Raw genomic sequence first — 56569 nt, 5'->3', positions numbered from 1 at the left:
ACGGTTTTTATTATTGTTCTTTTTTCACTTTCACGCGAGGTAATATTTTTTGTAACGGTACTTTTCGAACTCTTTCCCATGTAGCGGGATTCATTGGGTCATATTGCTCTAAGAACGCGATAACTTCTTTTGTAATCGGCGTTGGAGTAGAAGCACCTGCTGTAACAGCTACGTTTTCTACACCTTGTAGCCACTCTAATTGAATTTCGCTTACATCAGCAACTCGATATGCTTTTGTACCCGCGATTTCTTGTGATACTTGTGCTAAGCGATTTGAATTGTTACTTTTCGGATCACCAACAACAATTGTTAAGTCTGCAACATCAGCTTGTTTAGCGACAGCTTCTTGGCGAACTTGAGTAGCTAAACAAATTTCTTTATGGAATTCTGCTGTTGGGAATTTTTTTTGAATGTCCTCCATTAAATGTTGAACATCCCATTGACTCATCGTTGTTTGATTCGTTACTAAAATTTTATCTGTTGGAATTTCTAATGTTTTTAAATCATCGGCTCTTTCGATAAGGTGAACGATGTCAGGTGCAATACCAACTGCGCCTTCTGGCTCTGGATGATTTTTTTTACCGATATAAATGACATGATACCCTTCCGCTTTCTTAGCTTCGATAAGGTCATGCGTTTTGGTAACATCTGGGCAAGTGGCATCGATTGTTGTTAAACCTTTTTCTTTTGCGCGTTGTTTAACTTCTGGAGAAACACCGTGTGCTGTGAAAATAACAGTACCAGAATCAATTTTATCTAAAATTTCTAAGCGACTTGGACCGTCTAATGTGATGATTCCATCTTCTTCAAAAGCGTCTGTAACATGTTTATTGTGAACAATCATACCTAAAATATAAATGGGTCTCGGCAATGATTTATCTAATGCAGCGTTACGTGCAATTACCATTGCATCGACAACACCGTAGCAATAACCACGAGGGGAAATTTTAACAATTTTCATATGAGTAATCCTCTCCTTCTAAACAAGGGATACTTTTGTGCATAGTCTTTTACATTATAAAGGAGGAGTGGATAGAAAACAAAGGATTGTTACACATATAGTTTTGGTTTTGTTGCTGTTTGTTGAACTGGTTCTTTCGGTAACTCTTTTTCTATTACAGGTTCAATCACTATTTTCTTTCGTTTTCGTTTCTTTTTTTGAGGTGCAGGAGGCGGACTTTCTACCTCAACTGGCTCTGTTACATTTTCCGTTTGATTTTCTTCCGTACTTTTTCCAGAGGTGAGGATTTTAACAATGCTTGGTAGACTACGCATAATAGGACCATACTGTTCGACGACAGGACCTACAGATTGAACGACTTGGGATACTTTTTCGATGTTGTTTATCATATTAGTAGGATTCGAAATTAAGTTCGAAAAGAAACTGCCGATGCCACTGCTTGCTGTTGTGGCAGCTGTAGTTGCGCCGCCGCGCGTTTCATTTGATTCATACATTTGAGGCGGTATCATTTGCTCAGGATGTTGCTGCATGTATGGTTGATATTGTGGATGTTGCTGCTGATATTGTTGCTGGTATTGCTGCTGATATTGCTGTTGATATTGTGGCGGCGGTGGTGGTTGCTGATGCATCATCAGTTGCCCTTCCATTTGTCGGTAAGGTGGAACCATTTGCATAAAAGGCTCGGTTGGATCGTGTTTTTTAAAAAGCTTAGCAAGAAAACCTTTCTTTTTTTGTGCCATTGGTGGTAGTTGTGGAATTGGATATGGTGTATAAGGTTGCTGCCCTGGATTCGGATACATTTGCCTTGTAGGGGATTTCGGAAACATGTGAGAAATCCTCCTTTCTTCAGTTAGGTATATACACATACAATATGCAATAAAAGGGAAGAAGGTTAGTTTTTGAAGTGAAAACCTAAACTAAAGATGGATTTTACTTGTAGATTTCGATATAATGTAGACTTGACTGATTTGTGCGCGCAGTAGAAATTTTAGAAAGAAGGTGTAACTTATGACACAACAAACTTTTACACAGTATGATTTTAAACCATTTTTAATAGATGCAGTTCGTGAACTACGCTTTACAGAGCCGACAGGAATTCAGCAGAAAATTTTCCCGGTCGTGAAAAAAGGTGTAAGTGTAATTGGACAATCCCAAACAGGTTCTGGGAAAACACATGCATACTTACTTCCTACATTAAACAGAATTAATGCAAGTCGTGAAGAAGTACAACTTGTTATTACAGCGCCTACTCGTGAGTTAGCACAACAAATTTACGAAGAAATCGTGAAATTAACAAAGTTTTGTGCGGAAGACCAAATGATTACAGCGCGTTGTTTAATTGGTGGAACTGATAAACAACGCTCAATTGAAAAGTTGAAAAAACAACCTCATATCGTAGTTGGAACACCAGGACGTATTAAAGATTTAGTAGAAGAGCAAGCATTATTTGTTCATAAAGCAAATACGATTATTATCGATGAAGCAGACTTAATGCTTGATATGGGATTCATTCATGATGTAGATAAAATTGCAGCACGCATGCCTAAAAACTTGCAAATGTTAGTTTTCTCTGCAACAATTCCTCAAAAACTAAAACCGTTTCTGAAGAAGTATATGGAGAATCCAGAGCATATTCATATCAATCCAAAACAAGTTGCAGCTGGAAACATTGAACACTATTTAGTGCCTTCTAAACATCGTAATAAAATTGATTTAGTGCATAAAATGCTACTTCAATTTAAACCGTATTTAGCAGTTGTTTTCACGAATACGAAAAAGATGGCAGACCAAGTTGCTGATGGATTAATGGAACGTGGCTTAAAAGTTGGACGAATTCACGGGGATTTATCACCACGTGATCGTAAAAAAATGATGAAACAAATTCGTGACCTTGAATTCCAATATATTGTTGCGACTGATTTAGCAGCACGTGGTATTGATATTGAAGGGATTAGCCATGTTATTAACTATGAGCTACCATCAGATTTAGATTTCTTCGTTCACCGCGTTGGAAGAACAGCACGTGCGGGGCATTCTGGTATTGCAGTGACGATATATGATCCAGCAAACGAAGAAGCGTTAGATAGTTTAGAAAAACAACGTCATATTGAGTTCAAGCATGTAGATTTACGCGGAGATGAGTGGGCCGATTTAGGTGAGCGTCGTCGTCGTAAGAGCCGTAAAAAACCAAATGACGAACTTGATGTTATGGCAACGAAAGTTATTAAAAAACCAAAAAAAGTAAAACCAAACTATAAACGTAAACTTGCAACAGAACGTGACAAAGTGAAGAAAAAATATGGCAATAAAAAAAGATAAGGGGTTTCCCTTATCTTTTTTTTATCCCGCTATTTGTGGGAGGTGTAATCAATATGGATAGAAAAGTATTGATTAAAGTTTCACTTAATCCAGCTAATTTAAATGAAAAGTATAGTCTGTATAAATAGTCATATAAATTTGTGTAGTGCATCTTTTGTGAACAAACAATTCACTACATATTTCTACAAATTATGCTATCATTATATCTATTGTATATTGAAGAGGTGATTGTATGTTAAAGATTGGATCTCATGTTTCCATGAGTGGTAAGAAAATGTTATTAGCAGCAAGTGAAGAGGCTGTTTCATACGGTGCAACAACGTTTATGATTTATACAGGTGCACCGCAAAATACACGAAGAAAACCAATTGAAGAATTGAACATAGAAGCAGGAAGAAAACATATGGAGCTGAACGGAATTGAGGAAATTATCGTCCATGCGCCGTATATTATTAATGTTGGGAATACGACGAAGCCAGAAACATTCCAATTAGGAGTAGACTTTCTTCGCATGGAAATTGAAAGAACATCGGCATTAGGTGTAGCGAAACAAATTGTTCTTCACCCAGGAGCGCACGTTGGTGCTGGAGCAGATGCTGGTATTCAACAAATTATTAAAGGGCTTAATGAAGTATTAACGCCAGAACAGACGGTTAACATTGCGTTAGAGACGATGGCAGGAAAAGGAACAGAATGCGGTCGTAGCTTTGAAGAAATTGCAAAAATTATGGATGGTGTAAAATATAATGAAAAGCTATCTGTATGCTTCGATACATGTCATACGCATGATGCAGGATATGATATTGTAAATGACTTTGACGGCGTATTAAACGAATTTGATAAGATCGTTGGTATAGATCGTTTACAAGTACTTCATATTAATGATAGTAAAAATGTACGCGGAGCAGGAAAAGACCGTCATGAAAACATTGGATTTGGTCACATTGGGTATAAAGCATTGCATCACATTGTACATCATCCACAGTTAATGCATGTACCAAAAATTCTTGAAACACCGTATGTAGGGGAAGATAAAAAAGATAAGAAGCCACCATACAAATTGGAAATTGAAATGCTGAAAAACGGCACTTTTGATGAAGGGCTTCTTGAAAAAATTAAAGCGCAATAAGGAGGGGGAAATCCCCTCCTTATTTTAGTAGTTGCTGAAATAAGGTATTTACTTGTTGGGCAGTGGCAGGGGAAGTTACTTTTGCGATTTGTTTTAAGAGCTCTAGTCGCTCGTTGTTATCGTAAATATTAATATTTTTACCCTTCATAAGTAAAACGATTTGATCAGCTTGTGCGGCTGTAATGGGAACTTCATATTCTTTGCTATATTTTAATAACTCTTTTGTAGAAATATGATTTAATTTTTTATTAACAATTTGTTTAATGAGGTTCATCTTATTATCCTCCTTCACGCGTTCTTCTATCGAAATATATGAGCATATAGCTTGTACATATTCGTATGGAGTTTCTTTTTTCATGAGGAAAAGAAGCGTATGTTATAATATAAGGACAAAACTACAGAAAAAGAGTAAAGGGAGGACTTATGGAGCAAAAGCAACATCGAAAAGAAAGTGTTATTCATCTCATTTATCGTTTAGTTATGATTATTTTTGGAGCAGCATGCGCGGCGGTAGCAATTGAACTATTTTTAATGCCAAATAAAATTATTGATGGTGGAATTATTGGTATTTCTCTTATATTAGATTATCTTACTCCTAACATTTGGTGGTTAAGTTTTTCTACTTTAGTCGTTGTTCTCAATATCCCATTTATGTATTCCGGTTATAAGCAAATTGGAAAAACATTTATGTTATCTTCGACATTTGGTATTGTAGCGTTAGCTTTCATTGAGTCAACGTTACATGCGGTACCACCATTTACAACAGAACCTATTTTAGCGACAGTGTTTGGTGGTCTTATTTTAGGTCTTGGTGTAGGACTTGTAATTCGTCATGGTGGATCGCTAGATGGAACTGAAATTATGGGGATTTTATTAACGAAGAAATTACCGTTCTCTGTTGGTGAATTCGTAATGTTTGTGAACTTATTTATTTTTGCATGGGCAGCATTTGTGTTTGGTGTGGAACAAGCGATGTATTCTGTTATGACGTACTATATCGCATTTAAAACGATCGATACAGTAATTCAAGGGCTAGATGAAACGAAGGCGGTTTTAATTGTATCTGATCAATATGAGGAAGTATCAAACGCGATTTTGCATCGTCTTGGCCGTGGAACTACAAAGCTTGTAGCGAAAGGTGGTTACACGGATAAAGAAAAAGAAGTTATTTATGCAGTTGTAACGCGTCTAGAAGTGACGAAGTTAAAATCAATTGTGCATGAAATTGATGAAAATGCGTTTGTTACGATTATGAGCACGCAAGAGACAAATGGTGGTAAGTTTAAATCGGCTATTCACTAAAAAGTTTATAGGAATATTTTTCGAAAGCAGAGAATTTTTCTCTGCTTTTTGTTATAATAGTAAGGTTTCTTGAAAAAATAGATATATTTTAGGCAGATTGGTTTACAACTATAATAAGCTGTACTATAATTCAAATAGATATAAATCGGAATCATTCTGAATTAAAATAGGTGAGATGCTATGAATAATATATTAGAAATTGAAGGTTTAACATTCCGATACGAAGATCGGAATGTGTTAGAAAATATTAATTTGCAAGTTCCGAAGGGAGCTTTTTTAGGTTTAGTGGGACCGAATGGTTCAGGTAAATCAACTCTACTTAAGTGTTTATTAGGTGTTTTAAAGCCAAAAGAAGGAAGCATTCGCGTGTTTGGCGTTGATAGTAAGAAGTTTAAGGAATGGAACAAAGTTGGTTATGTATCCCAAAAGGCAAATAGTTTCAATTCTGGTTTTCCAGCAACTGTTTCTGAAGTTGTGTCAATGGGACTTGTTTCGAAAAAAGGGCTTTTTCGCTTTTTCACAAAAGAGGATAAGAAAAAGGTAGAAAAAGCAATTGCTGATGTAGGGATGAGTGAGTTTCAAGGTCGTAACATTGGAGAGCTTTCTGGTGGACAGCAACAGCGTGTATTTATTGCTCGTGCGCTCGTTAGTGATCCTGAATTGCTTATTTTGGACGAGCCTACTGTTGGAATCGATGTAAAAAATGTGGAAAGTTTTTACGAAATATTAGAGGATTTAAACAAAAGGCTCGGGATCACATTAATTCTTGTTACTCATGATATGGGAGCTGTTACTGAAAAAGTAACACATGTTGCATGCCTAAACCAACATCTACATTTCCATGGAAATGTAGAGAAGTTCCGAGAGTTAGAAGATGCAGAAATGTCCGTCTTATATGGACATCATGTTCATCGTTTAGAACACGAACATGAGCATCACGGGAGGATATAATGATACAAGATTTTTTACAATATGACTTTTTACGTAATTCTTTATACGCAGGTATTTTAATTGGACTTGTTGCACCGCTAATTGGTGTGTTTGTTGTTATTCGTCGTTTATCTCTTATTGCGGATGCATTAAGTCACGTGACGTTATCGGGTATTGCAGCAAGTTTATTACTTGAAAAAACCATTTTTACAGGTGGGTTTTTAAACCCCTTATATATGGGGATGATTTTCTCGATTGGTGGAGCGCTACTAATCGAAAAGTTACGAACTGTATATAAGCACTATCAAGAATTAGCAATTCCAATTATCCTTTCGGCAGGGATGGGGGTTGGAGTTATTTTCATTTCACTTGCAAATGGATTTAACACAGACTTATTTAGTTATTTATTTGGTAGTGTCAGTGCTGTAACAAGTACAGATTTAATTATTATTGGGATTGTAGCAATTGTTGTTGTTGCGACAATTATTTTATTATATAAAGAGCTGTTTCTATTATCATTCGATGAGGAATACGCAGTATCAACTGGTTTAAGAGCGAAATGGATTCACTTTATTTTCATTATATTAGTTGCTCTTGTCATTGCAGTATCAATGCGTGTAGTGGGGGTTCTTCTTGTATCATCATTAATGACGTTACCAGTTGCAGCAAGTATTCGTATTGCTAAAGGATTTAAACAAACAATTTTCTTTTCCATTTTATTCGGTGAAATTGCAGTAATTGGTGGAATGTTTGCTTCGTATCAACTTGATCTAGCGCCAGGTGGTACAATTGTTATGATAGCAGTTCTTATTTTAATCGGTGCGATTTTATGGAAGAAGAAAAAAACTGCATAAAGTAGGGATAGGTATGAATCTAACAGAAGCTTTACGCCTAATGAAAGAAAAAGGATACAAACATACTGGAAAAAGAGAAGAGATGCTCAGATTATTTGCAGCGCATAATCGTTATTTAACTGCGAAAGACGTTTTAGAGCATATGAAGGACGATTATCCAGGACTTAGTTTTGATACGATTTATCGTAACTTAACAGTTTTTGCTGAGATTGGTGTTTTAGAACAAACGGAATTAAATGGTGAAAAACATTTTCGTTTTACTTGTTCTATTATGGAACATCATCATCATTTTATTTGTTTGGATTGTGGGGGAACGAAAGAGATTACTTCCTGCCCAATGGATTTTATGAATAAAGATTTTACCGGTTATGAAGTAACGGGTCATAAGTTTGAAATATATGGTCGTTGTCCAAAATGTGCAAAGTAAAAGCTCGTCGGTTATATAACTGACGAGCTTTTTTACGTAGAAAAGAAGGTTGCTCACAAATATTGTGGCAACCTTCTTTTTATTGTTCTTGTGTCTCTTTTTCTTTTTCTCGCTCAGCAGCCATTTCAGCAGCAATTACGTCGATTTCTTTTTTCAGTTCTTCTACCATTGTTTCTTCTGGTACTTTACGAACGACTTGCCCTTTACGGAATAATAATCCCTCTCCACGTGCACCGGCAATACCGATATCAGCTTCACGAGCTTCACCAGGGCCATTTACAGCGCAACCAAGTACTGCAACTTTAATTGGTACTTGAAGTGTAGAGATGTATTCTTCCACTTCGTTAGCGATGCTAATTAAATCGATTTCAATACGACCACAAGTTGGACAAGAGATAAGTGTTGCTGCGTTAGACGCAAGACCGAATGATTTTAATAGTTCACGAGCAACTTTTACTTCTTCAACTGGATCAGCACTTAATGAAATACGTAGTGTATTTCCGATACCTTTATTTAAGATTGCTCCAAGACCAGCAGCACTTTTTACAGTTCCGGCAAACAATGTTCCGGACTCTGTAATACCTAAATGTAATGGATAATCAAAAGCACGAGCAGCTTTCTCGTATGCTTCAATTGCTAAGTTAACATCAGAGGCTTTCATAGATACGATAATATCGTGGAAATCTAAGTCCTCTAAAATTTTAATATGATGTAGCGCACTCTCAACCATACCATCTGCAGTTGGGTACCCGTACTTTTCTAAAATGTGACGCTCTAATGAACCAGCGTTTACACCAATACGGATTGGAATACCGCGCTCTTTTGCTGCATTTACAACAGCTTCTACTTTATGGCGACGACCAATGTTACCTGGATTGATACGTACTTTATCGATGCCACCTTCAATTGCTTTTAAAGCAAGGCGATAATCAAAATGAATATCAGCAACAAGTGGAATGTTGATTTGTTTTTTTATATCAGCAATAGCATCTGCTGCGCGTTCATCTGGAACGGCAACGCGGACGACTTGACAGCCGGCTTCTTCTAAACGCTTAATTTCAGCAACTGTTGCTTCAACATCATGTGTTTTTGTTGTTGTCATACTTTGTATAATTAATTCATTATTACCGCCGATTGTTAAATTACCGACTTTAACTGGACGTGTTTTTGTACGATGAGTCATTTCATTCACGAATAGATCGCTCTCCTTATAAAAGAAGTTTCTTATTTAGTCCCTCATATCAATGATAGTATACGTGATATAGGGCTATAGAAACCGAAGTACTCGGTTTCACTTTTACTATTGTATCAGCGCCTTTATGTAATTGACAAGGATTAAGTGATAGCTTATTGATATAAGGGGAATTTATAAGACTTTCCAATTTGTATTTTTGTAGCAGATGTACTTTTGTTTAATTGTTTAAAGTCGTCAATGACTTTTTCTATGGAAGGAATTTTTTTCTTGTTAATTTGTTCTGTAATAGAAAGAACTGTCTCACCAGTTTTTACTTCAATTGTTTTATAAGATACATCCGTTTCTTTTTCTGTTTTGTTCTCTTTATTTTGTTGACTGTCTGTGTTTTCTTTTTTAATCGTTTGAGCAGCAGTTGTTTTTTTATATGAACTTAACATCGGTAAAGTACCGATTTTTATATCGTAATAAAATATATAACCGAGAACAAGCACGAATAAGAATATACCTAATCTCTTCATATTCTTCACTCCTTTGCTAGGAATATATGCTTGTCCAAAAAAAAAATGCCTATTTAGGCATTTTTTTCGTTCTTATTTTTCTTTTGGTTTTGGAACTTCTTTAATCGTTAAGTACAGAACAATTAAAACAACTGCGATATAGATGAATGTTGATCCAGGTACGACAATCTTACATGCATCCATAATCATAAAGAAGATTGTTGGGATTGTGTAGCTGTATGCAGTTAGTGTCCAAACTTGTTTATAGGATAGTTTACGTTGACCGCTCATAGCAGAACCGATGAACGCAAGTAAAGTCACGCCTACAAAAGTGATGAATAATTGGAATAGGTACACTAAGAATCCAATAACAAATAATAAAATCGGATAAATATTATCGAATAAAGAAATAAATTCTTGTAGATCTTTTTTCTCAAGAGATGCACCTAACAAATCGTTATAAGAATACGTTTGTGTTTGACCATTTCCCATAGAGACTACTTTATCTTTTAAAACAAATAAACCTGTTTTATTTTGATATTTTTCTAGGTCTGTTGAATTTGGATCAAATACGAAAAGTGCATTTCCTTCTTCTTTTTCAATAGGTTGATCAATATCGGCTTTTAGTTCGCCATTTTCAATTTTAAAATCAGGTAAATCTTTATCGATGACTTGATTTACCATGCTTACACCATCTTGGATAAAACTACCGTACAAAAAAGTTCTTGGAATAGTAGTAATTAAGCAAAGTAGCATAATATACAAAATGGTTTTACCGATTTTTTGAAAACGGAATAGCGCCATATCTTTAGGCGAGTATATGCTTTTTACGAATTGGGTAAATATGGACATAGATTCACTTCCTTTATGTATGTATAAAATCATTGTAACGTAGTAATCTAGAGAATCTCAAGATATATTATATTTACATATAGTGGAGATAACTAAATTTCTTTTTATTAACTTTCTTCTTTTAAATAAGAAAAATACAATTGACACTTTTCTTTTCTATATGGTAAATTTATCTTACCTTTCTTAGAGGGCATATCCGATAGGAATTCCTTTATTTGATATGTTGTTACATACATAATTGTGGACCCTTAGCTCAGCTGGTTAGAGCAGACGGCTCATAACCGTCCGGTCGTAGGTTCGAGTCCTACAGGGTCCATATCCATTTCGCATGTTTATTATGTTAGCAGGAAGCTTCCTTGTAGAAGGAAGCTTTTTTTACGGAATATATGAGCATTTTAATTGAAAAGAAGTGGGAATTTTGCTACTTTAATGATAGCAAGACAATGTGATTTATTTGTTTGCACCCTATGGCAATTAGGGTAGAATGAAGTTGTATGTCACTTAAGTGGCAATACATAAACTGGGAGGAATATAACAATGGCAAAACACGAATTACCAAATTTACCTTATGCGTATGATGCTTTAGAGCCTCACTTTGACAAAGAAACAATGAACATCCATCATACAAAACATCACAACACGTACATTACAAACTTAAACGCTGCTTTAGAAGGTCATGCAGAATTAGCTGACAAAAGCGTAGAAGAATTAGTTGCAAACTTAAACGAAGTACCAGAAGCAATCCGTACAGCAGTACGTAACAATGGTGGCGGACATGCTAACCATACATTCTTCTGGACAATCCTATCTCCAAACGGCGGAGGACAACCTGTAGGTGAACTTGCAACTGCAATTGAAGCAAAATTCGGTAGCTTCGATGCATTCAAAGAAGAATTCGCAAAAGCTGGCGCAACTCGCTTCGGTTCTGGTTGGGCTTGGTTAGTAGTAAACAATGGTGAGTTAGAAGTAACAAGCACTCCAAACCAAGATTCTCCTTTAACTGAAGGTAAAACGCCAGTTATCGGTTTAGATGTTTGGGAGCATGCTTACTACTTAAACTACCAAAACCGTCGTCCAGACTACATCGGTGCATTCTGGAACGTTGTAGATTGGAACGCTGCTGAAAAACGTTACCAAGAAGCAAAATAATCGTAATAAATATAGAAAAAGCTAGGGGAGAGCCCCTAGCTTTTTTCTATGCTTTCCTTTTACATAATTGGGCTTGTCTTTGGAAGACTAGAACATGAAGTAAAGGAGAGTTGTGTATGAAATGGAAACATATAATTGGTGACGTTGAAGTGAATCGGGATTTAGTGTTATTGCTCCTTATAGGAGGTTTATACACGCTCGCAATTTCTTTATCGAATACGTTTGTAAATATTTATTTATGGAAACAAACACAAAATTATGTGAATCTTGGCTTGTATAATTTAGCCAGCGTGGTATTACAGCCTCTCACATTTCTTGTAGGGGGGAAATTAGCGAAACGTATCGATCGCTCGATTTTATTACGAATAGGGGTAGGAACGCTCGCAATTTTTTTTATCGTTGTCTTAGTAGCAGGAAAAAGTGCTTCTCAGTATATTTTATTAATGGGGGCTCTTTTAGGAGTAGGATACGGTTTTTACTGGTTGGCTTTTAACTTATTGACATTTGAAATTACGGAACCAGAAACAAGAGATTTCTTTAATGGGTTTCTTGGACTTCTTACATCCTTCTCTGGAATGATCGGACCAATAGCAGCAGGATACACAATTTCACGTATGGAGAAATGGAGTGGTTATACTGTTATATTCTTTCTTTCATTAGTTCTATTTGCAATTGCTGTCGTCTTAAGCTTCTTTTTATCTAAAAGAGAATGTGAAGGGCGTTATGAAATCGTGCAAGTATTGAAAGAACGACGGATTGATAAAAATTGGGGAAAGATTACACGAGCTCATTTTTTCCAAGGATTGAGAGAAGGAACGTTTATTTTTGTCATTTCAGTATATGTTTATTTAGCAACTAATAGTGAGTTCGCATTAGGGAAATACAGTTTAGTGAACTCTGCTGTATCCTTTGTATGTTATTACTTAGTTGCTCGTATGTTAAAGAAGGAGTGGCGAAAAAAAGCAATTTTACTTGGAGGCATTATTTTATATGCTGTCGTCTTTTTAGTTATTTTCAATGTTACATACACGAAATTACTTATTTATGCGGCATGTATTGCAATTGCATATCCTATTTTACTTGTTCCGTACGGATCAATGACATATGACGTAATTGGTAGAGCAAAAAATGCGAGAGAATGGCGTGTGGAATATGTCGTTGTTCGGGAGCTGTGGTTAAACGCCGGAAGAATCTGTTCCATTTTAAGTTTTTTATGTGCTGTACTATTCTTTCCACCTGAAAAAAGTTTACCTTACTTATTATGTATTTTAGGTGCTGGACATTTTCTTATTTATTTTGCAGTTAAAAATGTCAAATATGATGAGGGAAATGCGAGTAAAACAAGTGTTGTAACGCAAGGGAACGCGCAAAACCAAACTGAACCAGAAGGTTAACTTCTCGTTTGTTTTATGCTAGAATAGAAAAAGATGTAAGACAGCAGTGAGGACACCTGTATGAAGGTGTCCCTTTCACATTACATAGCTGTTGGTAGAGGGGGTTTGTATGAGCAAGAAGCAGAAGCAAAATAAGAAAAAGACCCACGTTCCTTTTCGATTAAACGTGTTGTTTTTCTGCGTGTTTTTAATGTTCTCCGCGGTTATTGTAAGGCTCGGATATGTACAAATTGTTCGCGGTGAAGAATATAAGAATGAAGTGGAGAAGAAAGAAAACTCAACGATAAGTAATCCTGTACCGCGTGGGAAAATATTTGACCGTTATGGGCGACCTGTAGTAGATAATGCAGCCGTTCGTACTATTACATTTACAAAAATGAAAGGATCAACTGCAGAAGATCGCTTAGAAACAGCGAAAAAGCTAGCAGATTTGATTGAAGTACCGACAGATAAATTAACAGATCGTGATAAAAAAGATTATTGGCTTGCTATGCATAAAGAGGAAGCTAAAGAAAAAGTTACGAATAAAGATCGTCAAGAGTTTAAAGATAAAAAAATTGATGATAAAGAATTAGACGAGCGTCAGCGAAGTCGTGTAACAGAAGAAGAGATTAATCAATTATCCGCAAAAGATCTAGAAATACTCGCGATTAAGAGTAAGATGGACGGCGGATATGCAATGACACCTCAAGTTATTAAAAAGGATGCTACAGAAAAGGAATATTCGATTATTAGTGAAAACCTAGCAGCATTACCAGGTGTAGATACGAATGTTGATTGGGAGCGAAAATATACGTACGATGATTTATTCCGAAGTGTACTTGGTGGGGTGTCGACATCTGATGAAGGCTTACCGAGAGAAAGACTAGATTACTATCTTGTTCGTGATTATAATCGAAATGACCGAGTAGGAAAAAGTTATCTTGAACAACAGTATGAAGATAGCCTGCACGGTACGAAAGCAGAAGTTAGAAATGTTACAGATAAAAACGGTAATATTTTAGAAACGATTAATGTATCAAAAGGACAAAGTGGTAATGACCTGAACTTAACAATTGATATGGAATTACAAAAGCGCGTGGAAGATATTCTTGCGAAGAATTTAATGAGGTTTAAAGGAAGCGAACCTCTTTTAGATCGCGCATTTGTTGTAATGATGAACCCAAAAAATGGTGAAGTTTTATCTATGGCGGGGAAACAATTAGTTAACGAAGATGGCCAAACGAAAGTAAATGACTTTGCATTAGGTACCATGACAAGTTCTTATCCGATGGGATCAACTGTAAAAGGTGCAACAGTACTTACTGGATATCAAACTGGTGCGATTCAACCAGGGGCAGTACAATTGGATGAACCAATTAAATTAAAAGGTACACCTACGAAGTCGTCTTGGAAAACGATGGGATACATTAATGACCTTACAGCTTTAAAAATGTCTTCTAACGTTTATATGTTTAAAACAGCGATGAATATCGCCGGTGTTCCATATGTGAGAGGTGGTACGTTAGATATACCTCAAAAAGCATTTGATACGATGCGTTATTATTTCGGACAGTTTGGACTTGGTGTAAAAACAGGAATTGATTTACCGAATGAATCTGCTGGTCAGATGGGTAAGAGTAGTCAACCAGGTTTCTTACTAGATTTATCAATTGGACAGTATGATACGTATACACCGCTTCAATTAGCGCAATATATTTCGACGATTGCCAATGGTGGATATCGTATGCAACCACAAGTTGTAAAAGAAATTCGTCAACCGGCAGTGAAACCAGATGAAGTTGGGAAAGTTGTTCAATCTATGGAACCGAAAGTATTAAATCGTATTGATATGCCGGAATCGCAAATTAAACGTGTTCAAGAAGGATTTAGACAAGTGTATAATGATTCAGGTGGTACAGCTACAAAGTACTTTACAGGTGCAAAATATAAAGCTGCTGGGAAAACTGGTACAGCTCAAACTGTGTATGGTGGAGATAAAGAGATTGGTAGAAATGCAAAAGGTGAACGTGTGGAAACATATAACTTAACATTAGTAGGTTATGCGCCACTTGAAGATCCAGAAGTAGCATTCTCTGTTGTCGTTCCATGGGTACATGATGATAAGACTGGTATTAATGGATATATTGGTCGTGAAATTATGGACGCTTACTTTGATTTGAAAAACAAAGAAGTAAATGGTGAAGCTCCAAAAGATGATAAAGACAATAAAAATAAAGAGCAAGATGATGAATAAAAAAGTTGTAAAAAAGCACACTATATGAAAAGATAGTGTGCTTTTTTTTATGGTTTATGCATATCGTGTAATAAATGTGGACAAGTATACAACATTGAAAAAACGCGGCCGTATAAATGATACTTGTATATGATGGGATAGGAGATAACTGTTTTATAGGGAAATCATCAGAGGAAATGAATAGCTACTACTGAATTAAAATTGTATCGTATGTTGATTTTTGTGGAACTTTACAAAACTTTTACAAACAATTAAAACCGAATTAATAGTTTAGCAGTATTCTTATATCTGTAATCCTGTTATTTCCGGTTACTTCTAGGAGGAAGAACACGTGAAATGGATGCGTACACCGATTAAGATTTTCGTATTATCAATATGGTTCCTCTGTTTTGAAATGTCTACTGCATTTGCTTTAAATGATACGGGAGAAGTGAGAGTTGATGGATCCTCAACGGTTTTTCCTATTATAGAAGCAGTAGCGGAGGAATATACAAAGGTGCATCCAGACGTGAAAATTTCCATCAGTATTTCTGGAACTGGGGGAGGATTTAATCGTTTCAGTAAAGGAGAAGTAGATATAAATAATGCTTCGAGAGTAATGAAACAAGTCGAGAAAAATGAAATGAAGAAAAACTCTATTCAGTTCACACCTTTTGAGGTTGCTAACGACGGTCTTACGATTGTTGTGAATCGCCATAATACATGGATAGACGATATGTCAGTAGACGAGTTACGACTACTTTGGAGTGAAGATGGAAGAGAGAAGCGATGGTCACAAATTCATTCAACATGGCCACGTGAACAAGTGAAGTTTTATGCACCAGGCGTAGACTCTGGTACGTATGATTATTTTCAAAATGTCATCTTACAAAATCATCGCATTGTAAAAAAAGTCTCTTTGTCTGAAGATGATCAAGTTATTATGCAAGGGGTAATGAATGATAAACATGCCATTGCTTTTGTAGGATATGCTTATTATATGGCTAATCGAGATAAGGTGAAAGCAATAAAAGTAAATGGTGTATTTCCGACGAAAGAGACCATTCAATCAGGTAAGTATAAGCCGTTATCTAGGCCGCTACTTGCTTATGTGAATAATGCATCTATCCGAAATAAAATGAATGTAGCAAACTATGTTGAGTTTATGATTCAGCATGTCGGTAACCTCGCTGAAGAGGTCGGGTATGTAAAATTACGAAAAGAAAAATACAATGAACAGCTGCGTATGTTAACAGAAATAAAAAGGTAATGTCGGGGTGGAAAGGGGTTTTCATCTTTGGCTCATAATGACAAAAGTCAAATTACATTTTCTGTACAACATTTGATTGAAAGAAATATAAAGCAAAGAAAAAAAACGCAGCGAATCAATCGAATAGTGCCTTTATTACTAAAAATAATTGCTAGCGTTTCTATTGTGACGACACTTGGAATTGTTTTTACGCTCTCTAATGAAACAATCATGTTTTTTCAAAAAATATCATTATACTCCTTTTTGACGGAGAAAGAATGGTTACCATTTTTTGGAGATCCTAAATTCGGTATATTACCACTTATATGTGGAACGTTCCTTGTAACAGCAATTGCTATGTTTGTAGCAATTCCTATCGGTTTAGCGTGTGCCGTATTTTTAAGCGAATATGCTTCAAATGGTGCACGGAAAATATTAAAGCCGATGTTAGAGCTATTAGCAGGTATCCCGACAATTGTATATGGTTTTTTTGCATTAACAATTGTTACGCCGCTTTTACAAAGGCTTATACCAGATTTACAGTTTTTTAATGCGATTAGTCCAGGAATCGTTATCGGATTTATGATGATGCCTACAGTTGCATCTCTATCTGAAGACGCGATGAGAGCTGTGGCGAAAGGGACGAAAGAAGCTTCATTAGCACTCGGAGCGACGCGGTTTGAAATGGTAAAACAAGTGGTGTTTCCGTCCGCTTTTACAGGGATTATGGCAGCGATTATATTAGCGGCTTCTCGTGCAATTGGTGAAACGATGATTGTTGTAATTGCAGCAGGATCCACACCGAATGTATCGCTTGATCCAACACATTCTATTCAAACGTTAACAGCCTATATTGTGCAAGTAAGTTTAGGTGATGCTCCGCATGGAACGATTACGTATTACAGCATGTATGCTGTAGGTGCAACGTTATTTTTGTTTACTTTTATTATGAACATCATTTCGCAGTCTATTATGCGCCGTTTTAGGAGGATGACATAATATGCGAATGTTGAATCATAAAAAAATACAAAAAAACATGGCATCACGCTTTTTAAAAGATCGAATTTACAAATTGTTATTTTATATAGCAATTTTATTTTCAATGGTAATTTTGTTTTTGTTACTTTTTCAAATTGTTGAAAAAGGTATAAGTTATCTTTCAATAAATTTCTTTACAAATTTCGCTTCACGTAATCCGAAAGAAGCTGGTATTGCTGCAGCTTTGTCAGGGACAATATTATTTATGAGTATTGTTATACCTGTTTCTTTTATATTTGGAGTTGGAACAGCGCTTTATTTAGAGCAATATGCGAAGGAATCTCTATTTAAAAAAATAATAGAGATTAATAATCAAACGTTAGCAGGAGTACCATCCGTTGTATTTGGATTGCTTGGTTTAACTATTTTTGTATATGCTCTTCATTTAGGAGAGAGTATAGTTGCAGCAGCACTGACGATGAGTTTACTCGTTTTACCAACAGTTGTTGTGGCGAGTCAAGAAGCAATTCGATCAGTACCAAGTGTATTATTAGAGGGTTCTTACGGATTAGGTGCTACGAAGTGGCAAACGATGTATCAAATTGTATTGCCATATGCTTTCCCAGGGATTATAACGGGCTGTACGTTAGCGATATCAAGAGCAATTGGAGAAGCTGCACCACTATTAGTTATTGGGGCACTTGCGTTTGCAAATTATGTTCCATTTAGTATGTTTGATAGATTTACAGTTCTACCAATTCAAATTTTTAATTGGATGAGTAGGCCACAAGAAGAATTTCAGTATGTAGCAGCAGCTGGGATGATTGTTTTGTTAGGTTTGTTGCTATTTATTAATATATTTGTTTTATGGTTACGAAATCGAAAATAAGTTGGAAGTGGATGAAAGGGGAATTCAAATGGTAGCAACAGTAGTAAATGTACAGGTGAAAAACGAAGAGAAAATCGAGACTGCGCCAAAGAAGGTAGTATTTGATACGAAAAACTTAAATTTATGGTATGGGGAAGACCATGCTTTAAAAGATATTAATTTAAGTATTCATGAGAATGAAGTTACAGCCATTATCGGTCCAAGTGGCTGTGGTAAATCAACTTATTTAAAAACATTAAATCGCATGGTAGAGTTAGTACCGATCGTTCGAACTACAGGTGTAATTGAGTATAGAGAACGCAATATATTTGATAAATCATATCCAGTTGAAGAATTAAGAACACATGTAGGAATGGTGTTCCAAAAGCCAAATCCATTTCCAAAATCTATTTATGAGAATGTAGCATACGGTCCAAAAATCCATGGTATTCGTGACAAAAAGACATTAGATGAAATTGTTGAAAAAAGTTTACGTGGAGCAGCGATTTGGGATGAGTTAAAAGATCGTTTGCACGATAATGCATACGGTTTATCTGGTGGACAGCAACAGCGTCTATGCATCGCGCGCTGCTTAGCTATTGAGCCAGACGTTATTTTAATGGATGAGCCAACATCGGCATTAGATCCAATTTCAACATTAAAAGTAGAAGAATTAATTCAAGAGCTAAAGAAAGATTTTAGTATTGTTATCGTAACGCATAATATGCAACAAGCAGCGCGTATTTCAGACAAAACAGCTTTCTTCTTAAGCGGGGAAGTTGTGGAGTATACAGATACAAACAAATTATTTACGACTCCTTCAGATAAGCGTACAGAAGATTATATTACAGGTCGATTTGGTTGATATCGTTTCAAAGCTAAGAGCAAATGCCCTCTTAACAGAGGGCATTTCTTATTTTATCTTACTGTTAATAGAGAAGTAATACTTCTCCTTATCTTAAGGTTTATTACAAGCATAAAAGCCCGATTGATGAGGGTTGATTAAAGTTTCACTTTTATATAATGGCACATAATATTGAGGGGGAAGAAAAATGGTAAGAGAACAGTTTCAAGGTGATTTAAAAGCGTTACAGCAAAAGGTGATCGAGCTTGGAGAATTAGCAAATGCGGCTTTATTGATTGCTATGGAAGGTCTGCATACAAGGGATGTAGAGAAAGCGTTAGAGGTCATTGATGGTGATTACCGCATGGATAATTTAGAAGAGGAAATAAACGATCTTGCGCTTATGCTCATTACGAAGCAGCAACCTGTAGCAAGTGACTTAAGAAGGATTTTTATTTCAATTAAAACAGCGACAGATTTAGAGCGTATTGCAGATCATGCTGTTAATATTGCAAAGGCTACAATTCGTCTTGGGGAAAAAGAAGTGGCTGTTAGTTTGCACAACCTGGATGAAATGTTTGCGGTTGCAAATGAGATGTTGCATTTAGCGTTAGAAGCATATGAACAAGAAAATTTAACTTTTGCGAAACAAATTGCTGAAATGGATGATTCCGTTGATGAAATATATGGAAAAGCAATTCGTGAGTTTATATCTTCGGTTCCGGAACAACCAGAAGCAATTACGCAAATTACACAATTATCATTTGTCGCGAGATATATTGAGCGTGTAGCAGATCATATTACAAATATTGCTGAAAATGTATTTTATTTAGTAAAAGGAAAGCATTATTTATTGAATGAGTAGGAATTAAAGTAGGTGATGGGAAATCACCTGCTTTTTTTAGTCAAAACATGACAAAAAAAGCTCGTTGTTTCCTTTAGTTTATGATGATAAGATGTATCATAATGTAATGGAAAAATTAGTATATATGTTGGTCGTTAATAAGTATTATTTAACAATTAATAGTAAGCGCTTTCCTGTTGTTTGAAATGTACGTTTTTATAGGTGAGAAATTTAATTATATGGTCTTCTAAATGAGGATTTGTTTAACTAATCAAGTTTATGTTGCTAGTTCATGTGGGATAGGGAATATACATATGGTATATGGAGTTACTGAACATTATATAAGTGGAGGCTGAAGTATATGAAGGGGGTTATTTTAGCTGGAGGAAAAGGAAGACGCCTTAGACCATTAACATGTAATACTCCAAAGCCGATGTTACCATTATTAGAAAAACCAGTTTTAGAATATAATATTGAGTTATTACGTCAGCATGGTATTCGTGAAATTGCAATTACTGTTCAATATATGAGTACGACCATTAAGCAATATTTTGGTGACGGTAGTAAATGGGGAGTTAACTTGTATTATTTTGAAGACTCTCCTCCGCTTGGCACAGCAGGGAGTATTAAACAAGCAGAACAATTTTTAGATGAAACATTTGTTGTGATAAGCGGGGATGCATTAACTGACTTTCAATTATCAGAAGGAATTAGGTTTCATGAACAAAAGAAAAGAATGGTAACAATGTTTGTGAAAGAAGTAGAAAATCCACTCTCATTTGGTTTGGTTGTAATGAATAAAGACCAGGAGGTTACACGATATATAGAAAAGCCGGGCTGGAATGAGGTAGTATCTAATGTTGTGAATACAGGCATATATATTATGGAGCCAGAAATCTTTTCTTACATACCGCCTAGACAATTTTTTGATTTCAGTCATGATGTGTTTCCGTTATTGGCAAACAAAAATGTATTATTCGCATATTTGTCAGAAGGTTATTGGTTAGATATCGGCACATTTAATCAATATCGACAAGCACAATTTGATTTGTTAACGAAAAAGTTACAAGTACCTATTCCTTATACGGAAGTATTACCGATGGTATGGATGGGAGAAGGGGTGACGATTGGTAAAGGGACGAAAATTCATGGCCCCTCTTTTATTGGAGAAGGAGTAAAGATTGGTACAGGAGCTGTAATTGAGCCATATTCTATTATTGGGAAAAATAGTATCGTTTCAAGTTATTCTCATCTTCAAAAAAGTATTGTTTTTGCGAATGCCCACATTGGGAAGTATTGTGAACTATTAGAAACGACAATAGGAGAGCGTACAATAGTTGAAGATGATGTTACACTGTTTCAAAAAAGCGTTGTAGCGGATCACTGTCATATCGGGAGAAGTACGGTAATTAAGCAAAAAGGAAAAGTATGGCCTTATAAGGCGATTGATAGTCATTCGATAGTAGGAGCGGCTGGTATTCAAGAGAGTGAAATGAGTGCAGGGTGGTTACAAAAAAGCCGCATTGTAGGAAGAGGGAATGTTGAAATTACTCCTCAGTTTATCGTAAAGATTGCGATGGCGTATGGTTCTCTTTTTACAAAAGGAGAAAGTATATTAATTGGAAGTCAAGAAAATATAGAAACAACCTCTTATAAAAATTTATTTTTACATGCTATTCATGGTATAGGGATTCATACGATGGAATGTAAAGAAATGAACGAGTCACTTTTTCAATATAGTGTTCATCATTTGCAATGTGCAGGTGGTGTTTTCATTCAAGTGGAGAATGAGAATGAGATTGTTATAAAGTTATACGGTCAAGCTGGCATGCCGTTAACGTATAAGCAGCAAAAAGAGATAGAACAAGTATATATGTCCGAATTGTTTTATTACGTGCATGAGAAAGAAATGGGGCGTAATAAGCTCGCTCATGTTTCTATGAATGAGTATATAGAAGTTATATTGGAGCATATTGATATCGAGAAAATACAGATGCAGAAGTTTCATCTTCTTATTAATAAGAGAAATGATACGTTGCAACATTTACTCATGCTCTTTCTGCAAAGACTTGGTTGTACAGTTACATGGATTTATGCAAGCGAACAAAAAGATCATGTGAAAGCTTTGATGAAATCAAGTAAAGCGAATATGGCTCTTATGTTTTCTGAGCAAGGAAATCATTTCGAGTTATACGATAAACATAGTAATATTTACCAAGGTACAGATTTGGAAGAGGTAGATATTCCAGATTTCTTACTCGAATCGACAGGAAATATTTACCCAATGTCTTTGAAGTTAGGGGAATGTTATCTTCTATTTTATACGCAGGATGAAAGAAAGTCGTTTCAAGTAAGGTGGAAGCGAGATATTTTATATCGGATTGGAAAATTATTTGAGCTAATAGCATTGCAAGGAAAAACGTTTCTCAGCATAGTGGAGCAATCACCTCCGCTCTATTTACTTTATGATGAAGTGGTATGTTCATGGAATGAAAAAGGGGAAATTATGAGGAAATTATTGGATGATATAGAAAGGAAGGGAGAAGGTATATTTGAAGGAGTACAGTTCAAATATACTGAAAAAGAGTGGTCTTATATCGTTTCTGACACAAAACAACCAAAATTTTTGGTGTATTCACATGCTAGAAACCCAGTAATAGCAAGGGAAAACATGAAAAATCTTATAGAAAAAATTAGACAATATCAAAAGGTGTAGAATTTTTATTTTAAAAGTGGTATTATAGTATAGTCTGATTTAAGTTATTAGTACTGGAGGGAAATAAGAATGCGTGTGAATATTACTCTAGCATGTACAGAATGCGGAGATCGTAACTATATCTCAAAGAAAAATAAACGTAACAACGCTGAGCGTATCGAGCTTAAAAAGTATTGCAAGCGTGACAAGAAGTCTACGTTACACCGTGAAACAAAGTAAGCAGTAGGAATATTTTCCTACTGTTTCTTTTTTTATTCGATTCCTATGTTAAAAGTGATACACTATCAGCATAGAGTAAAGTGTCACTGTAAGGGGGAGAGTGTGTGAAAGCAGAGAAAGTACGTTTGCGTAAACAAATAATAGAACACATGAATTCTTTATCAGAAGAACAGTATACAACTTTATCAGAACAGATTGCATTTTCGTTGTATGCGCAAAAAGAGTGGGTTGAAGCTAAAACAATTGGAATTACTCTTTCAATGGAAAATGAAGTGAATACATATCCTATTATCGAAAAAGCTTGGGAAGAAGGAAAGAAAGTTGTAGTTCCTAAGTGTAATAAAGGAACAAGAACGATGTCTTTCCGGCAAATTAATAATTTTGATCAATTAGAAACGGTGTATATGAATTTACGTGAACCGATTCCCGGGCTTACGGAAGAAGTGAATATGGATGAAATTGATCTTCAAATTGTCCCAGGCGTAGCTTATACAGAACGAGGAGAGCGAATTGGGTACGGCGGTGGCTATTATGATCGTTATCTCGTGCATTATAAAGGGAAAACGCTATCATTAGCGTATGATTTTCAAATGGTAAAACACATTCCGGTAGAGCCATTTGATAAAAACATAGAAAAAATTATTACAGAAAAAGGAACAATGCTTACAAATAAGCTTGTATAGACAAATAAAAATTGACGAGACTTTTTCTTCTTGATTATAATAAAATATGTGAACGTTTTCTTATTATAATTTTTTATAGTAAGTGAGCATAGAGGGTGATGAAATGGTATCCATTTATGATATTCAGCAATTGCTAAAGAAATTTGGTACGATTATTTATACGGGAGATCGAATTGCAGATTTACAATTAATGCAAGATGAATTGCGTGAATTAAATCAATCACAGCTAATCGATCCACAAGACTATCAAACAGCTTTATTTTTATTGAAGCAAGAAATTCAAAAAGAGCTAAATAAGAATTAGATAAAGGTAGGTAAGCAACATGGAAGAGAAATGGTTAGTTGGTGTTGACCTTGGTGGTACAACGATTAAATTAGCATTTATTAATGTATACGGTGAAATTTTACATAAGTGGGAAATCCCTACGAATACAGGTGAGCAAGGAAAACATATTACACTTGATGTTGCGAAAGCAATTGATAAAAAGCTAGAAGAATTAGGCGAATTGAAGAGCAAGTTAATTGGTATTGGTATGGGAGCTCCTGGTCCTGTACATGTGGCGTCTGGAATGATTTATGAAGCGGTTAATTTAGGGTGGAAAAACTATCCGCTAAAAGATTTATTAGAAGTAGAAACAGGATTACCTGTTGTTATTGATAATGATGCAAACTTAGCAGCGCTTGGTGAAATGTGGAAAGGTGCTGGTGAAGGTGCAAAAGATTTAATCTGTATGACACTTGGTACGGGCGTTGGTGGTGGTGTAATCGCCAATGGTGAGATTGTACACGGCGTGAGTGGTGCTGCTGGTGAGATTGGACATATTACAGTCGTTACAGAAAATGCTTTCCCATGTAATTGCGGAAAGTCTGGTTGCTTAGAAACAGTAGCATCTGCGACAGGTATTGTACGTGTTGCTATGCAAAAAATACAAGAGACTAATAAAGAGAGCATGTTGCGTTCTATGTTAGCTGAAGAAGGACGTATTACATCAAAAGATGTCTTTGAAGCACTTGGACAAGGTGATGAATTAGCAGGTGAAGTAGTAGAAAAAGTAGCTTCTTATTTAGGATTAGCTGTAGCGAACCTTTCTAGTACATTGAACCCAGAGAAAATTGTTATTGGTGGAGGCGTGTCTAAAGCTGGAGATGCGCTATTAGAACCAATTCAACGCTATTTCGAGCAATATGCTTTCTCACGTGCTGTAAAGAGCACGAAGTTAGCTATTGCAACACTTGGTAATGATGCAGGTGTTATCGGAGGAGCTTGGCTTGTAAAAAAGCACAAATACGAAGCGAAGATGATATAAGTTGTGAAATATGAAAAGAGGAAGGGGGGAACCCTTCCTCTTTTTTGTGTGAAATCTCGATGAAGAATAAAGTGTAAACGAATTAAGCTGCTGGTGGATACCCGTTATATAGAACAGTCATGATCGTAAACCATCCGAAAACGAGTACAGTTGCAATTGCAAAGCCGCTCGCGAAAAAGTTTTTTTCACGAAGTGTTCTAAGCGTAGCAAATACAGCTAACAGAGTGACAAGTGTAAAAATAATAACAAGGCCCATACAATATCCTCCTCTGTCTACCCATTTCTTATTATGAGTTTTTGGAATATTTACTCTTTTATATTGTACATGTTTTAAAAATGATTGTCGAGATAGCATCCTTTCTTTTCCTCAGAGAAAGAAATGTTGTATCATTAAAAGTAAGTTTAATAACTGGAGGAGATTTTCATATGAAATGGATACAAATGCCGTTAGGCCCATTACAAACAAATGCTTATATTTTAATGAACGATCAAAAAGAGTGCATTATCTTTGACCCTGGTCATGAAGGTGAAAAGCTCGTTACATATGTACAAGAAGAACAATTAAAACCATTAGCTGTTTTATTAACACATGCTCACTTTGATCATATCGGTGCTGTTGATGCGGTAAGAGACACTTTTCATATTCCTGTGTACGTACATAAAGAAGAAGCAGATTGGTTAGGAGATGCAACTGTAAACGGCTCTCAAATTTTTATGATGAACCGCAGTATTACAGCAAAACCAGCGGATCATATTATTGATGCAGAAGGTACATTAACAATTGGATCATTTAATTTTGAAATTTTTGAGACACCAGGACATTCTCCAGGAAGTATTTCTTATTATAGTAAAGAGGCGAATGCTGTATTCTCAGGAGATGTATTGTTCCAAATGAGCATTGGAAGAACAGATTTACCTGGTGGAAGTTTCGCTGAATTAATTGGAAGTATTGAAGAGAAATTATTTGTATTACCAGATGAAACAGCGGTTTTATGTGGACATGGTCCAGAAACAAGCATTGGCTTTGAAAAAGAAAATAATCCGTTTTTACAATAAGGAGTCATTATGGGAATGGAGCTCATTTTAAGAGAATGGATGGGGAAAGAAAAGGATTATTCAATTTCATATAGTACGTATATGAACCTTGTATTGTATACAGAAGGTCATGGATATTATATGAAAGAACGTGAAAAGATTGGAAGACAAGGGGATTTTTTTACAAGTAGCAACGTATCCTCTGTGTTTGCAAAAACTTTTGCTAAACTTTTTATTCGTCTTGTTGAAAATGGTGAAGTTGCTCCGAATATTTGTGAAATTGGCGGAGGAACAGGGAAGTTTGCCTATGATGTTTTACAAGAATGGAAGCAATTATCTCCAAAAACCTTTATTGATTTAAACTATTCAATGATTGAAGTGAGCCCCTTTCATAGAAAATTACAGCAGGAGCACCTTGGCTCATTTTCTAATGTATCGTACTATACCTCCTATAGTGAAATGGGAGATTCTTTCGAGGGAATTCTTTTTTCGAATGAGTTGTTTGATGCATTTCCTGTTGAAATAATTGAGAAAAGAAATGGTATGTTGTATGAAGTACGTATTACATATACAGAGGAAGGAAGCCTTTCAGAAGTATGTAGGCCGTTAGATAAAAGAATTGGTCGCTATTTATTGAAATATAATATTCATATTGCTGAAGGGCAACGTTTTGAAGTACCAATTGTGATGGAGGAGTATATAAAAGAAATTGCGAAATGGTTTCAAAAAGGTATATGTATTACAGTTGATTACGGATACACAAAAGAAGAATGGATGCATCCAGCACACCGTGAAGGAAGTTTGCGAGGGTATTATCAGCATAAGCTAATACGTAACCCACTAGCGCATCCAGGTGAAATGGATCTTACTACTCATATTCATTGGGACGAGCTAAAGGAGATGTTTAGTATGCAAGGAATGAATGCAGTATGGCATAAGAAACAATCTGAGTTCTTGTTAGCTGCAGGGATATTAGAACAGCTTACGAGCCATCAAGATACGAATCCTTTTTCTGAAACGCAAAAACAAAATCGAGCTGTTCGTTCTATGATTTTGAATGGAGGAGTAGGGAGTGCATTTGATGTTGTTATACATACAAAAGATATGCAACATTTACATTTGGATCGGTATGTAACAATATAAAAAACAAGACACAGTATATACTGTGTCTTGTTTTTTAATACGACTTATGTAGTATTATATATTTCCTCTCATGATATATATTTATATTAAAGATATGAGATGAAAAATATAGAATACGTTCTTTTTCTTCGATTATTAGTCCCTAACCTAATAATACGCGAACGAGTTGAATGATTGTTTCATTCTCTACTTTGTAATAAATTTCTAATCCTTTTCTTTCACTAGAAACGATTTTAGCGCTTTTTAATTTTGCTAAATGCTGTGAAATTGTAGATTGTGGCATGTTTAAGCCAGTATACATTGTAGAAACGTTGCTTGGACCGCGCTCGATTAATCCTTTTACGATACATAAACGAACAGGATGAGCTAGCACTTTTAATAATTCTGCATTACTTTCATATAGTTCTAATTCTTTTTGAAAGGTTTCTAACATGTTCTTTTCCACCTCCGTGTGAGCTATTATACCATACTATACATACCAAAAATTTAAAGAAAAGAAAATAGTTGTTGCAGAAAAAAAGTCCTAAAGTAAAGAAATTGTAAGAAAAGAGACCCTGATGTAAATAAAATAGGTAAATTAGCATGTTTTTGTAAAATGACATTTTTGGGTGAAAATTTCGATGCGTTTTAAAAATTGAAAGATATAGATATATTTGTAACACAATTTTATCATGATTTTCTTATTCTTTCAAATGAATATACGAAATTTTTAAAATAATATGACAAAGGAATTATAATGATATATATAGAATATAAAACAGGTTAAAAGAAAAGAAGCTGAATGTAATTCGCTTCTTTATGGTGATAATGAAATATTTGATTACGGCTGATAAATCTTAGGATGATCAATTCATTAGTCATTTATTCTAAAATTCATCTTTTAGCAACGTTAAAAATCTGTGATTCCATATGTTCTCATAAAAATCAATTGTCTCTTTTGCGGACATAAAAGGATTATTCAACGTAGAGGTTGTTTTCTGTACCATAAAGTTTTCGTATCCTAGTCCGTGGGCAAACTTAATCGTAGCATCCATACAGTACTCTGTTTGGGCGCCACAAAATTCAATGCAATTTACAGATAATCGATCTAAAATTTCTTTTAAGTTTGTTTTATAAAATGAATTTGCATGTGTTTTTCTTACAAAAAAATCTTGTTCTTGAACATCTAGATCGGTATGAATAGCCCAAAGTTCTTTCTCGGGTACTAAATCATCATCACAATGTTGAACAAAAAGGATTGGTTTATTTAATTTTCTGTATGAATAAATTCTTTTATTTACTTTTGTTAGTAAGTTCTGTAAATCAAATAAATGCTCCTCGCTATAACATACGCCATTTTGTAAATCGATAACGATTAAAATATCTGAACAAGTATCCATTATTTTCACCCCTTTTTATTTCTTAATATATCAATTAATCCATTATTTAGAAATAGATGATATACTTTTATTTTTTTATGGACTATAAGAAAAGAAGAAATTCAAATGAATATAACTAAAACGCAGAAAAAGAAGATATGAAAACCTAATCTCATATCTTCTTTTTCTCTATGCATTTACAGGTTCTTCTACATAAGAAAGGGCATTTTCAAAATCGGATATTAAATCGTTAACATTTTCAAGACCGACTGATAACCGAAGTAATGAATTAGAGATTCCTCTTTCATCACGAGCTTCTTGCGACAGTGCTGCATGTGACATTTTTGCTGGATAAGAAAGAATTGACTCTACAGCTCCTAAACTAACTGCAAAAACTGGTAATCTTACTTTTGATAAAAATTGGCGGAGTGCATCTTCTGACTGCAAAGTAAACGATAAGACCGCTCCAGCTGATGTTGCTTGAGATTGTTGAATATCAAATCCGAGATGTGTTTGTAATCCCGGATAATAGACATTTTGTACTTTAGCATGCTCTTGTAAATAATGTGCAATTTTATTCGCATTTTTAGCTGAATGCTCGAGGCGTACATGCAATGTTTTTAGACCGCGAAGTACGAGAGAACAATCTTGAGGTCCTAAAATAGCACCGAATGCATTTTGTAAAAATCCAAGCTTTTGAGCGAGTTCTGCATCCTTTACTACTGCTAATCCGGCAGTAACATCACTATGACCAGCAATAAATTTTGTAGCACTATGAAGAACGACATCAGCTCCAAGTTCAAGTGGTTTTTGGAATAGTGGTGTCAAAAATGTATTATCAACAAAAGTAAGAGCGCCAATAGATTTTGCGAGTTTAGAAACCTCGCGAATATCTGTCACTTTTAAAAGTGGATTAGAAGGTGTTTCTACATAAAAGAGCTTTGTATTTGGTTTCATGTTTTGTTTTATTTCTTCTAAATTGGTCATATCAACAAATGTATGTGAAACACCGTAACGGGAGAGTACCTCAGTTATCACTCGGTAAGTGCCTCCGTACACATCTTCTGAAATGAGTACGTGATCACCTTGTGAAAGAAGGAGGAATGCAGTGGAAATCGCTGCAATGCCTGATGCAAAGGCGAATCCTTTTGTTCCGCCTTCTAATAAAGCAATGATATCTTCAAGAGCTTCACGAGTTGGATTTCCTGACCTGCTATAGTCATATTTTCCGAACGTATCTACATCAAACTGGTGAAAAGTTGATGTGTTATAAATAGGAACGTTCACAGCGCCTGTTTGCGAGTCATGTTTATATTGGTTGTGTAGTAAGAGTGTATCTATAGAATAGCTCATATTCTTACACCTTCTTTTACGAGTTTAATGGCTTGCTTTAAGTCTTGAATTAAATCGTTACTATTTTCAATGCCAACTGAGAATCGAAGAAGACGATTGCATACGCCGTTTGCTGTTCTAATTTCTTCAGGAATATCAGCATGTGTTTGCGTTGCTGGATAAGTCATTAAACTTTCTACACCACCAAGACTTTCGGCAAATGTAATTAAGGATAAAGATTGTAAGAATGGATTAATCCAAGCTTCATCTTTAAGGCGGAATGAAATCATGCCGCCTCTTCCTGGATAAAATACATCTGTTACCCCGTCTTCATCGCTTAAATACGCAACAACTGCTTTCGCATTTTCTTCATGTTGTCTCATGCGAAGCGCTAACGTTTTCATACCGCGAATTAATAACCATGAGTCAAATGGGCTTAAAACTGCACCTGATGCATTATGATAATGAGCGATTTCCTCGCAAAGTTCCTTTCCTTTTGCAACGACAAGCCCGCTTAGTACATCGTTATGTCCCCCTAAATATTTCGTTGCGCTATGAAGTACAATGTCAGCACCTTCTGTTAATGGTTGCTGTATATAAGGTGTGTAGAATGTGTTGTCTACAATAAGAAGTAGTCCGTGCCTTTTCGCTACAGTTGCGACAGCAGCAATATCAGTAACTTGCATTAATGGATTAGTTGGAGTTTCTATGAAAATAGCCTTCGTTTCAGTTGTGATAGCTTGCTCAATTTGTTTAATAGACTGTGTATTTACGTATCTACATCGAACATTCCACTTTTTTTCATGCTCAGAAAATAATCGATACGTTCCCCCGTATAAATCTTCAGATACAATAAGTTCGTCTCCAGAGCGGAATAGAGAAAGGACGAGGAGAACAGCCGCCATCCCTGAACTACAGGCATAACCTTGTTCGCCATATTCTAAGTCTGCAATCGCCTGTTCTAAAAGACCGCGAGTTGGATTGCCAGTTCGTGAATAGTCAAAGCCAGTAGATTTACCAATTCCTTCGTGACGATAAGCGGTTGAGAAATAAACTGGTGGATTAACCGTTCCAGTTGTAGTTTCACTACGATTTCCGATTTGTGCTAGTTTGGTTTCGATTGTTGACATGTGAAAATTCCTCCTTTTTAAATTGAAACATTAAGTGAATATAAAATAAAAAAAGCCTTCTAAGAAGAAGGCTTTCGGTTTGAATAGAGTCTTCTTCTCATCTGTCAAATCTTTCACAATTTGCTGGAATTAGCACCTTATTAACAAAATGTTAATGGTTGCTGAGGCGTCACAGGGCCAGTCCCTCTACCTCTCTAGATAAGAATGTTCGTATGAAATTTTTATTATGTTTTTAACTTTACAATAAAAGATAATTGAATTGCAACTTTATTTTAAATAATTTTTATTTTTCCGCAAGTGTCATTGACTTTTACTTTTGTGCATGCTAAATTTATTAAAAAATTAACAAACATTGTTAAAAGGGGAACGCATTTCCTTTTAGCTACATAAATAAAATAATAAAGACAACTCTTATTGAGAGCGGTGGAGGGAAAGGCCCTGTGAAACCCGGCAACCTTCAAACGAAATGTTTGAAACGGTGCTAATACCTGCAAAACGAATGTTTTGCATAATAAGAGGAGGAACAATTATGTCCCCCTCTTCAAAGTGAAGAGGGGGTTTTTATATTGATAGAAATGAGGGAGATTCGTGAAATTACTAGATTTATTATCAAAAGGAATTGTAATAGGTGATGGTGCAGTTGGAACGTTATTGCATTCACATGGTTTGCAAAGTAGCTTTGAAGAATTGAACGTATCTGATCCAGATCTAATTATATCCATTCATAAACAATATGTAGCTGCTGGAGCAGATGTAATTCAAACGAATACGTATGGAGCAAATGAGGCGAAATTACGTATGTATGGTTTAGAAAATCAAGTTACAAAAATTAATAGAGCGGCAGTGAAATTGGCGAAAGCATCTGTGACAGATAAAAATGCAATTTTAGGAACAATTGGTGGTATGAAACATATCGGAGCTGTTACAACGACTGATATGGAAAGGGAGTTTATGTTACTTGAACAGGCGGGGGCTTTACTAGAAGAACAGGTTGATGGATTACTATTAGAAACTTTTTATGATGAATTTGAATTGCTTCATGCTGTTAAAGTGTTGCGTAAGCAAACGAATATTCCGATTGTTGCGCAATTAGCGTTACATGAAGCAGGTACGACTCAAAATGGAAATGATGTCAATGAAATATTAAAGCAGTTTATAGATTACGGTGCAAATGTTGTTGGATTGAATTGTCAACTGGGGCCGCTTCATATGACGGAAGCTTTCAAAATGATATCGATTCCGCAAAATGGCTATTTATCAGCATACCCAAATGCAGGTCTCCCGAATTATGTAGAGGGACGTTACGTATATGAGGGAAGCCCAGCTTATTTTGAAGCGATGACACCGAAATTTATTGAGCAAGGTATTCGGTTATTGGGTGGCTGTTGTGGTACGACTCCAGAACATATTCAAAGTATGAAGCGCGCTGTTGCGAATATTACCCCTGTAATAGAAAAAGAAACGATTCAAAGGCCAAAAGTCGTTCATACGCATGAGAAACGTTCGAAGGCTCACGTCACTCTAGCAGAGAAAGCAAAAAAACAAACGACAGTTGTAGTGGAATTAGATCCACCGAAAACGTTAGATACACAGCGTTTTTTTGAAGGAGCAAGAGCGTTAAAAAGAGCGGGAGCAGATGCTATTACTCTAGCAGATAATTCATTAGCATCGCCTCGTGTCTCTAATATGGCGATGGGTGCGTTATTAACGAAGCATGATATCCCAGTATTGACGCATTTAACGTGTAGAGATCATAACGTCATTGGACTACAATCTCATTTGTTAGGTTTATCGGCGTTAGGGATGGAAGAAGTGTTAGCTTTAACTGGTGATCCAGCGCGCGTTGGTGATTTTCCCGGTGCCACTTCTGTATATGATTTATCCTCTATTGAGCTTATTAAAATGATTAAAGAAATGAACGATGGACGTTCAATTTTAGGGAAATCAATTGGACCGGCGACAAGGTTTTCTGTAGGCGGCGCATTTAATCCTCACGTGAGGCACTTAAAAGCAGCGGTTAAGCGAATGGAACGAAAAATAGATGCTGGAGCGGAGTATTTTTTAACTCAGCCAATTTACGATATCAAGTTAATTGAAGAAGTGTATGAAGCGACAAAGCATTTGGAACAACCTATTTTTATTGGAATTATGCCGTTAGTAAGTAAGCGGAATGCAGATTTTCTTCATTTTGAGGTGCCGGGTATTACTCTTCCTGAAGAAATAAGAGAGAGAATGGATGGACATGAAACGAAAGAGGCAGCAATTGAGGAAGGGATTCGCATTTCACAAGAATTGATCGATGCGGCGATGAAATATTTTAATGGTATTTATCTTATTACACCATTTTTAAAGTATGAAATTACAGAACATCTTGTTAAATATGTAAGAGAAAAGCAAGAAGTGAAAGAAGGTATTAATTGATGAAGTGTATAGAAGAAAAATTGAAAAATAGCATTTTAATATTAGATGGTGCAATGGGGACAATGATTCAGCAAGAGGATTTAACTGCTGAAGATTTCGGAGGAGAGGAGTACGAGGGCTGTAATGAATATTTAGTGGAAACAAGACCAGACGTTATTTTAAAGATTCATAAAGCTTATATTGAAGCTGGAGCGGATATTATTGAAACAAATACATTTGGGGCAACGAATATTGTACTAAGTGATTATGAGCTGTCTCATTTAGATGAAGAACTAAATGAAAAGGCAGCACTTTTGGCGAAGCAAGCTGTTAAAGAAAGCGGGAAGGAAGTATATGTTGCGGGAGCGATGGGACCAACAACGAAAGCAATTAGTGTTACTGGTGGTGTGACTTTTGAAGAATTGATTGAGGCTTATACAAGGCAGGCACGAGGATTATTAAAAGGAGAAGTTGATGTATTACTCGTTGAGACGAGTCAAGATATGCGTAACGTGAAAGCAGCTTATATTGGAATTCAAGTCGCTTTTGAAGAACTAAAAAAAACGGTTCCTATTATGATTTCAGGTACGATTGAGCCAATGGGAACGACTCTGGCTGGGCAAACAATTGAAGCTTTTTATTTATCAGTAGAACATATGAAACCATTATCTGTTGGGTTAAACTGTGCGACTGGTCCGGAGTTTATGAGGGACCATATTCGTTCACTATCTGATTTATCGGAGTGTTACATTTCTTGTTATCCAAATGCAGGTCTTCCTGATGAAGATGGACATTACCATGAATCTCCATCTTCTCTTGCTGAAAAGGTGAAGCGATTTGCTGAAGAAGGATGGGTTAATATTATTGGTGGTTGTTGTGGCACGACACCAGAACATATAAAAGCAATGAAATCCGCGCTAGCATCTCTTAAGCCTCGTGACCATCATGAGAGAGAAGGACATGGAATTAGTGGATTAGAAGCACTGCAATATGATGAGTCTATGAGACCGTTATTTGTAGGTGAAAGAACGAATGTTATTGGGTCACGTAAATTTAAACGATTAGTAGCAGAAGGGAAATTTGAAGAGGCTGCTGAAGTGGCAAGAGCGCAAGTGAAGAAAAATGCTCATATTATTGATATTTGTATGGCAGATCCTGATCGCGATGAAATAGAAGATATGGAAAACTTCTTAGCAGAAGTTACGAAAGTTTTAAAAGTACCGATTATGATTGATTCAACAGATGAAAATGTGATGGAGCGAGCTCTTACTTATATTCAAGGAAAAGCTGTTATTAATTCAATTAATTTAGAAGATGGAGAAGAACGATTTAAAAAAGTGACACCGCTTCTTCAGAAGTATGGTGCTGCTATAGTTGTAGGAACAATTGATGAAGACGGTATGGCGGTTAGTGCGGAGCGAAAGATAGAAATTGCGAAAAGAAGCTATGAATTACTTACAAAGAAGTATGGGATACGCCCGTCAGATATTATTTTTGATGCACTTGTGTTTCCGGTAGGGACAGGTGATGAAGAATATATTGGTTCAGCAGCAGCGACTATAGAAGGAATTCGCCTTATTAAAGAAGCGTTACCAGAGTGTTTAACGATTTTAGGGGTAAGTAACATATCATTTGGTTTACCACCGGCTGGACGTGAGGTATTAAATTCAGTCTTTTTATATCATGCTACGAAAGCAGGGTTAGATTACGCGATTGTGAATACGGAAAAATTAGAACGCTATGCGTCGATTCCAGAGGAAGAAAAACGCCTTGCAGATGCATTACTGTTTGAAACGACGAAAGAGACGTTAGAAGAATTTACAAACTTTTACCGAGTTGCTAAAAAGAAAGATATCGTTGTGCAAGAAACGTTAACGCTTGATGAAAGACTAGCAAATTATATTGTAGAAGGTACGAAACAAGGATTACACGAGGATTTAAGTCTTGCACTTGAAGAAGGAAGAAAACCTCTTGATATTATTAACGGTCCGCTTATGACAGGGATGGATGAGGTAGGACGACTATTTAATAATAATGAACTTATTGTTGCTGAAGTATTGCAAAGTGCTGAAAGTATGAAAGCTGCTGTAAGCTATTTAGAGCCACATATGGAATCTAGTGATAGTGCGAAAAAAGGGAAAGTATTATTAGCAACTGTAAAAGGTGACGTGCATGATATTGGGAAAAATCTCGTTGAAATTATTTTAGCAAATAACGGATATGAGATTATTAATTTAGGAATTAATGTACGTTCGGATCGAATTGTTCAAGAAGTACAAGAAAAGAAGCCGGATATTATAGGCCTTTCAGGTTTATTAGTAAAATCAGCGCAACAAATGGTAACGACTGCTGAAGATTTAAAAGCAGCAAATATTGATGTTCCCATTGTTGTAGGTGGTGCAGCGTTAACGAGAAAGTTTACAGATAATCGGATTTCACCATCATATAAAGGGCTCGTTTGTTATGCGAGTGATGCGATGACGGGGCTCGATATTATTAATAAGCTTCAAAAAGAAGAAGAGCGTGAGAAGATGAAACAGGATAAAAAAGAACGTCATCTTCATATCGTAAAAAAAGAGGAGAAGAAAGTAGAAATTCCAGCAGTAATTGAGCCATTACCGAAGGCTGAAGTTATCGTGCCTGATTCAACAAAACGAATTGTATTACGCGATATTCCGGCCCTTCATCTCGCTCCATTTTTAAATAGACAAATGCTACTTGGGCATCACCTTGGATTAAAAGGAAATGTGAAGAAGCTTTTGAAAGAGGGAGATAAGAGAGCACATGAATTAAATGATTTAATAGATGAATTATTGCAGGAAGGACAATCTTGGTTAAAGCCGAAAGCAGTGTATCAATTTTTCCCAGCGCAAAGCGACGGACAAAACATTGTAATATATGATCCAGAAGATCATACGCGTGTTATAGAGCGTTTCACATTCCCTAGACAAGGAAAGGCTCCCTATCGTACTTTAGGTGATTATTTGCGCCCAATAGGAGATGAGATGGACTATGTTGCTTTCTTATCTGTTACGGTTGGGGAAGGAGTTCGGGACATTGCAGAAGAGTGGAAGGCGAAAGGTGATTACCTACGTAGTCATGCCATTCAATCGTTAGCGCTTGAATTAGCGGAAGGACTTGCTGAAAAAACACATATGCTCATTCGTGACCGCTGGGGCATTCCGGACTCACCGGAACTGACGATGGAAGAACGTTTCCGTACGAAATATAGAGGAATAAGAGTGTCATTTGGTTATCCGGCGTGTCCAGAACTTGCAGATCAAGAAAAGCTATTTCGCTTAATTCATCCAGAGGAAATAGGTATTTCATTAACAGAAGGATTCATGATGGAGCCAGAAGCGTCCGTAACGGCTATGGTATTTTCTCACCCTGAGGCAAGATATTTTAGTGTATTATAGTCTAGAAGGGGGAGACGTATGAAGAAAATAGTCTTTACAGGTGGCGGTTCGGCAGGACATGTAACACCTAATTTAGCCATTATCCCATATTTACAGGAAGACAACTGGGATATCTCTTATATTGGTTCTCATCAAGGTATTGAGAAAACGATTATAGAAAAGGAAGGCATTCCCTACTATAGTATTTCGAGTGGAAAGCTACGTCGTTATTTTGATTTGAAAAATATAAAAGATCCTTTTCTTGTAATGAAGGGTGTTATGGATGCGTATGTAAGGATTCGAAAACTAAAACCAGATGTGATTTTTTCAAAAGGCGGTTTCGTATCTGTACCAGTCGTAATTGGAGGATGGCTAAATAGAGTACCAGTTTTATTACATGAATCTGATATGACACCAGGACTAGCAAATAAAATTGCGCTTCGTTTTGCTTCGAAAATATTTGTTACGTTTGAAGAAGCAGCGAAACATTTACCGAAAGAAAAAGTAATATATACGGGATCTCCTGTACGTGAAGAAGTGCTGAAGGGAAATCGTGAAAAAGGTTTAGCGTTTTTAGGTTTTTCACGTAAAAAGCCAGTTATTACGATTATGGGAGGCAGCTTGGGCGCGAAAAAAATTAACGATACGGCTCGAGAAGCATTACCAGAACTTCTTAAAAAATATCAAATTGTTCACCTTTGCGGAAAAGGTAACCTTGACGAAAGTTTACAAAATAAAGAAGGATATAGACAATTTGAATATGTACATGGAGAACTGCCAGACATATTAGCGGTAACAGATTTTGTTATTTCACGCGCGGGCTCCAACGCAATTTTTGAATTTTTAACATTACAAAAGCCGATGGTTTTAATTCCATTATCGAAATTTGCAAGCCGTGGAGATCAAATATTAAATGCAGAGTCCTTTGAAAGGCAAGGGTATGCCTCCGTATTATATGAAGAAGATGTAACTGTAAAATCTCTTATAAAGTATGTCGAAGAATTGAATCAAAATAATGAAAAGTATAAAACAGCACTAAAAAAATATAATGGAAAAGAAGCAATTAAAACAATCATTCAAAATATTTCAGAGGCATGATGAAACAATCATGCCTCTTTTAGTAGGGTGAAAGATTCCAAGAATTGATATTTTTATGTTACAATAAAGTGAAACTTTAATCAGTTGGGTTCATCCCACATCTAACTTTTTTACTGTTACTGAATTTTGAGGAGGGAGTCTTACTGCCCTCAAATAGCGGGATAACAAATGGGTTAATAGGGAAATTCCAATTAATGAGGCGTGAAAATACGAATGGATTAGGAGTGACTGTGTTGGAGCTAAGTCTCTATGAAAATACTGCACTTATTATATGCTTTGTGTTGTACGTTGGTAGTGTTATTGTTTATATTTCAAGGAAATTTTCGCAAGAAAGAGAGCTTGAAAAGTCAGAGATAACAGCTGAACTAGAAATGTTAGCTGATGAAAGTTATAAAAAACAAAAAATAAAAGAAGACCATGAAGCATCCCATCATTTAAACGCAAATAAGTTTTAAAGATGGGGATTTTTTTTGAAGTTGTTCTTTATTATAGCTATAACAAATAACGCTAAAAAGGAGTTTCCCCATACATAATGAAGGAGTGTATATAAATGAATTTTTATATCGCCTCAGGTTTCCAAAATAAACATCTTGTACATTCCGTAGCAAATGAACTGAAACATGCAGGATGGCACCATACATATGATTGGACCAAAAACGAAAGAGCAGCGAATGAAGAACGATTAAGAGAAATTGGTCAGGCAGAACGAAATGCTGTAAAAGAAGCGGATGTATTTTTACTTATATTAGATGGTGGAAACGGGAGCCATACAGAGTTTGGAATGGCGATTGCACTAGAGAAAACGATATATGTATATCATGCAGGAAACCCGCTCCAAACAACGTTCTATCACTTGCCAGAAATAAATATTTTTGAAGGAGATGTAGCTGAGTTTGCATCTTATGTTATGAATCATGTGAAATAATAGTAACTACCTAAAAGGTTATAAAAGTGATCTTTTGGGTACAGTGATGATAAGAAACGTATATAAAGGAGTACATAATATGAAATTAGAAAATGGATGGGAAACGAGCTTTTTAGAAGTCGTACAAAATAGTGAATTTAAGAAAGAGGCACTTCTTAGTCAATTGCTTTGTCAGGATAGTGAAGAAGTAGAAGAGCTTGTGGATGATTACGGCTACGAAGAACTTGTTGAACGTGAACATGATGATGAGTTAGCTGAAATCTTAGGAGAAGAACTTTTTAGTGAGATGGAACGCCAAGTATTCTTATCTTCAAATCCAGAAGAAAAACTTATTTCATTCGTCAATGGATTAGGTTTTCATGTGCTAGATTGGATCGTTCTTCTTGAAACAGAATTTGGCATTGATAGTGCAAACTTTACATCAGATGCTGTGAAGGTGTTAGAAAAGCGTTTCAGACAGTTTCCATACATAGAGGACAAGACAATTTTTGATATGACATTTGGAGAATCGATGGATGTATTAGAATCTGTTACAGGATTACAACTAAAGGAAAAGATGAACGTATAATGAAAAAAGAACGTGATTGGATCACGTTCTTTTTTTACATAATAATAATTTTATCATCTAGTTTTGTCTGCCCGGTAAGAAGTGCGTTTAAATATTCCACTTTTCTTATACAAGCTTGTATATGTCTTTCAATCTCTTGTAACTCTGCTTGGTGATGCGTTTCAATTGGATGAATTTGTACGTTGAATTTTTCAAATTGACTACTATATGTTATTTCTGCATAGCCGCTCATAATATCGGTTTCGTTATGAAATAAAAATTGCTTCGTTTTGTCACAGAATGATACATCCTGAAAGCCATATACTTTTAATGCTTCAATTACTTTTTTAATCATTTTTGTATTCATTTTTTAACCCTCTTTACGAAGTTCTACTTATATATTATAACATAAAAAATTACATAGAAAGCGCTTCCAAGTGTATTTTATTATAAACTTTACGTTTCAATCACAAAAATGAAACAAAGAAAAAATAATTGTAAAGAAGGAAGGACTCTTTTATTGTTTCGTCATATATATAGAGAAATAGTGCAATGAAAGGAAATTTTCCGAGGTGGAGATCGTATTTCCAATTTGAGCGCAGTAAAAGAGGTGAGAATTTTGAACTTTGATATTGTAGGACAAAAAGCATATATAAAAGATGGACCGCATCGGAACCGAATTGGAATTGTAAAGAAAAACGAGACAAAATTAGCATCGCAGTTTGCTATTGTAATTGGAGAACAAATCATTGATGTAGAGCTAAAGGATATCGTGTTAGTTGGAGTAGACGTAGGACAATTTCATAAATGGTGCGAACAAAATGGTTATTTGTGAAAAGGACGGGCTGTGAGATAATGAAATATATTTGAGGAAAGAGGATATGTTATCATATTCTCTTTTTCTATGTTTCAGGAGGCGAAAATGAAATATAAAGAACAGGAGTTTACGTTGGAGTTAAAAGAGAACATTCAATGTATGGAGAAGGAAATAGAGCGAATATCACTTAAACTGCATAAAGAGTATGCGCATTTATACATAGAAAAACACATGGAATTAGATATGGGATTTGCAAGAGAAAAAGAGAATCCCTTTGATGAAGTGACCCCTGTCAAGTAGACAGTCTTTAAAAAGCACAATTAAGCAACCTGAGTTCTATATTTATATGGACTCAGGTTATTTAATTTCTTTTGAAATCTTTGATAATTATAAAAGTACATATATTTGCGCACGGCAACTTTCACCTCATCAGCCTTACGGAAAGAGTATAAATGGAAACACTCTGACTTGAAATGACTAAAGAAGTTTTCTATACAAGCATTGTCCCAACAATTTCCCTTTCGTGACATGCTTGCCTTCATTTGATATTTTTTTAGTAATTGGTTATATTGTCGAGATGTATATTGAAACCCTTGATCACTGTGTAAAAGAATTCCTTTTACATTTCGTTTTTTTCTTGCCTTTTTCAGGGTATCTAACACAAGCTTCAAGTCGTTTCTACGGCTGATTTCATAGGCGACAATTTCATGATTGTATAGATCTTTAATCGCGGATAAATATAGTCTCTGTCCATTGAAAATTAAGTAAGTAATGTCTGTTACCCATTTCTCATTCGGTTTGGAAGCTTGAAAATCTCTGTTTAGATGGTTATCTGAAATCACATAGGCTTCTTTCTTTCCGTAATAAGGACGTTTTCTCCTAATAACGGATCTGATACCTAATTCCTTCATAAGTCTCTGTACTCGTTTATGATTAATATGAAGATTATAGGTGATTTTCAACCAAACTTGTATTCTTCTGTAGCCATAAATTCCTTTCAGTTTTTTATAGCACGTTACAATCTTTTTCTTGATTTCAGCATCCTCCAATTGTTTTTCAGAAGGTGCTGAATACCGCTTTACCCATTTGTAATATCCACCTCTGGTTACACCAGCAATCTCGCATAACATGGTAACCGTGTGCCCTGTGTTTATCATCTCATGGATAACTTCAAATTTTTTCGTTTTGGATACAGCTTCCATTCCTCCTTTTACATCTTTAAGAGCTTTTTTAGCATTTCATTTTCCGCTTCTAATCGTTTTATCTTTGCTTCTGGATCTTCTGGCTTCGTTCTTGGTCTGCCTAAACCGGATCCTTTCGCTTTACCACGTTTTTCTTCTAGCCCTTTGATTCCTTCGGCTTCAAAGTGTTTCACCCAACGCCTTACGACCGAGTGATCAATTCCTAATTCCTTGGCAACAGTTTTATAGCCCATTCCTTCTTTTATATATAAATCTACTGCTTTCTTCTTGAATTCCATATCATAAGTTACTCGAATTTTACCCATAGAAAAATCCCCTCCATAGTAAACAGATTAATGTGCTTTCTTTTTTCTGTCTACTATAAGGGGATCATATCATGAGGTGGGTTATTATTCATCAGTTGCCATAGCTATATTAGATGAAGAAAAAGAGATGATTGAATTTCACTATATTCCAATTTGGAAATGCGAAAGAATCTTTTTAGGAATGTCAATTCATTCAAACATTTTTGGGAGTAAGAAAGTAGGGGAACTTGTTGATGAATCTTGTTATGAGATTGAGGAGGAGTTAAAAGAGCAACTAGAAGAATACTTGGAGTAAGAATTCTCAAGATAAAATCTATAAAGAGGGAACGGAATAAAAAAGACGCTAACAATTGTATGTTAGCGTCTTTTTTTCATTATGAAGCAATTTCACCAGTTTTTGTATCATCTTGATTGTACGTATCTTGATCTAATTCACCAAGCCATTTACTTGAAATAAGACCTGCTGTCATAGAACCACTTACGTTAAGAGCTGTACGCCCCATATCGATTAATGGCTCAACCGAGATAACTAGAGCAACAATACCGATTGGTAAGTTCATTGTAGATAGTACGATTAAAGCTGCGAATGTTGCGCCGCCACCAACTCCGGCAACACCGAATGAGCTAATAGCGATAACAGCGATTAAAGTTAAAATAAATTGTGGTTGTAATGGATCAATTCCTACAGTTGGAGCGACCATCATTGCAAGCATTGCTGGATAAATACCTGCGCAACCGTTTTGTCCGATAGATACCCCAAATGAAGCTGCGAAGTTTGCAATTCCTTCGGAAATACCAAGCTTTTCTTTTTGAGCTTCAATATTTAATGGCATCGCACCAGCACTAGAGCGAGATGTGAATGCAAAAGTTAGTACAGGGAACACTTTTTTCAAATATTGAATTGGATTTAAACCAGACAATGCAATTAATAATAAGTGAATGATAAACATTACGATAAGTGCTACGTAAGAGGCTAACACGAAGTTACCAAGTTTTAAAATAGCATTTATATCGCTACCAGCAACTGTTTTTGCCATAAGAGCTAATACGCCGTATGGAGTAAGGCGTAAAATTAATGTTACCATACGCATTACGATTGCATATACAGCATCAAGCATTTTCTTAAATAGTTCTGCTTGTTCTGGATATTTTCGTTTTACACCTATAAAGGCAATGCCGATAAAGGCTGCAAATATTACGACAGAAATTGTTGATGTTGGACGAGCGCCTGTTAAATCAAGAAACGGATTTGTAGGTAATAGCTCTAATAATTTATCTGGAATTGTTGTCTTTTCAATAGAAGTAAATCTTTCTTCAACTAGTTTCAGACGAGCAGATTCTGCATCACCTTGTTGCAAGCCTGTTGCAGATACATCAAATCCTGCACTTGCAGCGATACCGACAGCTGCAGCGATTCCTGTAGTAAGAATTAAAATTCCGATAATAAGACCACTGATTTTACCAAGGTTTTTCGTTAACTGTAATTTTGTAAAGGCTGAAATAATAGATACTAAAATAAGTGGCATAACGATCATTTGAAGTAATTTCACATAACCGTTACCGATTAAGCCAAACCAAGTATTTGATTCAATAATTACTTTAGAAGTTGGTTCATAAATAAATTGTAATATAAGACCGAATATAATTCCGACTCCTAAAGCAGTAAATACACGTTTATTAAAAGATACATGCTTACGTTGCATATAATATAATACGCCAACTAAAATGAGCATGACTGCAACGTTAATTCCGACAAGCAGTGTATTCATGTTGATTCCCCCTAATTCCAATCTGTTATATAGGATATAAGGCAATAAAACTTATAAGTCAACTAGGAAATTCCGGAATTAAAAAAAGATGGCAAAATGCCATCTTTTAATGTCCAGCCCCAGGGACAAGTAAAAACGTCGTGTAGTATGTAAATCCTATGAAGAAAACAGTTAAATATGCCCCAAATACGTATATATACATACGCTCTGTTAATTTTAAATAGCTTAAAAGTACGAAGAAACCTGTTTGTCCTAAAAATAGTAGTGCGGTCTGTTGCATATCCCCTACGTAAAACATAACCGAGAAAATTCCAGTCCAAAAGCCGAGAACGCGAAACATGCGCTCCATGCCATCTCCCTCCTTTTCTAAAAAAAGTAAACCTCACCTCATTATAGTTTATTTTTCTTACTATTGTAAATATTCATTCATATAAAAAGAAGCCAATTATTATTGGCTTCTTTTTATATGAGAAATTAAATTGTTAGTTTATAATTACAAGATTTACATCCATCTAATAGACTATCATTTCGAGTTAATTCCATGTTAGGGAATAGGATTTCAAAAATTCCTTTCATCATATCTCCGTGCATGTTACAAATTTCAGTTGGATGATGAACAGCAACTTCTTTAAATGGACAATTGTGTACATCATAGAAAATTTTTGTTCCATCTGCACTTAATTCAAATGCAGGTGATAAGCCAGCTGTTGAGAAAGCTTCTTTTGCAATTTGAACTTTTTGTTCCACTGTTAAAGCATCTTCACTCACATTTAAACGTTGCATATGTTGTTGCATTAATTCAGCTCCGAATTGTTTTCCTGTTTCGTATAGCGCTTTCTCACCAGCAGCGCCAAGGCTAAGTAAAGAATTAAATGCGATTCTTGCTAATAATTGATAATCACGGAATGGAAATTGTAATTGGATAACATCTTCAGATAAGACATATAATCTGCTCGGTCTTCCGCCTTTTCCAGTTTTCTTCGTTTCCGATTTTAGCATATGAACATCTTCTAATTTAGATAAATGTAAACGCGCTACGTTTGGATGAATATCGAATTCATCTGCAATTTCTTGTACCGTTACGTAACTATGTTTTTGCGAAATATATTTATAAATGTAATAACGAGTTGGGTCAGATAATACACCTGTAATTTTTAAAGCTTGTTCCATGAGGATCTCCACCTTTATCACTTTATCCAAGATAATAACATTATAATACAGATAAACATGAGTATAGGTAATTTCAGACAATAATTCGGAAATTGTTCATAATTTCACAAACATATTTTTCCTTTTTCCTCTATTGAAAATACAAAAGTCCAAATTTTTATTGTGCATGTTTTCATGCTATATACATAGTGAGGAGGGAAAAGTGATGAATGGGATTGAAATTTTTGCGAATACAATTTTAAAAGAGGCGTGTAGGGTACAAGCGTCAGATTTACATATTGTGCCCCGGCAGAAGGATGTAGCAGTGCAACTACGTATAGGAAAAGATTTAATGACGAGACAGTGTATTGAAAAGGAGTTTGGAGAAAAACTTGTCTCACATTTCAAATTTTTAGCATCTATGGACATAGGAGAGAAACGGAAGCCACAGAATGGTTCGTTGTATTTGCAAATTGATGGACAAGAAGTGTATTTACGCCTTTCAACACTTCCAACAGTATATCAAGAAAGTCTCGTTATTCGCCTTCATTTACAAGCATCTGTTCAGCCCTTATCACATCTTTCGCTATTTCCAAGTACGGCAGCAAAACTACTCTCGTTTTTACGATATTCACAGGGGCTACTCGTGTTTACTGGACCGACTGGATCTGGGAAGACGACGACAATGTATGCATTATTAGAAGTAATTAGAAAAAAGAAAACACATCGCATCATTACACTTGAAGATCCGGTTGAAAAAAGAAGTGACGATGTATTACAAATTCAAATAAATGAAAAAGCGGGTCTCACATATGAAACAGGATTAAAGGCTATTTTACGTCATGATCCAGATATTATTTTAGTCGGTGAAATCCGGGATGAGGAAACAGCAAAAATAGCTATAAGAGCAAGTTTGACAGGACATTTAGTAATGACAACGCTGCATACGAATGATGCGAAAGGAGCAATCATTCGTTTCATGGATTATGGTATAACGAGGCAAGAGATTGAACAGTCTTTATTGGCTGTAGCTGCACAGCGACTTGTCGAATTGAAGTGTCCGTTTTGCAGAGGAAAGTGCTCAACTTTATGTAAATCAATGAGGCAAGTAAGGCAAGCAAGCATTTATGAGCTACTATATGGACATGAGTTAAAACAAGCACTTAAAGATGCAGATGGAGAATGTGTTACTTACAAACATGAGACTTTAGAATCGTCAATACGAAAAGGATATGCTTTAGGTTTTTTAGAAGAAGATGTTTATGTTTAAGAAAACTTGGAGTTTAAGTGATCAAGTAGTATTGTTGAAACGTTTAGGAGAATTATTAGAAAAAGGCTACTCTCTTTTACAAGCATTAGAATTTTTACAGTTTCAATTACCTGTAGAAAAGAAAGTACAATTGCAGCGCATGATTGAGGGGTTAAAAGATGGGAAAAGTCTACACGATTCTTTTCATCAGTTAAAGTTTCATCAGGACATGTTAAGTTATCTATTTTATGCCGAGCAACATGGTGATATTTCTTTTGCTTTGCAACAAGGAAGTGCACTTCTTTATAAGAAAGATAAGTATAGGAAAGACATGATGAAAATAATGCAGTATCCTATGTTCTTGATGTTTTTTCTACTAATCATGCTTTTTATTTTTAACCTCATTTTATTACCTCAGGTTGAAATGGTTTATAGTTCGTTCGGTTCTAATACACCACTACTTACAGAACAAATTTTAAGTGCAATAAAACTGCTACCATACATTATTTTAACCGCTATTTTAACTGTTATTATTGGATGTAGTTTATACATGTTGTATTTTAGGAAACTTCCACATATTAGACAGGTAAAAATCATGCTTCGTATTCCTCTCATCAAAACACTTCTTATTTTAAAGCATTCACATTATTTTGCTACTCAGTTGAGTGGTTTATTAAATGGTGGACTATCAGTATGCGAAGCTTTAACAATAATGATGGAGCAAAGATATCATCCGTTCTTTCAATATGAAGCGAATCGGATTGAAAGACAATTAATTGGAGGAGAACAGTTACAATCTATCATTGCTAAAAGTGGGTATTACGAGAAAGAACTTTCTTATGTTATTACGCATGGACAAGCAAATGGCAATTTAGGGATTGAATTAGGTGACTATAGCGATCTTATTATGGAAAAGATGGAACGAAAAATTAAACATATGTTAGTTATCATTCAGCCTATTTTATTTACATGTATTGGAGGAATCGTTGTCCTTATGTATTTAGCGATGATTATGCCGATGTTTCAAATGATGAATTCTATTTAGGGGGCATTTGTATGCAGAATGAGGAAGGATTTACTCTGTTAGAGATGCTATTAGTAATGGTTGTCATAACTATATTATTACTATTAATTATTCCAAATGTAGTTACACAGCGTTCATCGGTCCAAGGAAAAGGGTGTGCAGCTTACATGAAATCTATAGAAGCGCAAATACAAGTATATCAATTACAACATAATAAAATTCCATCGTTAAAAGAACTGGCAGATGAAAAGTATATTACAACTGATAAGTGTCCGAATGGCGAATCTATTCATATATCAGATGATGGCACAGTATCAATTAGGGCATTGTGAAACAACAAGGGTTTACTTTTTTAGAAATGTTACTCGTTTTATTTGTTATTTCTGTATTAAGTATAGTTACGTATTTTAGTGTTCATTCCTTATACGAGCGACAAAAAGTTGAACAATTTTTGAGACAGTTTTCAAATGATATTTTGTATATGCAGCAATTAGCGATAAACCGTCAAAAGCACTACACATTACGTTGGCATAAAGATAGAAATATGTATGCTATAAAAGAGTCAGGTACAAAGTATTATATCGTTAAGCGAGAGTATGAAGAAGATATACAAATTGATTTGCATACGTTTCCAAATCCGATGACATATAATCCAAGTGGAAATATTAATAGAGGTGGTACGATTATAATTTCGTATAGAAATTATAAATATGAAATTGTATTTCAGCTTGGAAGAGGGAGATTTACGTATCGTGAAATGTCAAAAAGGATCCATAATGGCTGAAATGATTGTATCGTTAAGTGTTTTAATGATGGCTGTATCGTTACTACTACCGCAAACAGTATTAGTTATGCAAGAAAGAAAAAATATACAAATTCGTTATAAGGCAACTGGATTATTAAAAAAAGAAGCAGCTATATATATGTATGGAAATGAAGAAAAGCGAATAATAGAAAAGAATATAAATGGAATTGTGTATTACACATATTGGGGAGGCAATGAAGTTTGTACCATGTGGAAAGATGTGAAAGACAGAATGATGGAACAATGCTTTTATGTAGGAGAAAAAATAAATTAGAATTTGGTTTTTCATTAATAGAAATGATTGTATGTCTGTTTCTATTATCAATATTTTTTTTGCTCTTTCCCCGCCTACATTTCATTGAAATGGAAAATAAACAGTCGAAAGGGTTAAATGATTGGGAGTGGGATGTGTATTTAGGGCAAATGCAATTGGAGTTTCGTGAAGTATCATCTGGAGAACAGCTAGCATTTGAAAATGGAGAAAGTATTTTACAATTCCGATCGCGTAATGGGAGTGAAGTATCGTATGAAAAAGAGAATAGTCGTCTTATAAGAAAGGTAAATAGGCGCGGGAGGGAAGTTGTTTTACAAAATATTGGAACGGTTTCTTACAAACTAACACCTCATGTACTCATTATAAATGTGAAAGATACTAGTGGGAAAATATATGAAGGTGTAGTTATGCGATATAGCGAAATAGGAATAAACGTATGAGAAAGCAAAAGGGATTTACAATGCCTGGAACGATTATCTTTCTTATTTTATTAACTTCTTTTTTTATATACGAAACAAATATGTTGTTTACAGATAAAAATTTTTATATAGGAATAGAACAAAAATTTTTATTGGATGAATTACTTAACCGATCTATTACAGATATAAAAAAAGACTTACAGCAAAAAGAAAAAGAAGATACATTTTTCTTTCAGTATGAAAAGGGAGAAGCGAGTGGAAATTATGTCTTTGAAAATGATTTAATTCTCGTTGCTTTGCAGTGTACACTCAAACAGGAAGCTTTCTATACGGTGAGTTTTCGGTATAGAAAAAAGGATGGGAAAATAGTCGATTGGATAGAAGGATAATATGTAAAATATATATATAGATAAACCAGGATTTCCTATTGTAAATTGAATTGATTTTTTAGAAGAAATGGATAAATATAATGATTAAAAGTTTAAATTTTCTCAAAAAAGAGAAAGGTAGAAAGAATATGATATATTCATGCTATCCAATCATTATTTTTAGGGAGAATAGGGAAATGACAAACAACAATCAAATAGGTGAAAATAAGGAACAAACTATTTTTGATCATAAAGGAAATACGATTATGACAGAAGATAGAGAAATACACATTATTTCAAAATTCGAAGAACCTCTTATTGTCGTATTAGCAAATGTACTAAGTGATGAAGAATGTGACGAATTGATTGAAATGTCTAAAAATAAAATGGAGCGTTCTAAAATTGGTTCATCACGTGATGTAAATGATATTCGAACAAGTAGCGGTGCATTTTTGGAAGACAATGAACTTACTTCAAAGATTGAAAAACGAATTTCATCTATCATGAATGTTCCGGTGGCGCACGGAGAAGGATTGCACATTTTAAATTATGAAGTGGATCAACAATATAAAGCACACTATGATTATTTTGCGGAACATAGTAGATCAGCTGCTAACAATCGTATTAGTACGCTTGTAATGTATTTAAATGATGTAGAAGAAGGCGGAGAAACGTACTTCCCAAAATTAAATCTTTCTGTACACCCTAGAAAGGGAATGGCAGTATACTTTGAGTATTTTTATCAAGATCAATCACTAAACGAGCTTACGTTACACGGAGGGGCACCTGTAACGAAAGGCGAGAAATGGATTGCAACGCAGTGGGTGCGAAGAGGAGTTTTTAAGTAATATATCACATCCAGTAATCAAATTACTACAAAGAGCCATGTTGTTGTTTTAATGGAGCATTGCATTATACTTTACTGACTGATTAACATCAGAGGCAGATGAGCAATTTTTTATGTTGAGTTCAATCTCATCCTTAAAAAGGGTCTAATCGATGGAAAGATTTAATCTCCAGATTTAAAAATACAGTAGATGACTAACACATTAAATGATGGTCATCTACTGTATTTTTTTAGTATGAAACAGCTTACATATTAATTTTAATTAATATGTAGATTTGATTTGTAATGAATGATTTATATATACTCATCAAAATATAAGCTTCTACTCAGTAGAAAATACTACCTTTAGTTATGTATAGTAAAGAATTTGGAAGTGATGATATATTAGGATTTAAGTCACTCTTAGGATGAAATCGATTCTTGAGGGTGCTAATATAAAATTTGCTATTTTAAATTTCAAAAATGAAATATCAAGTGATACAGAAATAATAACAGATATAATTATAATCTTTAATCCCAAATTTGAACAAGAAGAAGTTTTTTTGTAAACGAAGAGACTCTCCTTATATATGGTTCATTTTTGGTTTCTTATCATTAAAAATTAGTATTATACTAAGAGTGATATAACAATATAAAGAAGAAATTATAAAGGAAATAATTGTTATTCTGAAAGGAGAAAAAATGTTTGGAATTTTGGAAGGTAGTTTAGTGGATATGTTGGAAAAGGTAGGTGGGGATATTTTTGGTTTGATAGGTAGTATGAATGGTTATACATATATATATATTGGAAGTTTTATTGTATCGGTTATAATCATGATTCAAATCAAGGTAGAATGGGAACTGAAATCAAAAAACATAATTGATTTCATTTTTTATATATGGTTAGCAATAATCTTAGGAGAGGCGATTAAGCTTGTAAATAATAAAGTTATAGTAAATACTCTTTCATCTTATTGGATAGTTGCCATAGTAATTTTTTTACTCATGACAGCTATATTTTTAAAGGAATGTTTTTATTATTCTAATACATTAGAACAAATAGTTCAAAATTACTGTAAGGTAAATTTTGTGCTATTACTATCTGTTTTATTTACTCAAGTGGTAGCTAGTGTTAACTTTATATGGATTTTAAATAGTATAATTAGTCTTTTCTTTGTATGGGCAGTATTTAATTCTAATGTGAAAAAACATTTAAGGAATACTGATAGAAATGAAATTGCAGATATTCCAGTTAATTGTTATGAAGATTTATTTCCAACTAGAAAGAAAGAACATGATAGAATATTTGGGTATTTGAATGCCATAGGGACCGATGATCCTTATGCAATAGCCATTAGCGCGGGCTGGGGAGAAGGGAAAACGAGTCTTATTAGCGTACTACAAAAAAAGATAGAAGAAAAAAATAATACAATAATTTATATTCAACCAATGATTTTAGATACAAGAGAAAAGTTATTGAATTATGTATTTGGTCAATTAGAGAAAATATTGATAGCTAATAAAATATATACTGGAAAAGGAAGCCCATATAAAAAATATTTTGATTTACTTTTGAAGTTTGTTGACTATAAAACTATTACGAGTTTTTCGGTTTTTTTAGATGTATTCCAGGAAAATGAAAAACTGGATTTAAGAACATCAAAAATTGAGTTAGAAAAAAGTATTGGGAGACTAGTTAAGGAAAATCAAAGAATCTATATAATTGTTGATGATTTAGATAGAGTTGAAAAAGAAACAGTCTATAGTACCTTGACATTTATTAAGGAGATAGTAGATTTAAAAAAGGTAACAGTTTTATTTTTGGTAGATTACAAGAATATAATTTCAGAAAATATTACTATTGAGTATCTTGAAAAGTTCATAAATCAAAAATTTGAGTTGAGTAAAATACACGAAAATGAATTGTTATATTATTATATTGAAAAGTTAATTCCTAGATATGACAAGGACATTATTAATGATGAAATAGAAATCCTAAAATTGAAATTTAAGGAGCATATAAATATAATCAAAGATTATTTTAAAAATGAAATGGAGTCTATTGACAAAAGAATAAAAGAGGAAAAAAAAGAAAATTCCGATAGCGATATTATGGAAATGAAAAAGTTAAGCGATAGACTAAATGAATTTCAATATAAAATAAGTAATCCGCGATATGTGAAAAAAATAATTTTAAATATCAAAGAAACATTTAATTTTCTGGAAGCTAGTTTAATTAACAAAAAAGATGAGCAGTATTCTAGAAATAACGGAATTGAAATAAGTGAACTTATATTTAAATTGAATATTTTTAAAGTGCTATTTAAAGAAGAGTATGATGAGATTCTAAAATATGGAGATATTCGTAATTTTCTTTCTAATAACGAAGAAAAATTTATTCTTCCTTTTCTAAGAGAGAAAGGGAAATTCACATTTTTAGGAAACGAATACATGATAGCTGAGCGAAAATATGACTTTTATAATTCCATTATTTTTTCTAGTGAAATAGCGGATGAGATTTTTTTAGAAATAAAAAGTGAAAACGACAGATTATTAGAGGAGCTGGATTTAAATAATATAAATGTGGATTCATTGGATTTTGCCAGAATAAACAAATACTTAGTAGCAATAAACAGTAATCTGGAAGGAGAGAATGAGAGTAGGTTAAAAAATCGAATAGAACTATTTACGCAAATGCTTCAAAATGCTATAGAAAAAGAGAAGATTGAAATATACCAGGTCTTTGAGTTGTTAAGTAAACCACAACGGAATATTTTAATAAAATCTTCATATTTTTTTCAAGAAGTAAATAAAATTTTACAAACTACTGATAGTATATTTAGTAATAAAAGAGAACGGGAAGCTTCTAAATATTATTTAAAAGATATGGAATGGATACTTGTTTTAAACATTACAACGAATCTGAGGTCGCTTTTGAGCGTTTATTATTTATCTAATAAGGCTATAACCGGCACTTCTCTAAAAAGTGAATTTGAAGATATTGTATATTTGAAGGATTTGAATGATGTATTAATCCGGATTCTTGATATTGAAATAGAAGGTTGTTCAAGTGGTGTTATAGAATGTTTCGAACAAATTTTTGACGTGATTAAAGAGGGGATAAAATCAAATCAAGAACTAGATGAAATGGCATTAGAAGGATGTCATTATTTTGAAAAATGTATACAAGATGTTATAGAAATATATCGCTTAAAAGTAGAGATGTTAAGGTGGATAGATAATTCATTATTAAGTAAAGATAAAAGGTTTGACATTGATGATTCCATGTCATCTTTAAAAGGAGTACTTTCACAAATAGATAATCTTTATTCATATTTGATGAAAGAAAATGGTGAAAAGAACCATCAAATTTTCTATTTTTATCACAATTTATTAAATAATTTAGGTTTGTTCATCTCTAATAACAGAATTGAGATTGAAGAAATACCCCTTATGAACTTACGTGAAATATTGATGTGTTTAAATGAATATTTTAAAATCAACAGTGATGTTTATGAGGAGGAGAGATGGCAGTATTGTAAAATCAAGCTGACAGAAATCGAAGCTTTAATAAAAAATAAACGTTAATTCCTAAAAAATAAAGCGTAATCAGTAGTATAATACTGATTACGCTTTATTAAGGATATGATTAATTGAGATAAGTTATGTATGGTTTATTTTGCTAATTTATAAATTTCTACTTTATACCGAAAAAATGATGATTTTCTTTGGAAAGAGGGGTTAAAATGAAATCTATATACATAACCGGCTATATGGGAGCAGGGAAAACAACAATTGGAAAAGCGTTAAGTAAAGAACTTCAAATGGATGTTGTAGATACTGATCAAAAAATCGAAGAGAAGCAAGAGAAGGCAATTCGAAAAATTTTTGCCGAAGAAGGCGAAATGGCTTTTCGGGAATATGAAAGCGAAATGTTACGTGTGCTACCAGTCCATAATGTTATTATTACAACTGGTGGGGGAATTATTGAACGAGCGGAAAATCGCAAGTGGATGAAAGAGAACGGAACTGTCGTGTATTTATATTGTGATCCGCATGTAATTGCAGAAAGGCTTCGGGAAGATACGACACGTCCACTATTTCAAAAGAAAGATATAGATGCATTCGTAAAGAAATTTGAATCACGCCGAGCTTATTATGAAGAGGCTCATATTCATATCGATACGACAAATAAGTCTGTAAAGCAAATTATGAATGAATTAAAGGAAAAGATTAATGTATAAAAAAGTGGACATACTAATCAAGTAGAGGTGATGATAATATGTCTACTAATGATTATGTTCGCTTTGTGACGCAGCAGTTTGTGTCGTATATGGATGCTCCAAAAGAAGATCGAAAACAAAAGAAAGAACAACGCCGTGCTGAAAAAGAGCCATTTATGAATAAGTGGTTTGGTGTTATGCCGCTGAGTGCTGCTTTGTTTTACCGAAATGTAAAAAGTAAAAGAAAAAAATCAAGTTAAATTTTAGTCATATGTTTAGCAAACCAAAAATCCCCTAGTGTCTTATTACACTAGGGGATTTTTATTTACTGCACGGATTCTTGTTCTTCCGTAACGGCATGTATTTTATTGTTCACCCATACGAATCCTATTCCGATACAAATAGAAATGCCCCAGCCGACAGCGGTCATAATCGCTCTCATTTCACCATAGCCATCTACACCAAAAACAGAGATGAAATAAATTTTTAAAAAGCTTTTTAATATAAATTGCAGTCCGAAAAATAACGTTAAATATTGCAGTGCTGGATATATACGACTATCACGATAAAGCTCACGACTTTTATCGCGGTCATGGCCTTGCAGTGCGGCAATATCCGCAGCGAAATATAACATGAGTGGTTTTTTTATGAAAATTGTACAGATGACGATAATACCGAGTACGATGTGATAATATGCATCATTCCACAACATTCGTTCAGCTGACCCAGATAATAAATCTACCGTTGTATTAGAAATGAGTGTAATTAAAATAAAGAACCCTGTCACGTTAAACTGTTTTTCTTTTTTAAAGGTATACAGTGTATAAATAATCCCCGGAACAGAGGAAAGTAACATCGCGTAATAAGGATCGATATAAGGTTTTGCAAATTTCCAAATGAGGAATGGGATTACGAGATAAAAGACAAGATCTAATATAGCTTTTTTATTTTGATTCATACAAAGCCTCCTTAAGTCATACATATATTTTATAATATAATTTCTGAAAATTGTATAAGGTTTAATGGGAAAAGAAAAAATATATCAATTTTCGAGGGGTTAGTAGATTGAAAAAAATTGCCCCTAGCGTAGTAAGTTTTTTTAGTATATAATAAAGGAAACGCTTTCATTTTGATTTGTTCACAAAATGGACGGAAAATCACATATTTACTATCGATATGTTGCTTTATAATGAAACTAATTAAATATACATGCATACAATATTGTGAAATAAATAACATAAATAATCTATATAAATGTAAACGTTATCAAAAGAGAGAGGTGGAGACAATGAGTAAATTTTTCTTCAATCATAATCCAGCAACAGTAGAGGATGGAAGGCTTGTTAAATATGCTGAAATTATTTATGGAGAAGGTGGCCGTTCTGTATTAGAAAATTTAATGGTGAAGGCATCTATCAGATTGCGTGATCGTTATCCGAATAAATCTGACGAGCAGATCTCGAACCTAGTAAATAAAGGCATCCATGATATGTTTCAAAAATATGTGAGCGAGTAAGAGTGGCCAATGGCTGCTCTTATTTTTTTGTATAAGGATTGTAACTTTAGCTGAAAATAAACATGTATTCTGAAAAACGTAAAAAGGAGTGGGAAAGATGAGCAATGGAATTGGACGTTCGAAAGAAAATCTTCCAACTGATGCAAATCATGTGAGCGCGAAGGATCGTGCGTATCAAAAACGCATGGCAAAGCAAAAACAACAAGAGCGTAATGAGGATAGAGAGTAACTCGAAATAAAGCTCCTTCTAAAGCAGAAGGAGCTTTATTTTGATAGAAAATGATTCGCGGTAACATAAAAGAGTCCACCGTTAATAATTTGCACTGTAATACGTGGTTCATACTGTTCTTGCAGAGCTTGTTTTTCAATTTCATAGCTCTCAGGAAGTTCGTCACTTTCTTCATAAAAACGGTTTAAAAGGTCTAAATCATGATTCCAACGCACTCTTGCTTCTTTTGCCCACGTATGGTCATCTTCTGCAATTATATTTTTTAAAGCGTCTTCTATACGTTGTAAACCACTTTGCGGTTTAATGATAGGCGAGAGCGTAAAACAAAAATCAGGTATTTTTGGTGTAAGTTTAATGTTTGTTAATGTTTCATGAAAGTTTGCCATCATTGTTCCAGAAATGAGATGAATACCAATCGAGTGAAGGATGTCTTTTTTTCGATCACATTGATAGGAAACTTTTATATTAATACCGAGCCAAGGGTGGAGCGGTGTATGTGTTGCCCCATTATGTCTTACATCCTCATATAAACGTATGTATGAGCCTAATTCTTTTGTCGTTTGGAAAATTTGATGTAGACGTGGTGAACCGTAGTGAATAAGCTCACCATCATTTTCTTCATTTTCTGGATTTGTAATAAGAGTAAGGCGCATCGGATTCGGTACGCCTCCTGTTTTCTCAAGATAGTGCCAATAAAAAGGGCGATTCATTAATAATTTATCCATCTCAATTGTTAACTGTACATCTAATAAATGAGGAGAACGTTCTAAAATTTCACAGTTATTCGCCTCAAAGAAATTGTATAAGTAATTATGAATTTCATGTTGCTGCATAGCCTTGCACCTCAGCTTCATTTCGTTTCGCAAAGTCGATAATAGATGTTAAGTTTTCCATCTTAATTCTAATTTCACCTTCGCTTTTTGATTGCGCGAAAATTTCTTGAATGTGCGCGTCGATGTTTTTCATATTAATTCTCGTTAAAATTTCATCGAGTTCACCGATAACACGCTCGAATAAGTTGATTTTTTCATATAACAGTTTCAGAATATGTTCTTCAACAGTATGCTTTGTAGCTAAGTTATAAATATGAACATCA

Annotated in this window: 62 protein-coding genes, 1 tRNA gene, 2 pseudogenes and 2 riboswitches (1 of these 67 cut by a window edge); of the genes and pseudogenes, 44 read left to right on the top strand and 21 right to left on the bottom strand. The window is 34.7% G+C overall.

The window, feature by feature from the left end; translation table 11 throughout:
• Nucleotides 1-10: 10 nt before the first annotated feature.
• Both MHB52_RS22260 and MHB52_RS22255 read right to left on the bottom strand, forming a co-directional pair.
• Nucleotides 11-961 (bottom strand): 4-hydroxy-3-methylbut-2-enyl diphosphate reductase, encoded by a 951-nt coding sequence (locus tag MHB52_RS22260; protein WP_000706659.1) that lies wholly within the window; start codon nucleotides 959-961, stop codon nucleotides 11-13.
• Nucleotides 962-1050: 89 nt separating this feature from the next.
• Nucleotides 1051-1788: a YqfQ family protein gene (locus MHB52_RS22255; protein WP_061663041.1), complete on the bottom strand. Its 738-nt coding sequence runs from the start codon at nucleotides 1786-1788 to the stop codon at nucleotides 1051-1053.
• Nucleotides 1789-1969: 181 nt separating this feature from the next.
• On the opposite strand from MHB52_RS22255, the gene MHB52_RS22250 reads away from it, so the two are divergent.
• Both MHB52_RS22250 and MHB52_RS22245 read left to right on the top strand, forming a co-directional pair.
• Entirely contained in the window at nucleotides 1970-3280 is a 1311-nt protein-coding gene (locus MHB52_RS22250; RefSeq protein WP_061663040.1) for a DEAD/DEAH box helicase, read from the top strand.
• A 232-nt stretch (nucleotides 3281-3512) separates the two neighbouring features.
• The gene (locus MHB52_RS22245; RefSeq protein ID WP_061663039.1) at nucleotides 3513-4409 is read left to right on the top strand and encodes a deoxyribonuclease IV; all 897 of its coding nucleotides are present in this window, start codon (nucleotides 3513-3515) and stop codon (nucleotides 4407-4409) included.
• A gap of 19 nt (nucleotides 4410-4428) precedes the next feature.
• Here the strand turns inward: MHB52_RS22245 and MHB52_RS22240 are convergent, their stop codons facing one another.
• The gene (locus tag MHB52_RS22240; RefSeq protein WP_001048954.1) at nucleotides 4429-4683 is read right to left on the bottom strand and encodes a DUF2624 domain-containing protein; all 255 of its coding nucleotides are present in this window, start codon (nucleotides 4681-4683) and stop codon (nucleotides 4429-4431) included.
• A gap of 149 nt (nucleotides 4684-4832) precedes the next feature.
• On the opposite strand from MHB52_RS22240, the gene MHB52_RS22235 reads away from it, so the two are divergent.
• From MHB52_RS22235 to MHB52_RS22220, 4 genes are all read left to right on the top strand, one after another.
• Complete coding sequence (locus tag MHB52_RS22235) at nucleotides 4833-5711, top strand: YitT family protein (RefSeq protein ID WP_000435963.1); 879 nt, start codon at nucleotides 4833-4835, stop codon at nucleotides 5709-5711.
• A 180-nt stretch (nucleotides 5712-5891) separates the two neighbouring features.
• Complete coding sequence (locus MHB52_RS22230; protein ID WP_001059662.1) at nucleotides 5892-6662, top strand: metal ABC transporter ATP-binding protein; 771 nt, start codon at nucleotides 5892-5894, stop codon at nucleotides 6660-6662.
• Nucleotides 6662-7495, top strand: coding sequence for a metal ABC transporter permease (locus MHB52_RS22225; protein WP_000613815.1), 834 nt, complete (start codon nucleotides 6662-6664; stop codon nucleotides 7493-7495). The genes MHB52_RS22230 and MHB52_RS22225 overlap by 1 nt, the downstream gene beginning before the upstream one ends.
• Before the next feature lie 13 nt (nucleotides 7496-7508).
• The gene (locus tag MHB52_RS22220; RefSeq protein ID WP_001054516.1) at nucleotides 7509-7922 is read left to right on the top strand and encodes a Fur family transcriptional regulator; all 414 of its coding nucleotides are present in this window, start codon (nucleotides 7509-7511) and stop codon (nucleotides 7920-7922) included.
• A 79-nt stretch (nucleotides 7923-8001) separates the two neighbouring features.
• Here MHB52_RS22220 and ispG read toward each other — a convergent pair whose 3' ends face one another.
• From ispG to yqgB, 3 genes are all read right to left on the bottom strand, one after another.
• On the bottom strand, nucleotides 8002-9105 hold the full coding sequence (gene ispG / locus MHB52_RS22215) for a flavodoxin-dependent (E)-4-hydroxy-3-methylbut-2-enyl-diphosphate synthase (RefSeq protein ID WP_153577907.1): 1104 nt from the start codon (nucleotides 9103-9105) through the stop codon (nucleotides 8002-8004).
• A gap of 164 nt (nucleotides 9106-9269) precedes the next feature.
• Nucleotides 9270-9635 carry a protein YqfZ gene (yqfZ, locus tag MHB52_RS22210; RefSeq protein WP_000825416.1) on the bottom strand — a complete coding sequence of 122 codons (366 nt, stop codon included), beginning with the start codon at nucleotides 9633-9635 and terminating at the stop codon, nucleotides 9270-9272.
• Nucleotides 9636-9707: 72 nt separating this feature from the next.
• Nucleotides 9708-10466, bottom strand: coding sequence for a protein YqgB (gene yqgB / locus MHB52_RS22205; protein WP_000021900.1), 759 nt, complete (start codon nucleotides 10464-10466; stop codon nucleotides 9708-9710).
• A gap of 242 nt (nucleotides 10467-10708) precedes the next feature.
• Here yqgB and MHB52_RS22200 point away from each other — a divergent pair.
• From MHB52_RS22200 to glcK, 14 genes are all read left to right on the top strand, one after another.
• Nucleotides 10709-10782, top strand: a tRNA-Ile gene (locus tag MHB52_RS22200).
• 221 nt (nucleotides 10783-11003) lie between these two features.
• On the top strand, nucleotides 11004-11615 hold the full coding sequence (gene sodA, locus MHB52_RS22195) for a superoxide dismutase [Mn] (RefSeq protein WP_001052031.1): 612 nt from the start codon (nucleotides 11004-11006) through the stop codon (nucleotides 11613-11615).
• A 116-nt stretch (nucleotides 11616-11731) separates the two neighbouring features.
• On the top strand, nucleotides 11732-13009 hold the full coding sequence (locus MHB52_RS22190) for an MFS transporter (RefSeq protein WP_000871386.1): 1278 nt from the start codon (nucleotides 11732-11734) through the stop codon (nucleotides 13007-13009).
• A 109-nt stretch (nucleotides 13010-13118) separates the two neighbouring features.
• Nucleotides 13119-15245, top strand: coding sequence for a peptidoglycan D,D-transpeptidase FtsI family protein (locus MHB52_RS22185; protein WP_044795893.1), 2127 nt, complete (start codon nucleotides 13119-13121; stop codon nucleotides 15243-15245).
• A gap of 331 nt (nucleotides 15246-15576) precedes the next feature.
• Entirely contained in the window at nucleotides 15577-16494 is a 918-nt protein-coding gene (locus MHB52_RS22180) for a PstS family phosphate ABC transporter substrate-binding protein (protein ID WP_000871821.1), read from the top strand.
• 27 nt (nucleotides 16495-16521) lie between these two features.
• Nucleotides 16522-17472, top strand: a complete 951-nt coding sequence (pstC, locus tag MHB52_RS22175) for a phosphate ABC transporter permease subunit PstC (protein WP_061663038.1) — start codon at nucleotides 16522-16524, stop codon at nucleotides 17470-17472.
• Nucleotide 17473: 1 nt separating this feature from the next.
• Nucleotides 17474-18340 carry a phosphate ABC transporter permease PstA gene (pstA, locus tag MHB52_RS22170; RefSeq protein ID WP_001242564.1) on the top strand — a complete coding sequence of 289 codons (867 nt, stop codon included), beginning with the start codon at nucleotides 17474-17476 and terminating at the stop codon, nucleotides 18338-18340.
• Nucleotides 18341-18368: 28 nt separating this feature from the next.
• Nucleotides 18369-19184, top strand: coding sequence for a phosphate ABC transporter ATP-binding protein (gene pstB, locus MHB52_RS22165; protein ID WP_000226681.1), 816 nt, complete (start codon nucleotides 18369-18371; stop codon nucleotides 19182-19184).
• A gap of 187 nt (nucleotides 19185-19371) precedes the next feature.
• Nucleotides 19372-20028, top strand: a complete 657-nt coding sequence (gene phoU, locus MHB52_RS22160) for a phosphate signaling complex protein PhoU (protein WP_000251240.1) — start codon at nucleotides 19372-19374, stop codon at nucleotides 20026-20028.
• A 340-nt stretch (nucleotides 20029-20368) separates the two neighbouring features.
• Nucleotides 20369-22723 carry a sugar phosphate nucleotidyltransferase gene (locus MHB52_RS22155; protein ID WP_000679341.1) on the top strand — a complete coding sequence of 785 codons (2355 nt, stop codon included), beginning with the start codon at nucleotides 20369-20371 and terminating at the stop codon, nucleotides 22721-22723.
• Between the two features lie 69 nt (nucleotides 22724-22792).
• The gene (gene rpmG / locus MHB52_RS22150) at nucleotides 22793-22942 is read left to right on the top strand and encodes a 50S ribosomal protein L33 (RefSeq protein ID WP_001265616.1); all 150 of its coding nucleotides are present in this window, start codon (nucleotides 22793-22795) and stop codon (nucleotides 22940-22942) included.
• A 104-nt stretch (nucleotides 22943-23046) separates the two neighbouring features.
• Nucleotides 23047-23625 (top strand): 5-formyltetrahydrofolate cyclo-ligase, encoded by a 579-nt coding sequence (locus MHB52_RS22145; RefSeq protein WP_000642752.1) that lies wholly within the window; start codon nucleotides 23047-23049, stop codon nucleotides 23623-23625.
• A 103-nt stretch (nucleotides 23626-23728) separates the two neighbouring features.
• The gene (locus MHB52_RS22140; RefSeq protein WP_000253699.1) at nucleotides 23729-23929 is read left to right on the top strand and encodes a YqgQ family protein; all 201 of its coding nucleotides are present in this window, start codon (nucleotides 23729-23731) and stop codon (nucleotides 23927-23929) included.
• A 19-nt stretch (nucleotides 23930-23948) separates the two neighbouring features.
• Entirely contained in the window at nucleotides 23949-24932 is a 984-nt protein-coding gene (glcK, locus tag MHB52_RS22135) for a glucokinase (RefSeq protein ID WP_000391701.1), read from the top strand.
• 82 nt (nucleotides 24933-25014) lie between these two features.
• On the opposite strand, the gene MHB52_RS22130 is transcribed toward glcK, so the two are convergent.
• Nucleotides 25015-25188 carry a DUF2759 domain-containing protein gene (locus tag MHB52_RS22130; RefSeq protein WP_000524852.1) on the bottom strand — a complete coding sequence of 58 codons (174 nt, stop codon included), beginning with the start codon at nucleotides 25186-25188 and terminating at the stop codon, nucleotides 25015-25017.
• Between the two features lie 170 nt (nucleotides 25189-25358).
• Here MHB52_RS22130 and MHB52_RS22125 point away from each other — a divergent pair, with 170 nt between their 5' ends.
• Both MHB52_RS22125 and MHB52_RS22120 read left to right on the top strand, forming a co-directional pair.
• A complete protein-coding gene (locus MHB52_RS22125) occupies nucleotides 25359-25988 on the top strand; it encodes an MBL fold metallo-hydrolase (protein WP_000871238.1) in 630 nt (209 codons plus the stop codon).
• Between the two features lie 9 nt (nucleotides 25989-25997).
• Nucleotides 25998-27110: a class I SAM-dependent methyltransferase gene (locus tag MHB52_RS22120; RefSeq protein WP_000525141.1), complete on the top strand. Its 1113-nt coding sequence runs from the start codon at nucleotides 25998-26000 to the stop codon at nucleotides 27108-27110.
• A 142-nt stretch (nucleotides 27111-27252) separates the two neighbouring features.
• Here the strand turns inward: MHB52_RS22120 and MHB52_RS22115 are convergent, their stop codons facing one another.
• The 4 genes from MHB52_RS22115 to metI form a co-directional block, all read right to left on the bottom strand.
• A complete protein-coding gene (locus tag MHB52_RS22115) occupies nucleotides 27253-27543 on the bottom strand; it encodes an ArsR/SmtB family transcription factor (protein WP_000894377.1) in 291 nt (96 codons plus the stop codon).
• A gap of 433 nt (nucleotides 27544-27976) precedes the next feature.
• Nucleotides 27977-28489 (bottom strand): cysteine hydrolase family protein, encoded by a 513-nt coding sequence (locus tag MHB52_RS22110; RefSeq protein WP_000379179.1) that lies wholly within the window; start codon nucleotides 28487-28489, stop codon nucleotides 27977-27979.
• Nucleotides 28490-28657: 168 nt separating this feature from the next.
• Entirely contained in the window at nucleotides 28658-29821 is a 1164-nt protein-coding gene (metC, locus tag MHB52_RS22105; protein ID WP_044795895.1) for a cystathionine beta-lyase, read from the bottom strand.
• Nucleotides 29818-30930: a cystathionine gamma-synthase/O-acetylhomoserine thiolyase gene (metI, locus tag MHB52_RS22100; RefSeq protein WP_000103892.1), complete on the bottom strand. Its 1113-nt coding sequence runs from the start codon at nucleotides 30928-30930 to the stop codon at nucleotides 29818-29820. The genes metC and metI overlap by 4 nt, the downstream gene beginning before the upstream one ends.
• 94 nt (nucleotides 30931-31024) lie before the next feature.
• A riboswitch (SAM riboswitch) is annotated at nucleotides 31025-31135 on the bottom strand.
• 203 nt (nucleotides 31136-31338) lie between these two features.
• A riboswitch (SAM riboswitch) is annotated at nucleotides 31339-31448 on the top strand.
• 70 nt (nucleotides 31449-31518) lie between these two features.
• Here metI and MHB52_RS22095 point away from each other — a divergent pair.
• The 6 genes from MHB52_RS22095 to MHB52_RS22070 all read left to right on the top strand — a co-directional run bounded on the left by MHB52_RS22095 (nucleotide 31519) and on the right by MHB52_RS22070 (nucleotide 39319).
• Nucleotides 31519-33351, top strand: a complete 1833-nt coding sequence (locus tag MHB52_RS22095) for a bifunctional homocysteine S-methyltransferase/methylenetetrahydrofolate reductase (RefSeq protein ID WP_016118630.1) — start codon at nucleotides 31519-31521, stop codon at nucleotides 33349-33351.
• Nucleotides 33351-36749, top strand: a complete 3399-nt coding sequence (gene metH / locus MHB52_RS22090; protein WP_061663037.1) for a methionine synthase — start codon at nucleotides 33351-33353, stop codon at nucleotides 36747-36749. The genes MHB52_RS22095 and metH overlap by 1 nt, the downstream gene beginning before the upstream one ends.
• Nucleotides 36750-36767: 18 nt before the next feature.
• Nucleotides 36768-37826: an undecaprenyldiphospho-muramoylpentapeptide beta-N-acetylglucosaminyltransferase gene (murG, locus tag MHB52_RS22085; RefSeq protein WP_000724777.1), complete on the top strand. Its 1059-nt coding sequence runs from the start codon at nucleotides 36768-36770 to the stop codon at nucleotides 37824-37826.
• A gap of 194 nt (nucleotides 37827-38020) precedes the next feature.
• Complete coding sequence (locus MHB52_RS22080) at nucleotides 38021-38281, top strand: DUF3966 domain-containing protein (RefSeq protein ID WP_001250699.1); 261 nt, start codon at nucleotides 38021-38023, stop codon at nucleotides 38279-38281.
• A 95-nt stretch (nucleotides 38282-38376) separates the two neighbouring features.
• Nucleotides 38377-38751: a nucleoside 2-deoxyribosyltransferase gene (locus MHB52_RS22075; protein ID WP_016118628.1), complete on the top strand. Its 375-nt coding sequence runs from the start codon at nucleotides 38377-38379 to the stop codon at nucleotides 38749-38751.
• A gap of 79 nt (nucleotides 38752-38830) precedes the next feature.
• The gene (locus MHB52_RS22070) at nucleotides 38831-39319 is read left to right on the top strand and encodes a hypothetical protein (protein WP_000764267.1); all 489 of its coding nucleotides are present in this window, start codon (nucleotides 38831-38833) and stop codon (nucleotides 39317-39319) included.
• 34 nt (nucleotides 39320-39353) lie between these two features.
• Here MHB52_RS22070 and MHB52_RS22065 read toward each other — a convergent pair whose 3' ends face one another.
• Nucleotides 39354-39665, bottom strand: coding sequence for a hypothetical protein (locus MHB52_RS22065; protein ID WP_001093237.1), 312 nt, complete (start codon nucleotides 39663-39665; stop codon nucleotides 39354-39356).
• A gap of 252 nt (nucleotides 39666-39917) precedes the next feature.
• On the opposite strand from MHB52_RS22065, the gene MHB52_RS22060 reads away from it, so the two are divergent.
• On the top strand, nucleotides 39918-40133 hold the full coding sequence (locus tag MHB52_RS22060) for a DUF3912 family protein (RefSeq protein ID WP_001008326.1): 216 nt from the start codon (nucleotides 39918-39920) through the stop codon (nucleotides 40131-40133).
• 87 nt (nucleotides 40134-40220) lie between these two features.
• Entirely contained in the window at nucleotides 40221-40415 is a 195-nt protein-coding gene (locus tag MHB52_RS22055; protein WP_061663036.1) for a hypothetical protein, read from the top strand.
• A 20-nt stretch (nucleotides 40416-40435) separates the two neighbouring features.
• Here the strand turns inward: MHB52_RS22055 and MHB52_RS22050 are convergent, their stop codons facing one another.
• Nucleotides 40436-41317: an IS3 family transposase gene (locus MHB52_RS22050; protein ID WP_061663695.1), complete on the bottom strand. Its 882-nt coding sequence runs from the start codon at nucleotides 41315-41317 to the stop codon at nucleotides 40436-40438.
• Between the two features lie 8 nt (nucleotides 41318-41325).
• The gene (locus tag MHB52_RS22045) at nucleotides 41326-41622 is read right to left on the bottom strand and encodes a transposase (protein WP_046955285.1); all 297 of its coding nucleotides are present in this window, start codon (nucleotides 41620-41622) and stop codon (nucleotides 41326-41328) included.
• Nucleotides 41623-41695: 73 nt separating this feature from the next.
• Here MHB52_RS22045 and MHB52_RS22040 point away from each other — a divergent pair.
• Nucleotides 41696-41917: pseudogene (locus tag MHB52_RS22040) on the top strand (hypothetical protein); the annotation flags it as partial.
• Nucleotides 41918-41996: 79 nt separating this feature from the next.
• Here the strand turns inward: MHB52_RS22040 and MHB52_RS22035 are convergent.
• The 3 genes from MHB52_RS22035 to MHB52_RS22025 form a co-directional block, all read right to left on the bottom strand.
• Nucleotides 41997-43391, bottom strand: a complete 1395-nt coding sequence (locus MHB52_RS22035; protein ID WP_001094336.1) for an L-cystine transporter — start codon at nucleotides 43389-43391, stop codon at nucleotides 41997-41999.
• 106 nt (nucleotides 43392-43497) lie between these two features.
• Entirely contained in the window at nucleotides 43498-43740 is a 243-nt protein-coding gene (locus MHB52_RS22030) for a DUF2626 domain-containing protein (RefSeq protein ID WP_000440721.1), read from the bottom strand.
• A gap of 125 nt (nucleotides 43741-43865) precedes the next feature.
• Nucleotides 43866-44561 carry a helix-turn-helix transcriptional regulator gene (locus MHB52_RS22025; protein ID WP_000434125.1) on the bottom strand — a complete coding sequence of 232 codons (696 nt, stop codon included), beginning with the start codon at nucleotides 44559-44561 and terminating at the stop codon, nucleotides 43866-43868.
• A 205-nt stretch (nucleotides 44562-44766) separates the two neighbouring features.
• Between MHB52_RS22025 and comGA the strand changes: the two genes are divergently transcribed.
• From comGA to MHB52_RS21970, 11 genes are all read left to right on the top strand, one after another.
• Nucleotides 44767-45810: a competence type IV pilus ATPase ComGA gene (gene comGA / locus MHB52_RS22020; RefSeq protein ID WP_061663163.1), complete on the top strand. Its 1044-nt coding sequence runs from the start codon at nucleotides 44767-44769 to the stop codon at nucleotides 45808-45810.
• A complete protein-coding gene (comGB, locus tag MHB52_RS22015; protein WP_033694213.1) occupies nucleotides 45803-46834 on the top strand; it encodes a competence type IV pilus assembly protein ComGB in 1032 nt (343 codons plus the stop codon). Before comGA ends, comGB begins: the two co-directional genes overlap by 8 nt.
• Before the next feature lie 11 nt (nucleotides 46835-46845).
• Nucleotides 46846-47145: a competence type IV pilus major pilin ComGC gene (comGC, locus tag MHB52_RS22010; RefSeq protein ID WP_001178683.1), complete on the top strand. Its 300-nt coding sequence runs from the start codon at nucleotides 46846-46848 to the stop codon at nucleotides 47143-47145.
• Nucleotides 47142-47597 carry a competence type IV pilus minor pilin ComGD gene (comGD, locus tag MHB52_RS22005; RefSeq protein ID WP_000813143.1) on the top strand — a complete coding sequence of 152 codons (456 nt, stop codon included), beginning with the start codon at nucleotides 47142-47144 and terminating at the stop codon, nucleotides 47595-47597. The genes comGC and comGD overlap by 4 nt, the downstream gene beginning before the upstream one ends.
• Nucleotides 47590-47892, top strand: a complete 303-nt coding sequence (locus tag MHB52_RS22000; protein WP_000829473.1) for a hypothetical protein — start codon at nucleotides 47590-47592, stop codon at nucleotides 47890-47892. The genes comGD and MHB52_RS22000 overlap by 8 nt, the downstream gene beginning before the upstream one ends.
• Nucleotides 47862-48332: a competence type IV pilus minor pilin ComGF gene (gene comGF / locus MHB52_RS21995; protein ID WP_000923099.1), complete on the top strand. Its 471-nt coding sequence runs from the start codon at nucleotides 47862-47864 to the stop codon at nucleotides 48330-48332. The genes MHB52_RS22000 and comGF overlap by 31 nt, the downstream gene beginning before the upstream one ends.
• Nucleotides 48329-48700 carry a competence type IV pilus minor pilin ComGG gene (gene comGG, locus MHB52_RS21990; RefSeq protein ID WP_016118625.1) on the top strand — a complete coding sequence of 124 codons (372 nt, stop codon included), beginning with the start codon at nucleotides 48329-48331 and terminating at the stop codon, nucleotides 48698-48700. The genes comGF and comGG overlap by 4 nt, the downstream gene beginning before the upstream one ends.
• Before the next feature lie 176 nt (nucleotides 48701-48876).
• A complete protein-coding gene (locus tag MHB52_RS21985) occupies nucleotides 48877-49527 on the top strand; it encodes a 2OG-Fe(II) oxygenase (RefSeq protein ID WP_061663164.1) in 651 nt (216 codons plus the stop codon).
• 680 nt (nucleotides 49528-50207) lie between these two features.
• Nucleotides 50208-53093, top strand: coding sequence for a P-loop NTPase fold protein (locus tag MHB52_RS21980; RefSeq protein WP_325859033.1), 2886 nt, complete (start codon nucleotides 50208-50210; stop codon nucleotides 53091-53093).
• Between the two features lie 158 nt (nucleotides 53094-53251).
• Entirely contained in the window at nucleotides 53252-53749 is a 498-nt protein-coding gene (locus tag MHB52_RS21975) for a shikimate kinase (protein ID WP_061663452.1), read from the top strand.
• 38 nt (nucleotides 53750-53787) lie between these two features.
• Nucleotides 53788-53988: a YqzE family protein gene (locus MHB52_RS21970; protein ID WP_000106083.1), complete on the top strand. Its 201-nt coding sequence runs from the start codon at nucleotides 53788-53790 to the stop codon at nucleotides 53986-53988.
• A gap of 65 nt (nucleotides 53989-54053) precedes the next feature.
• Here the strand turns inward: MHB52_RS21970 and MHB52_RS21965 are convergent, their stop codons facing one another.
• Together MHB52_RS21965 and MHB52_RS21960 are read right to left on the bottom strand one after the other, a co-directional pair.
• Nucleotides 54054-54686 (bottom strand): VC0807 family protein, encoded by a 633-nt coding sequence (locus tag MHB52_RS21965; RefSeq protein WP_001073111.1) that lies wholly within the window; start codon nucleotides 54684-54686, stop codon nucleotides 54054-54056.
• A 141-nt stretch (nucleotides 54687-54827) separates the two neighbouring features.
• A pseudogene (locus tag MHB52_RS21960) lies at nucleotides 54828-54943 on the bottom strand (GTP pyrophosphokinase).
• A 73-nt stretch (nucleotides 54944-55016) separates the two neighbouring features.
• On the opposite strand from MHB52_RS21960, the gene MHB52_RS21955 reads away from it, so the two are divergent.
• Both MHB52_RS21955 and MHB52_RS21950 read left to right on the top strand, forming a co-directional pair.
• Nucleotides 55017-55244 (top strand): hypothetical protein, encoded by a 228-nt coding sequence (locus MHB52_RS21955; protein WP_000032702.1) that lies wholly within the window; start codon nucleotides 55017-55019, stop codon nucleotides 55242-55244.
• A gap of 97 nt (nucleotides 55245-55341) precedes the next feature.
• Nucleotides 55342-55473 carry a hypothetical protein gene (locus tag MHB52_RS21950; protein WP_000064668.1) on the top strand — a complete coding sequence of 44 codons (132 nt, stop codon included), beginning with the start codon at nucleotides 55342-55344 and terminating at the stop codon, nucleotides 55471-55473.
• A 35-nt stretch (nucleotides 55474-55508) separates the two neighbouring features.
• On the opposite strand, the gene MHB52_RS21945 is transcribed toward MHB52_RS21950, so the two are convergent.
• Both MHB52_RS21945 and MHB52_RS21940 read right to left on the bottom strand, forming a co-directional pair.
• Nucleotides 55509-56306, bottom strand: a complete 798-nt coding sequence (locus MHB52_RS21945) for a YqhG family protein (RefSeq protein ID WP_001183964.1) — start codon at nucleotides 56304-56306, stop codon at nucleotides 55509-55511.
• Nucleotides 56293-56569 carry the final stretch of a DEAD/DEAH box helicase gene (locus MHB52_RS21940; RefSeq protein ID WP_001100037.1) on the bottom strand. It continues 1406 nt past the right edge of the window, so the window shows 277 of its 1683 coding nt (coding positions 1407-1683); the start codon falls outside the window, past its right edge; its stop codon occupies nucleotides 56293-56295. The genes MHB52_RS21945 and MHB52_RS21940 overlap by 14 nt, the downstream gene beginning before the upstream one ends.

This window comes from Bacillus sp. FSL K6-0073, from assembly GCF_038006085.1.
GTDB classification, from domain to species: domain Bacteria; phylum Bacillota; class Bacilli; order Bacillales; family Bacillaceae_G; genus Bacillus_A; species Bacillus_A cereus.
This window is presented reverse-complemented; position numbering and strand designations above follow the sequence as displayed.

What these genes read in the sequence shown, in the direction of transcription:
- MHB52_RS22260 (WP_000706659.1), bottom strand. Translation starts at nt 961, where the DNA reads ATGAAAATTGTTAAAATTTCCCCTCGTGGTTATTGCTACGGTGTTGTC.
- MHB52_RS22255 (WP_061663041.1), bottom strand. Translation starts at nt 1,788, where the DNA reads ATGTTTCCGAAATCCCCTACAAGGCAAATGTATCCGAATCCAGGGCAG.
- MHB52_RS22250 (WP_061663040.1), top strand. Translation starts at nt 1,970, where the DNA reads ATGACACAACAAACTTTTACACAGTATGATTTTAAACCATTTTTAATA.
- MHB52_RS22245 (WP_061663039.1), top strand. Translation starts at nt 3,513, where the DNA reads ATGTTAAAGATTGGATCTCATGTTTCCATGAGTGGTAAGAAAATGTTA.
- MHB52_RS22240 (WP_001048954.1), bottom strand. Translation starts at nt 4,683, where the DNA reads ATGAACCTCATTAAACAAATTGTTAATAAAAAATTAAATCATATTTCT.
- MHB52_RS22235 (WP_000435963.1), top strand. Translation starts at nt 4,833, where the DNA reads ATGGAGCAAAAGCAACATCGAAAAGAAAGTGTTATTCATCTCATTTAT.
- MHB52_RS22230 (WP_001059662.1), top strand. Translation starts at nt 5,892, where the DNA reads ATGAATAATATATTAGAAATTGAAGGTTTAACATTCCGATACGAAGAT.
- MHB52_RS22225 (WP_000613815.1), top strand. Translation starts at nt 6,662, where the DNA reads ATGATACAAGATTTTTTACAATATGACTTTTTACGTAATTCTTTATAC.
- MHB52_RS22220 (WP_001054516.1), top strand. Translation starts at nt 7,509, where the DNA reads ATGAATCTAACAGAAGCTTTACGCCTAATGAAAGAAAAAGGATACAAA.
- ispG (WP_153577907.1), bottom strand. Translation starts at nt 9,105, where the DNA reads ATGACTCATCGTACAAAAACACGTCCAGTTAAAGTCGGTAATTTAACA.
- yqfZ (WP_000825416.1), bottom strand. Translation starts at nt 9,635, where the DNA reads ATGAAGAGATTAGGTATATTCTTATTCGTGCTTGTTCTCGGTTATATA.
- yqgB (WP_000021900.1), bottom strand. Translation starts at nt 10,466, where the DNA reads ATGTCCATATTTACCCAATTCGTAAAAAGCATATACTCGCCTAAAGAT.
- sodA (WP_001052031.1), top strand. Translation starts at nt 11,004, where the DNA reads ATGGCAAAACACGAATTACCAAATTTACCTTATGCGTATGATGCTTTA.
- MHB52_RS22190 (WP_000871386.1), top strand. Translation starts at nt 11,732, where the DNA reads ATGAAATGGAAACATATAATTGGTGACGTTGAAGTGAATCGGGATTTA.
- MHB52_RS22185 (WP_044795893.1), top strand. Translation starts at nt 13,119, where the DNA reads ATGAGCAAGAAGCAGAAGCAAAATAAGAAAAAGACCCACGTTCCTTTT.
- pstA (WP_001242564.1), top strand. Translation starts at nt 17,474, where the DNA reads ATGCGAATGTTGAATCATAAAAAAATACAAAAAAACATGGCATCACGC.
- pstB (WP_000226681.1), top strand. Translation starts at nt 18,369, where the DNA reads ATGGTAGCAACAGTAGTAAATGTACAGGTGAAAAACGAAGAGAAAATC.
- phoU (WP_000251240.1), top strand. Translation starts at nt 19,372, where the DNA reads ATGGTAAGAGAACAGTTTCAAGGTGATTTAAAAGCGTTACAGCAAAAG.
- MHB52_RS22155 (WP_000679341.1), top strand. Translation starts at nt 20,369, where the DNA reads ATGAAGGGGGTTATTTTAGCTGGAGGAAAAGGAAGACGCCTTAGACCA.
- rpmG (WP_001265616.1), top strand. Translation starts at nt 22,793, where the DNA reads ATGCGTGTGAATATTACTCTAGCATGTACAGAATGCGGAGATCGTAAC.
- MHB52_RS22140 (WP_000253699.1), top strand. Translation starts at nt 23,729, where the DNA reads ATGGTATCCATTTATGATATTCAGCAATTGCTAAAGAAATTTGGTACG.
- glcK (WP_000391701.1), top strand. Translation starts at nt 23,949, where the DNA reads ATGGAAGAGAAATGGTTAGTTGGTGTTGACCTTGGTGGTACAACGATT.
- MHB52_RS22130 (WP_000524852.1), bottom strand. Translation starts at nt 25,188, where the DNA reads ATGGGCCTTGTTATTATTTTTACACTTGTCACTCTGTTAGCTGTATTT.
- MHB52_RS22125 (WP_000871238.1), top strand. Translation starts at nt 25,359, where the DNA reads ATGAAATGGATACAAATGCCGTTAGGCCCATTACAAACAAATGCTTAT.
- MHB52_RS22120 (WP_000525141.1), top strand. Translation starts at nt 25,998, where the DNA reads ATGGGAATGGAGCTCATTTTAAGAGAATGGATGGGGAAAGAAAAGGAT.
- MHB52_RS22115 (WP_000894377.1), bottom strand. Translation starts at nt 27,543, where the DNA reads ATGTTAGAAACCTTTCAAAAAGAATTAGAACTATATGAAAGTAATGCA.
- MHB52_RS22110 (WP_000379179.1), bottom strand. Translation starts at nt 28,489, where the DNA reads ATGGATACTTGTTCAGATATTTTAATCGTTATCGATTTACAAAATGGC.
- metC (WP_044795895.1), bottom strand. Translation starts at nt 29,821, where the DNA reads ATGAGCTATTCTATAGATACACTCTTACTACACAACCAATATAAACAT.
- metI (WP_000103892.1), bottom strand. Translation starts at nt 30,930, where the DNA reads ATGTCAACAATCGAAACCAAACTAGCACAAATCGGAAATCGTAGTGAA.
- metH (WP_061663037.1), top strand. Translation starts at nt 33,351, where the DNA reads ATGAAGTGTATAGAAGAAAAATTGAAAAATAGCATTTTAATATTAGAT.
- murG (WP_000724777.1), top strand. Translation starts at nt 36,768, where the DNA reads ATGAAGAAAATAGTCTTTACAGGTGGCGGTTCGGCAGGACATGTAACA.
- MHB52_RS22080 (WP_001250699.1), top strand. Translation starts at nt 38,021, where the DNA reads ATGAGGCGTGAAAATACGAATGGATTAGGAGTGACTGTGTTGGAGCTA.
- MHB52_RS22075 (WP_016118628.1), top strand. Translation starts at nt 38,377, where the DNA reads ATGAATTTTTATATCGCCTCAGGTTTCCAAAATAAACATCTTGTACAT.
- MHB52_RS22070 (WP_000764267.1), top strand. Translation starts at nt 38,831, where the DNA reads ATGAAATTAGAAAATGGATGGGAAACGAGCTTTTTAGAAGTCGTACAA.
- MHB52_RS22065 (WP_001093237.1), bottom strand. Translation starts at nt 39,665, where the DNA reads ATGAATACAAAAATGATTAAAAAAGTAATTGAAGCATTAAAAGTATAT.
- MHB52_RS22055 (WP_061663036.1), top strand. Translation starts at nt 40,221, where the DNA reads ATGAAATATAAAGAACAGGAGTTTACGTTGGAGTTAAAAGAGAACATT.
- MHB52_RS22050 (WP_061663695.1), bottom strand. Translation starts at nt 41,317, where the DNA reads ATGGAAGCTGTATCCAAAACGAAAAAATTTGAAGTTATCCATGAGATG.
- MHB52_RS22045 (WP_046955285.1), bottom strand. Translation starts at nt 41,622, where the DNA reads ATGGGTAAAATTCGAGTAACTTATGATATGGAATTCAAGAAGAAAGCA.
- MHB52_RS22035 (WP_001094336.1), bottom strand. Translation starts at nt 43,391, where the DNA reads ATGAATACACTGCTTGTCGGAATTAACGTTGCAGTCATGCTCATTTTA.
- MHB52_RS22030 (WP_000440721.1), bottom strand. Translation starts at nt 43,740, where the DNA reads ATGGAGCGCATGTTTCGCGTTCTCGGCTTTTGGACTGGAATTTTCTCG.
- MHB52_RS22025 (WP_000434125.1), bottom strand. Translation starts at nt 44,561, where the DNA reads ATGGAACAAGCTTTAAAAATTACAGGTGTATTATCTGACCCAACTCGT.
- comGA (WP_061663163.1), top strand. Translation starts at nt 44,767, where the DNA reads ATGAATGGGATTGAAATTTTTGCGAATACAATTTTAAAAGAGGCGTGT.
- comGB (WP_033694213.1), top strand. Translation starts at nt 45,803, where the DNA reads ATGTTTAAGAAAACTTGGAGTTTAAGTGATCAAGTAGTATTGTTGAAA.
- comGC (WP_001178683.1), top strand. Translation starts at nt 46,846, where the DNA reads ATGCAGAATGAGGAAGGATTTACTCTGTTAGAGATGCTATTAGTAATG.
- MHB52_RS22000 (WP_000829473.1), top strand. Translation starts at nt 47,590, where the DNA reads ATGGCTGAAATGATTGTATCGTTAAGTGTTTTAATGATGGCTGTATCG.
- comGF (WP_000923099.1), top strand. Translation starts at nt 47,862, where the DNA reads ATGCTTTTATGTAGGAGAAAAAATAAATTAGAATTTGGTTTTTCATTA.
- comGG (WP_016118625.1), top strand. Translation starts at nt 48,329, where the DNA reads ATGAGAAAGCAAAAGGGATTTACAATGCCTGGAACGATTATCTTTCTT.
- MHB52_RS21985 (WP_061663164.1), top strand. Translation starts at nt 48,877, where the DNA reads ATGACAAACAACAATCAAATAGGTGAAAATAAGGAACAAACTATTTTT.
- MHB52_RS21980 (WP_325859033.1), top strand. Translation starts at nt 50,208, where the DNA reads ATGTTTGGAATTTTGGAAGGTAGTTTAGTGGATATGTTGGAAAAGGTA.
- MHB52_RS21975 (WP_061663452.1), top strand. Translation starts at nt 53,252, where the DNA reads ATGAAATCTATATACATAACCGGCTATATGGGAGCAGGGAAAACAACA.
- MHB52_RS21970 (WP_000106083.1), top strand. Translation starts at nt 53,788, where the DNA reads ATGTCTACTAATGATTATGTTCGCTTTGTGACGCAGCAGTTTGTGTCG.
- MHB52_RS21965 (WP_001073111.1), bottom strand. Translation starts at nt 54,686, where the DNA reads ATGAATCAAAATAAAAAAGCTATATTAGATCTTGTCTTTTATCTCGTA.
- MHB52_RS21955 (WP_000032702.1), top strand. Translation starts at nt 55,017, where the DNA reads ATGAGTAAATTTTTCTTCAATCATAATCCAGCAACAGTAGAGGATGGA.
- MHB52_RS21950 (WP_000064668.1), top strand. Translation starts at nt 55,342, where the DNA reads ATGAGCAATGGAATTGGACGTTCGAAAGAAAATCTTCCAACTGATGCA.
- MHB52_RS21945 (WP_001183964.1), bottom strand. Translation starts at nt 56,306, where the DNA reads ATGCAGCAACATGAAATTCATAATTACTTATACAATTTCTTTGAGGCG.